Source organism: Kocuria varians (assembly GCF_006539885.1).
In the GTDB taxonomy this organism is placed as follows: Bacteria; Actinomycetota; Actinomycetes; order Actinomycetales; family Micrococcaceae; genus Kocuria; species Kocuria varians.
This window is the reverse complement of record NZ_BJNW01000010.1, coordinates 1-57671: the sequence shown is the minus strand read 5'-3', so window position 1 is coordinate 57671 and position 57671 is coordinate 1. Positions and strand designations below refer to the sequence as shown.

49 protein-coding genes, 1 tRNA gene and 1 pseudogene (1 of these 51 running past the window's edge) are annotated in these 57671 nt (G+C 71.3%); 15 read left to right on the top strand and 36 right to left on the bottom strand.

The window, feature by feature from the left end:
* Nucleotides 1–1732: the 3' portion of a Stk1 family PASTA domain-containing Ser/Thr kinase gene (gene pknB, locus KVA01_RS06830; RefSeq protein WP_068467072.1), read on the top strand. It extends 80 nt beyond the left edge of the window; 1732 of the gene's 1812 nt are visible here — the last part of the coding sequence; its start codon lies beyond the left edge, outside the window; the stop codon is at nucleotides 1730–1732.
* Between the two features lie 154 nt (nucleotides 1733–1886).
* On the opposite strand, the gene KVA01_RS06825 is transcribed toward pknB, so the two are convergent.
* The gene (locus KVA01_RS06825; protein WP_068467071.1) at nucleotides 1887–3278 is read right to left on the bottom strand and encodes a class II 3-deoxy-7-phosphoheptulonate synthase; all 1392 of its coding nucleotides are present in this window, start codon (nucleotides 3276–3278) and stop codon (nucleotides 1887–1889) included.
* A gap of 9 nt (nucleotides 3279–3287) precedes the next feature.
* The gene (locus KVA01_RS06820) at nucleotides 3288–4142 is read right to left on the bottom strand and encodes a lysophospholipid acyltransferase family protein (RefSeq protein ID WP_068467069.1); all 855 of its coding nucleotides are present in this window, start codon (nucleotides 4140–4142) and stop codon (nucleotides 3288–3290) included.
* 139 nt (nucleotides 4143–4281) lie between these two features.
* Between KVA01_RS06820 and KVA01_RS06815 the strand changes: the two genes are divergently transcribed.
* The 3 genes from KVA01_RS06815 to KVA01_RS06805 all read left to right on the top strand — a co-directional run bounded on the left by KVA01_RS06815 (nucleotide 4282) and on the right by KVA01_RS06805 (nucleotide 7394).
* Nucleotides 4282–5073 carry an alpha/beta hydrolase gene (locus tag KVA01_RS06815; protein ID WP_068467113.1) on the top strand — a complete coding sequence of 264 codons (792 nt, stop codon included), beginning with the start codon at nucleotides 4282–4284 and terminating at the stop codon, nucleotides 5071–5073.
* Nucleotides 5070–5504, top strand: a complete 435-nt coding sequence (locus KVA01_RS06810) for a UbiA prenyltransferase family protein (protein WP_068467067.1) — start codon at nucleotides 5070–5072, stop codon at nucleotides 5502–5504. Before KVA01_RS06815 ends, KVA01_RS06810 begins: the two co-directional genes overlap by 4 nt.
* Before the next feature lie 81 nt (nucleotides 5505–5585).
* Nucleotides 5586–7394: an AMP-dependent synthetase/ligase gene (locus KVA01_RS06805; protein WP_068467065.1), complete on the top strand. Its 1809-nt coding sequence runs from the start codon at nucleotides 5586–5588 to the stop codon at nucleotides 7392–7394.
* 78 nt (nucleotides 7395–7472) lie between these two features.
* Here the strand turns inward: KVA01_RS06805 and KVA01_RS06800 are convergent, their stop codons facing one another.
* Together KVA01_RS06800 and KVA01_RS06795 are read right to left on the bottom strand one after the other, a co-directional pair.
* The gene (locus tag KVA01_RS06800; protein ID WP_068467063.1) at nucleotides 7473–8900 is read right to left on the bottom strand and encodes a mycothione reductase; all 1428 of its coding nucleotides are present in this window, start codon (nucleotides 8898–8900) and stop codon (nucleotides 7473–7475) included.
* Nucleotides 8901–9077: 177 nt separating this feature from the next.
* Entirely contained in the window at nucleotides 9078–12527 is a 3450-nt protein-coding gene (locus KVA01_RS06795) for a pyruvate carboxylase (protein ID WP_068467060.1), read from the bottom strand.
* A gap of 234 nt (nucleotides 12528–12761) precedes the next feature.
* Here KVA01_RS06795 and KVA01_RS06790 point away from each other — a divergent pair, with 234 nt between their 5' ends.
* Complete coding sequence (locus tag KVA01_RS06790; RefSeq protein ID WP_068467058.1) at nucleotides 12762–13601, top strand: ParA family protein; 840 nt, start codon at nucleotides 12762–12764, stop codon at nucleotides 13599–13601.
* A gap of 56 nt (nucleotides 13602–13657) precedes the next feature.
* Here the strand turns inward: KVA01_RS06790 and KVA01_RS06785 are convergent, their stop codons facing one another.
* The 5 genes from KVA01_RS06785 to gcvH all read right to left on the bottom strand — a co-directional run bounded on the left by KVA01_RS06785 (nucleotide 13658) and on the right by gcvH (nucleotide 16574).
* The gene (locus KVA01_RS06785) at nucleotides 13658–14200 is read right to left on the bottom strand and encodes a MerR family transcriptional regulator (protein ID WP_068467111.1); all 543 of its coding nucleotides are present in this window, start codon (nucleotides 14198–14200) and stop codon (nucleotides 13658–13660) included.
* 233 nt (nucleotides 14201–14433) lie between these two features.
* On the bottom strand, nucleotides 14434–14946 hold the full coding sequence (locus tag KVA01_RS06780) for a bifunctional nuclease family protein (protein ID WP_068467056.1): 513 nt from the start codon (nucleotides 14944–14946) through the stop codon (nucleotides 14434–14436).
* Nucleotides 14943–15671: a transcriptional regulator FtsR gene (gene ftsR / locus KVA01_RS06775; protein WP_231860530.1), complete on the bottom strand. Its 729-nt coding sequence runs from the start codon at nucleotides 15669–15671 to the stop codon at nucleotides 14943–14945. Before ftsR ends, KVA01_RS06780 begins: the two co-directional genes overlap by 4 nt.
* A gap of 41 nt (nucleotides 15672–15712) precedes the next feature.
* Nucleotides 15713–16156 (bottom strand): FHA domain-containing protein, encoded by a 444-nt coding sequence (locus tag KVA01_RS06770; RefSeq protein ID WP_068467053.1) that lies wholly within the window; start codon nucleotides 16154–16156, stop codon nucleotides 15713–15715.
* Between the two features lie 31 nt (nucleotides 16157–16187).
* Nucleotides 16188–16574: a glycine cleavage system protein GcvH gene (gene gcvH, locus KVA01_RS06765; protein WP_068467050.1), complete on the bottom strand. Its 387-nt coding sequence runs from the start codon at nucleotides 16572–16574 to the stop codon at nucleotides 16188–16190.
* A gap of 113 nt (nucleotides 16575–16687) precedes the next feature.
* Between gcvH and KVA01_RS06760 the strand changes: the two genes are divergently transcribed.
* Both KVA01_RS06760 and KVA01_RS06755 read left to right on the top strand, forming a co-directional pair.
* Complete coding sequence (locus KVA01_RS06760) at nucleotides 16688–18127, top strand: TrkH family potassium uptake protein (RefSeq protein WP_082810174.1); 1440 nt, start codon at nucleotides 16688–16690, stop codon at nucleotides 18125–18127.
* Between the two features lie 140 nt (nucleotides 18128–18267).
* Nucleotides 18268–18957 carry a potassium channel family protein gene (locus tag KVA01_RS06755; protein WP_068467049.1) on the top strand — a complete coding sequence of 230 codons (690 nt, stop codon included), beginning with the start codon at nucleotides 18268–18270 and terminating at the stop codon, nucleotides 18955–18957.
* Between the two features lie 32 nt (nucleotides 18958–18989).
* On the opposite strand, the gene KVA01_RS12940 is transcribed toward KVA01_RS06755, so the two are convergent.
* Together KVA01_RS12940 and KVA01_RS06750 are read right to left on the bottom strand one after the other, a co-directional pair.
* Nucleotides 18990–19271 carry a hypothetical protein gene (locus KVA01_RS12940; protein ID WP_331709404.1) on the bottom strand — a complete coding sequence of 94 codons (282 nt, stop codon included), beginning with the start codon at nucleotides 19269–19271 and terminating at the stop codon, nucleotides 18990–18992.
* A complete protein-coding gene (locus KVA01_RS06750) occupies nucleotides 19163–20005 on the bottom strand; it encodes a GTP-binding protein (protein WP_233438797.1) in 843 nt (280 codons plus the stop codon). The genes KVA01_RS12940 and KVA01_RS06750 overlap by 109 nt, the downstream gene beginning before the upstream one ends.
* Before the next feature lie 127 nt (nucleotides 20006–20132).
* Here KVA01_RS06750 and KVA01_RS06745 point away from each other — a divergent pair, with 127 nt between their 5' ends.
* Nucleotides 20133–21650, top strand: coding sequence for a cation:proton antiporter (locus tag KVA01_RS06745; protein ID WP_141269470.1), 1518 nt, complete (start codon nucleotides 20133–20135; stop codon nucleotides 21648–21650).
* Nucleotides 21651–21802: 152 nt separating this feature from the next.
* Here KVA01_RS06745 and KVA01_RS13170 read toward each other — a convergent pair whose 3' ends face one another.
* From KVA01_RS13170 to KVA01_RS06735, 3 genes and pseudogenes are all read right to left on the bottom strand, one after another.
* On the bottom strand, nucleotides 21803–22285 hold the full coding sequence (locus KVA01_RS13170) for an aminotransferase class I/II-fold pyridoxal phosphate-dependent enzyme (RefSeq protein ID WP_307723017.1): 483 nt from the start codon (nucleotides 22283–22285) through the stop codon (nucleotides 21803–21805).
* Nucleotides 22286–22376: 91 nt separating this feature from the next.
* Nucleotides 22377–22496 (bottom strand): annotated as a pseudogene (locus KVA01_RS13165) (aminotransferase class I/II-fold pyridoxal phosphate-dependent enzyme); the annotation flags it as partial.
* A gap of 487 nt (nucleotides 22497–22983) precedes the next feature.
* The gene (locus KVA01_RS06735; protein ID WP_068467044.1) at nucleotides 22984–23457 is read right to left on the bottom strand and encodes a hypothetical protein; all 474 of its coding nucleotides are present in this window, start codon (nucleotides 23455–23457) and stop codon (nucleotides 22984–22986) included.
* Nucleotides 23458–23694: 237 nt separating this feature from the next.
* Between KVA01_RS06735 and KVA01_RS06730 the strand changes: the two genes are divergently transcribed.
* Entirely contained in the window at nucleotides 23695–24462 is a 768-nt protein-coding gene (locus KVA01_RS06730; protein WP_141269468.1) for an alpha/beta hydrolase, read from the top strand.
* A 44-nt stretch (nucleotides 24463–24506) separates the two neighbouring features.
* On the opposite strand, the gene KVA01_RS06725 is transcribed toward KVA01_RS06730, so the two are convergent.
* From KVA01_RS06725 to KVA01_RS06665, 13 genes are all read right to left on the bottom strand, one after another.
* A complete protein-coding gene (locus KVA01_RS06725; protein ID WP_141269466.1) occupies nucleotides 24507–26198 on the bottom strand; it encodes an alpha-keto acid decarboxylase family protein in 1692 nt (563 codons plus the stop codon).
* A 247-nt stretch (nucleotides 26199–26445) separates the two neighbouring features.
* A tRNA-Pro gene (locus tag KVA01_RS06720) sits at nucleotides 26446–26519 on the bottom strand.
* A gap of 217 nt (nucleotides 26520–26736) precedes the next feature.
* Nucleotides 26737–28281 carry a ribosome biogenesis GTPase Der gene (gene der / locus KVA01_RS06715; RefSeq protein ID WP_068467039.1) on the bottom strand — a complete coding sequence of 515 codons (1545 nt, stop codon included), beginning with the start codon at nucleotides 28279–28281 and terminating at the stop codon, nucleotides 26737–26739.
* Nucleotides 28268–29029: a (d)CMP kinase gene (gene cmk / locus KVA01_RS06710; protein WP_068467036.1), complete on the bottom strand. Its 762-nt coding sequence runs from the start codon at nucleotides 29027–29029 to the stop codon at nucleotides 28268–28270. Before cmk ends, der begins: the two co-directional genes overlap by 14 nt.
* Nucleotides 29029–30147, bottom strand: a complete 1119-nt coding sequence (locus KVA01_RS06705) for a prephenate dehydrogenase (RefSeq protein WP_068467035.1) — start codon at nucleotides 30145–30147, stop codon at nucleotides 29029–29031. Before KVA01_RS06705 ends, cmk begins: the two co-directional genes overlap by 1 nt.
* On the bottom strand, nucleotides 30144–31232 hold the full coding sequence (locus tag KVA01_RS06700; protein WP_068467032.1) for a pseudouridine synthase: 1089 nt from the start codon (nucleotides 31230–31232) through the stop codon (nucleotides 30144–30146). Before KVA01_RS06700 ends, KVA01_RS06705 begins: the two co-directional genes overlap by 4 nt.
* Before the next feature lie 6 nt (nucleotides 31233–31238).
* Nucleotides 31239–31847 (bottom strand): SMC-Scp complex subunit ScpB, encoded by a 609-nt coding sequence (gene scpB, locus KVA01_RS06695; protein ID WP_371858570.1) that lies wholly within the window; start codon nucleotides 31845–31847, stop codon nucleotides 31239–31241.
* Between the two features lie 138 nt (nucleotides 31848–31985).
* Nucleotides 31986–32915 (bottom strand): segregation and condensation protein A, encoded by a 930-nt coding sequence (locus KVA01_RS06690; protein ID WP_068467027.1) that lies wholly within the window; start codon nucleotides 32913–32915, stop codon nucleotides 31986–31988.
* A 22-nt stretch (nucleotides 32916–32937) separates the two neighbouring features.
* The gene (locus tag KVA01_RS06685) at nucleotides 32938–33831 is read right to left on the bottom strand and encodes a ParA family protein (protein WP_068467025.1); all 894 of its coding nucleotides are present in this window, start codon (nucleotides 33829–33831) and stop codon (nucleotides 32938–32940) included.
* A 122-nt stretch (nucleotides 33832–33953) separates the two neighbouring features.
* Complete coding sequence (locus tag KVA01_RS06680; RefSeq protein WP_141269462.1) at nucleotides 33954–35348, bottom strand: DUF2339 domain-containing protein; 1395 nt, start codon at nucleotides 35346–35348, stop codon at nucleotides 33954–33956.
* Nucleotides 35348–36400 (bottom strand): glycosyltransferase, encoded by a 1053-nt coding sequence (locus KVA01_RS06675; RefSeq protein WP_082810171.1) that lies wholly within the window; start codon nucleotides 36398–36400, stop codon nucleotides 35348–35350. The genes KVA01_RS06680 and KVA01_RS06675 overlap by 1 nt, the downstream gene beginning before the upstream one ends.
* A gap of 282 nt (nucleotides 36401–36682) precedes the next feature.
* Nucleotides 36683–38134: a cation:dicarboxylate symporter family transporter gene (locus tag KVA01_RS06670; RefSeq protein WP_141269460.1), complete on the bottom strand. Its 1452-nt coding sequence runs from the start codon at nucleotides 38132–38134 to the stop codon at nucleotides 36683–36685.
* Nucleotides 38135–38343: 209 nt separating this feature from the next.
* Nucleotides 38344–40263: a propionyl-CoA synthetase gene (locus tag KVA01_RS06665; RefSeq protein ID WP_068467018.1), complete on the bottom strand. Its 1920-nt coding sequence runs from the start codon at nucleotides 40261–40263 to the stop codon at nucleotides 38344–38346.
* Between the two features lie 182 nt (nucleotides 40264–40445).
* Here KVA01_RS06665 and KVA01_RS06660 point away from each other — a divergent pair, with 182 nt between their 5' ends.
* From KVA01_RS06660 to KVA01_RS06645, 4 genes are all read left to right on the top strand, one after another.
* Entirely contained in the window at nucleotides 40446–41114 is a 669-nt protein-coding gene (locus KVA01_RS06660; protein WP_141269458.1) for a GntR family transcriptional regulator, read from the top strand.
* Nucleotides 41115–41164: 50 nt separating this feature from the next.
* Nucleotides 41165–42697, top strand: coding sequence for an MmgE/PrpD family protein (locus KVA01_RS06655; protein ID WP_141269456.1), 1533 nt, complete (start codon nucleotides 41165–41167; stop codon nucleotides 42695–42697).
* 2 nt (nucleotides 42698–42699) lie between these two features.
* Nucleotides 42700–43611 (top strand): methylisocitrate lyase, encoded by a 912-nt coding sequence (prpB, locus tag KVA01_RS06650; RefSeq protein WP_141269454.1) that lies wholly within the window; start codon nucleotides 42700–42702, stop codon nucleotides 43609–43611.
* A 92-nt stretch (nucleotides 43612–43703) separates the two neighbouring features.
* Nucleotides 43704–44843, top strand: coding sequence for a bifunctional 2-methylcitrate synthase/citrate synthase (locus KVA01_RS06645; protein WP_141269452.1), 1140 nt, complete (start codon nucleotides 43704–43706; stop codon nucleotides 44841–44843).
* Between the two features lie 84 nt (nucleotides 44844–44927).
* On the opposite strand, the gene KVA01_RS06640 is transcribed toward KVA01_RS06645, so the two are convergent.
* The 9 genes from KVA01_RS06640 to KVA01_RS12930 form a co-directional block, all read right to left on the bottom strand.
* Nucleotides 44928–45989, bottom strand: coding sequence for a site-specific tyrosine recombinase XerD (locus KVA01_RS06640; protein WP_233438795.1), 1062 nt, complete (start codon nucleotides 45987–45989; stop codon nucleotides 44928–44930).
* Nucleotides 45989–46645, bottom strand: a complete 657-nt coding sequence (locus KVA01_RS06635; protein WP_068467010.1) for an NUDIX domain-containing protein — start codon at nucleotides 46643–46645, stop codon at nucleotides 45989–45991. The genes KVA01_RS06640 and KVA01_RS06635 overlap by 1 nt, the downstream gene beginning before the upstream one ends.
* A 196-nt stretch (nucleotides 46646–46841) precedes the next feature.
* A complete protein-coding gene (gene pyrG, locus KVA01_RS06630; protein ID WP_082810170.1) occupies nucleotides 46842–48557 on the bottom strand; it encodes a CTP synthase in 1716 nt (571 codons plus the stop codon).
* A gap of 52 nt (nucleotides 48558–48609) precedes the next feature.
* Nucleotides 48610–50322, bottom strand: a complete 1713-nt coding sequence (recN, locus tag KVA01_RS06625; RefSeq protein ID WP_068471194.1) for a DNA repair protein RecN — start codon at nucleotides 50320–50322, stop codon at nucleotides 48610–48612.
* Nucleotides 50319–51428, bottom strand: coding sequence for an NAD kinase (locus KVA01_RS06620; protein ID WP_231860716.1), 1110 nt, complete (start codon nucleotides 51426–51428; stop codon nucleotides 50319–50321). Before KVA01_RS06620 ends, recN begins: the two co-directional genes overlap by 4 nt.
* Nucleotides 51429–51474: 46 nt before the next feature.
* Entirely contained in the window at nucleotides 51475–52251 is a 777-nt protein-coding gene (locus tag KVA01_RS06615) for a TlyA family RNA methyltransferase (RefSeq protein ID WP_141269450.1), read from the bottom strand.
* 7 nt (nucleotides 52252–52258) lie between these two features.
* Entirely contained in the window at nucleotides 52259–52585 is a 327-nt protein-coding gene (locus KVA01_RS06610) for a hypothetical protein (protein ID WP_068471197.1), read from the bottom strand.
* A complete protein-coding gene (locus KVA01_RS06605; protein WP_068471199.1) occupies nucleotides 52582–53604 on the bottom strand; it encodes an HAD-IIA family hydrolase in 1023 nt (340 codons plus the stop codon). Before KVA01_RS06605 ends, KVA01_RS06610 begins: the two co-directional genes overlap by 4 nt.
* Nucleotides 53597–54811: a hypothetical protein gene (locus KVA01_RS12930; RefSeq protein ID WP_068471201.1), complete on the bottom strand. Its 1215-nt coding sequence runs from the start codon at nucleotides 54809–54811 to the stop codon at nucleotides 53597–53599. Before KVA01_RS12930 ends, KVA01_RS06605 begins: the two co-directional genes overlap by 8 nt.
* Before the next feature lie 147 nt (nucleotides 54812–54958).
* Here KVA01_RS12930 and KVA01_RS06595 point away from each other — a divergent pair, with 147 nt between their 5' ends.
* Both KVA01_RS06595 and KVA01_RS06590 read left to right on the top strand, forming a co-directional pair.
* Nucleotides 54959–55429 (top strand): hypothetical protein, encoded by a 471-nt coding sequence (locus KVA01_RS06595; protein ID WP_141269448.1) that lies wholly within the window; start codon nucleotides 54959–54961, stop codon nucleotides 55427–55429.
* A gap of 753 nt (nucleotides 55430–56182) precedes the next feature.
* The gene (locus tag KVA01_RS06590; RefSeq protein ID WP_068471204.1) at nucleotides 56183–57397 is read left to right on the top strand and encodes a dicarboxylate/amino acid:cation symporter; all 1215 of its coding nucleotides are present in this window, start codon (nucleotides 56183–56185) and stop codon (nucleotides 57395–57397) included.
* The last annotated feature ends 274 nt before the right edge of the window (nucleotides 57398–57671 follow it).

The following is a 57671-nucleotide window of genomic DNA, read 5'->3' as shown; positions in this document are numbered from 1 at the left end:
CGGCGGCTCCGCGACCGTGTACGAGGGCCTGGACGAGCGGCTCGACCGCCCGGTGGCCCTGAAGATCATGCACCCTCACCTCGCGGACGACTCCTCCTTCGTGCGGCGTGCCCAGCGCGAGGCCAGGTCCGCGGCCCGGCTGCAGCACCCCGACGTGGTCGCGGTCCTCGACCAGGGGCACACCCCGGACGGCGTCCTCTACCTCGCGCTCGAGTACGTGGGCGGGCCCACCCTGCGGGACGTGATCTCCCGCGAGTCCCCGATGACCGCGCGCCGCACCCTAGACCTGCTGATCCCCGTGCTGCGCGGCCTCGCCCAGGCCCACCGGATCGGGCTGATCCACCGGGACGTCAAGCCCGAGAACGTGCTGCTCACCGAGGACGGCCAGGTCAAGGTCGCGGACTTTGGGCTGATGCGCGCCGTGGACGAGCACACCGCGAGCACCACCGTGCTCGGCACGGTGGGCTACGCCGCACCCGAGCTCGTGGGCGACGGCCCCGTGGACCAGCGCAGCGACGTCTACGCCGTGGGCATCATGGCCTACGAGATGCTCACCGGTTCCCGGCCCTACACCGGCACCGCGCTGCAGGTCGTCAACGCGCACGTGAGCCGCGACGTCCCCGCTCCCAGCAGCGCGGTCCCCGGGGTGCCGCCCGCCCTCGACGAGTTCGTGCTGCGGGCCACCGCCCGGGACGCCGCCCGCCGACCCGCCGACGCCGCCGCCCTCCTGGACCTCGCGCTCGCCGTGCGCCGCTCGCTGCCCGCGCCCCACGACCCGCCCTCCCTGGCGGAGGCGCCCACCGAGGCGTTCGGGCGTACCGGGCGGTGGAGCGCTTCCACCGACGACGCCGCGACCGTCGCCATGGCCTCACAGGGGCAGGACCCGGACGCCACCCGCGTGATGGGCACCCACCGGACCGGGGACCGGGCCGCCGCCATCCTGCCGCACCTGGACGGGGAGACCACGTCCATGACCGGGGCGCAGTCCGCGGCCGGTCCTCTGACCGGCTCCACCGCGCGCCGGGCCCCCGAGGTCCCGCGCGTGCACCTGAACCCGGTGCTCTCGCCGCTGCACGTGGGCGTGGCCCTGATCCTCTTCGCGCTGCTGCTCACCGTGGCCGGGTTCCTCGGCTGGTGGCTGGGCTCCGCCCCGGGCTCCGCCACCGCGACCGTTCCCGGCGTGGCCGGTCAGGACACCGCGAGTGCCGAGCGCGCACTCAACGCCGCGGGCATCTCCAACGTGGGGGTCCGCTCCACCACGAGCCGGGACGCCCCGGAGGGCACCGTGATCTCCACGGACCCGGGCGAGTCGAGCACCGTGAGCGGGATCGAGCAGGTTAACCTGCTGGTCTCCGAGGGCCCCGCCCGTGTGGACGTCCCCGCCCTGACCGGGATGGCCGCCGACGCCGCCCGCAGCGCGGTCACGGACGCGGGCCTCGCGGTGGGGACGGTGGGTCGCACGTACTCCACGCAGGCCGTGGACACCGTGCTCTCCCAGTCCCCCGCCGCAGGAGCGAGCGTGGGCGAGGGCACGGCCGTGGACCTGACCGTGGCCGCGGACACCCCGCAGGGCGCGCCGCCCAACGTGGTGGGCCAGGACGAGGGCGAGGCCCGTTCCACGCTGGAGTCCCAGGGCTACACGGTGGAGGTCGCCACGCCCGTGGGCTCGCACCTGCACCGCGTGGTGCGACAGCGCGAGGAGGGCACCACCGTCTTACTCACGGTCCTCTGAACCCAGCTCCGGCCCGCACCGTCCCCCACGATGCACCTCGCCCTGCCCCACCACGGCACGTCGTGCGCTCCCAGGACGCACACCGCCCCGGCAGCCTGCCCGTGAAGAGCGGTGCCGGGGCGGTTCTACGTGTCGAGCGCGGAACGGGTCCGTCTCAGTCCTGGCTGGAGAGGTACTCCGCCACGAGGAACGCGATCTCCAGGGACTGCATGTGGTTCAGCCGCGGGTCGCACAGCGTCTCGTAGCGCTCCGCGAACGCGGACTCGTCCACGGGATCCGCGCCGCCCAGGCACTCCGCGACGTCGTCGCCGGTCATCTCCACGTGGATGCCGCCGGGGAAGCTGCCCAGCTCGCGGTGCACCTCGAAGAAGCCGCGCACCTCATCCATGACGTCGTCGAAGCGGCGGGTCTTGTACCCGGAGGGCAGGGAGACCGTGTTGCCGTGCATGGGGTCCGTGACCCACACGGGCTTCGCGCCGGCCTCCTGGACCGCCTTGATGACCGGGGGCAGCTTCTCGCGGATGTTCTTGGCACCCATGCGGGTGATGAACGTGAGGCGGCCGGGCTCGCGGTCGGGGTCCAGCGTGTCGATCAGGCGCAGGGCGTCCTCGCCGGTGGTGCCCGGGCCGAGCTTCACGCCGATCGGGTTGCGCAGCCGCGAGAGCAGGTCCACGTGGGCGCCGTCGAGATCGCGCGTGCGCTCCCCGATCCACAGGAAGTGGGCGGAGGTGCCGTAGGGCAGGTCCGTGCGGGAGTCGATGCGCGTGAGGGCCCGCTCGTAGTCGAGCAGCAGCGCCTCGTGGCCGGCGAAGAATTCCGTGGTGCGCAGGGCGTCGAAGTCCGCGCCGCACGCCGCCATGAACTTCACGGCGTGGTCGATCTCGCGCGCCATGCTCTCGTAGCGGGCGTAGGCCGGATTGGCCGCGAAGCCCATGTTCCACTGGTGCATGCGGCGCAGGTCCGCGAACCCGCCCTGCGTGAACGCCCGGATCAGGTTCAGCGTGGCCGAGGACGTGTGGTAGCCCTGCAGCATGCGGTTGGGGTCGTGCGCGCGGGACTCCTCCGTGAAGTCGAAGCCGTTGACCATCTCGCCGCGGAACGAGGGCAACGTGACGCCGTCCCGGGTCTCCTCGTTGGAGGAGCGCGGCTTGGAGAACTGCCCGGCCATGCGGCCCATCTTCACCACGGGCATCGAGGCACCGTAGGTGAGGACCACGGCCATCTGCAGCAGGGTGCGCACGCGGCCCGAGATCTTGTCCGCCGTGGCGCCCGCGAAGGTCTCGGCGCAGTCGCCGCCCTGCAGGAAGAACGCCTCGCCGTTGGCCACCTGGGCCAGCCGGTCCCGCAACCGGTCCATCTCGCCGGCAAAGACGAGCGGGGGGACCGTGCTGAGCTCCTCGATGCACCGCGTGAAGTCCGGGTGCTGCGCCCACTGCGGATGCTGACCGATGGTCTTCTCGCGCCACTCGTCCAGTCCGGGATAGTCGGCCGCGCGCAGGGACGAGGCCGGGGATCGGAACTGTTCAGGCAGGGTCAGGGAACTCATGCGCACAGTCTAGGCGGTTCGGTCCGGGCCCTGCTCGTCGGGCGTGTCGTGTGAACGGCCGCGCAGCTTCGCGCCGAGCGCCCCGGCCTGCTGGGACACGGCGTCCGTCACGGCGCGCCCCTTCTCCCGGGTGGCCTCGGCGACGTCGCGCGCCTGCTCGGCGAGCGCCTCGGACTTCTGCTCGGCGAGCCGACGTTTGTGGTCCGCGGCGTAGCCCTCGGCCCGTTCCTGACCGGAGAGCTGCTGGATGGCGGCCATAATCTCGTCCGTGACGCGGCGCAGGGTCGCGTGGTCCCCGTGCTGGGACATCAGGTGGGAGAAGTCCATGGGCTCGCCGAAGACGGTGGTGATCCTGGCCCGGCGCGGGTCCGGGAACCGAGATCCCAGGGGCTGCATGCGGTCGGTGCCGATCATCGCCACGGGGATGACGGGCGCCCCGGTCTCGAGTGCGAGTCGGGCCACCCCGATCTTGCCGCGGTAGAGCCTGCCGTCCGGGGAGCGGGTGCCCTCCGGGTAGATGCCCACGAGCTTGCCCTCCGCGAGCGCCTGGCCCCCGGCGCTGAGCGACTGCGCGCTGGCGCGGCCACCGCGGCGGTCCATGGGGATCTGATTGATGGCCCGGAAGAACCACGCCACGATGCGCCCGCGCAGCCCCGGGGTGGTGAAGTACTCGGACTTGGCCAGGAAGTAGACCTGCCGGGGCACGGCCACGGGCATGAAGATGGCGTCCGGAACGGAGAGGTGGTTGCTCGCCAGGATGGCCGGCCCCTCCGACGGGACGTTGTCGAGGCCCACCACGGTGGGCCGGCAGACGAGGTTGACCACGGGCGCCACCACGTAGGTCCGCAGGAACATGTACACCATCAGGGGAAGCCTTTCGTGGGCGCGTGCCGCTGGGAAGCGGTGCCCGGTCCGTCGTCGTCGCCGTGGGCGGTGTCCGTGCGCGGCCCGCCACCGGTCAATTCTGTCACGGGCCCCGCGGGTGGCTGGCACAATGGGCGCCATGTCATCGGATCTGGCGAACCACGGCCCCCTGCTCCTGCCCGGCACCTCGTCCGTGGGGGTGCTGGTGCTGCACGGCTTCACCTCCACCACCGCGTCCGTGGCGCAGTGGGCGCGGGCGATCCACGACGCCGTCGACGACGCCGGGGCCCACCCGGGCGTGCGCGTCCCGCTGCTGCCGGGGCACGGCACGCAGTGGCAGGACCTCGCGGAGCAGCCGTGGCAGGCGTGGCGGGACGCCGTGGACGAGGAGTACTGGGCCCTGCGGGCGCAGCACGATCACGTGGTGGTGTGCGGTCTGTCAATGGGCGGCGCCCTGGCCCTGCACACCGCAGCGCGCCGGGAGGTCTCCGGCGTGCTGCTGGTGAACCCGGCCCTGGCGCTCGTGAACCGGATGGCGCGGTTCAGCCACCTGGCCGCCGCCGCGGTGCCTTCGCTCGAGGGGATCGGCAGCGACATCAAGCAGCCCACCGGACTGGAGTCCACCTACGACCGCACCCCTCTGGCCGCCGTGGCCCAGCTCAACGTGCTCATGCACCGCACAGTGCGGATGCTGCCCGCCGTGACCGCACCCGCCGTCGTCTTCCGCTCGGACGAGGACCACGTGGTCTCCGGGGCGTCCGCGGCCCTGCTGGCCGCACGCAGCGGCAGCGAGGTGCTGGTGGTGCCGCTGCACGAGAGCTACCACGTGGCCACGCTGGACCACGACGCGCCGCTGATCGAGGCGCAGTCCCGCGAGGCCGTGCAGCGGCTGTCCCGCGGCGGGCGCTTCCTCCCCGGGGAGGCTTCGTGAACCGGCCCGGGGCCTCCGACGACCCGTTCGAGAGCATCATCCGCGCCAACACGTGGGACGACGTCCCGCGCGACGGCGAGGACCTGGACCCCTGGGCCGAGGACATCGAGTGGGAGCCCCGCGAGCAGCCCGCGGAGGAGGTTCCGGTCGAGCTCGCCGCCTCCGCGGGAGACGCCGCTGTCGAGGACGACGAACGCTACGACCCCGATCCCGGGCCCGTGACGAGCGGCGTCTCCCCCGCCATGCTGCGGGCTCTGGGCGTGATCCTCGCGGTGCTCGTCATCATGGCAGGCCTCGCGCTGCTGCCCGGTCCGCTGCCCGCGCTCGTGTGGGTGGCCGGGATCGTGGGGATCGTCGCGGGGCTGTTCCTCGTCTTCCGCGCGCTGCCGGAGGACTCCCCCGCGGGCAACGACGACGGCGCCGTCGTCTAGGGCGCGTCCCGCCCACCGCACGCCCCGAGTGAGGCGGAACACAGAGTAGGCTGAGACCCGATCTCACCAGGAAGGGACCCCATGAGACGCGTCACCGCTCCCGCCATCGTCGACCCCCTGCCGTACCCCGGCATCGCTCACATCCTCGCCCGACGGGCGGAGCAGACCCCGGATGCGGTGCTCTACACGGTGCTGACCGAGGGCCGGGAGCGGGACGTCACCGCCCGGCAGTTCCGCGACGAGGTCGTCGCGCTCGCCCGGGGCATCGCCGCCCGCGGGATCGGCCCCGGGGACCGCGTGGGCCTGCTGAGCCGCACCCGCTACGAGTGGACGCTCGTGGACTTCGCGCTGTGGTGGCTCGGGGCCGTCCCGGTGCCCGTCTACGACACCTCCTCCCCGGACCAGATCGCGTGGATCCTCTCGGACTCGCAGTCCCGCGCGGTCTTCGTGGAGAACGACGAGCTCGCGGAGCGCGTGCGCGAGGCGGCGCAGGGCACGGCCTTCCCCGCCGCCGAGCGGATCTGCGTGTTCGACACGGACACCGCCGAGTTCTCGCTGGACGCCCTCGTGGCTCAGGGCTCGGAGCGCACCGACCTCGCCACGCCCCACGACGGCGTGAGCCTGGACGACACCGCGACCTTGATCTACACCTCCGGGACCACGGGACCGCCCAAGGGCTGCGAGCTCACCCACGGCAACTTCGTGGCGTGCGCGCAGAACACGATCCCCGTGGCCGGGCCCATCATGGCCGACGGCGCCCGCACCCTGCTCTTCCTGCCCCTGGCCCACGTGTTCGCCCGGTTCGTGGAGGTCACCTCCCTGGACGCCGGGATCACACTGGCCCACACGCCGGACGTCTCCCGGCTCATGGACGACCTCGCGCGCTTCAGGCCCACGTTCATCCTGGCGGTGCCGCGGGTCTTCGAGAAGATCCTCGCGGGTGCGCGCTTCAAGGCCCAGGCGGGCTCCCCCGTGAAGAAGCTGATCTTCGAGCGTGCCGTGGCCACCGCCGCCGCGTGGTCCCGCGCGGCCCAGGCCGGGAAGGTCCCCCTCTGGCTGCGGGCGCGGCACCGGCTCTACGACGGACTCGTCTACTCCACCCTGCGGGAGGCCATGGGCGGGGAGGTCCGCTACGCGGTCTCCGGCGGCGCGTCCCTGGGGGAACACCTGGCGCACTTCTTCAACGGCATCGGCGTGTACGTGGTGGAGGGCTACGGGCTGACCGAGACCACCGCCCCGATCGCGGGCAACTTCCCCTCCATCAACCGCATCGGCACCGTGGGCCACCCGATTCCGGGCAACGAGATCGCGATCGCCGAGGACGGCGAGATCCTCGTGCGCGGCAGCAACGTCTTCGCGCGCTACCACGGCCTGCCGGAGAAGAGCGCGGAGGCGTTCCGCGACGGCTGGTTCGCCACCGGTGACCTCGGGAGCCTGGACGAGGAAGGCCTGCTCACGGTCACCGGGCGGAAGAAGGAGATCATCGTCACCGCCGGCGGCAAGAACGTGATCCCCTCCCAGCTGGAGGACCCCGTCAGGGCGTCGGCCACGGTGGGCCAGATCATGGTCGTGGGCGACAACCGCCCGTTCGTCGCCGCACTGATCACGCTGGACCCGGAGACCCTGCCGGAGGTGATGAAGGGGCTGGGGCTGGATGCGAACATGGACCCGGCCCGCGCCGCGCACGACGAGACCGTGATCGCGCACGTGCAGAAGATCGTGGACCACGCCAACACCAAGGTCTCCCGCGCCGAGGGCATCAAGGCCTTCCGCATCCTGGAGCAGGACCTCACCGTGGAAGAGGGTTACCTGACGCCCTCGCTCAAGCTCAAGCGCGCCCGCGTGGCCGAGGACTTCGCGGACGTGATCGAGAGCATCTACACGAAGTAGGCACGACGGCGCCGCGGGGCCCGGTTCGCAGCGGGGGCCCCGCGGCGTCGTCGTTCCCGATGGTCCAGACCCCGCGGCTCAGTCGCCCGGGCGCTGGTCCGGGGCGTCCAGGCCGAGCAGCGCGTTCTCCACGACCTCCGCGAGCGCGGGGTGGATCCAGTACTGACCGCGGGCCATCTCGTGCACCGTGAGGCCGAAGGACATGCCCTGCACGAGCGGCTGCACGAGGTTCGAGGCGTCACGGCCGACCAGGTGCGCGCCGAGCAGCCGGCCGGTGCGGGAGTCCGCGATGAGCTTGCAGATCCCCGTGTGGTCGTCCATGGCCCAGCCGTAGGCCACGTCCCCGAAGTTCTGCTCCTTCACGGTCAGCCGGGCGCCGTGCTCCTCGGCCCACTCGCGGGCCTGGCGCTCGGTCATGCCCACGGAGGCGATCTGCGGCTCGGTGAAGACGGCCGAGGGCACGAACCGGTGGTCGGTGGGCCGCAGGTCCTCGGGGTGCACGAGGTTGTGCGAGACGGTGCGCGCCTCCGCGTTGGCCACGTGCTTGAGCTGGTACGGGGAGCAGACATCGCCGAGCGCCCAGAGCCCCGGAACGGGCTCGCCGTCCGAGAGCACTCGCTGGTAGTCGTCCACGGCCAGCAGTCCGGCGTCCGTGACGTCCAGGTGCGCGGCCTGCGGGTGCAGGGTGTCCGCGTTCGGGACCCGGCCGGTGGCCAGCAGCACGATCTCGGTGCTGCGCTCCCAGGTGCGGCCCGAACCGTCGGAGGCCTCGGCCGTCACCGAGAGGCGGCCGTCCTCGGCCCGCGTGATCCCGGTGATGCTCCACCCGGTCTGCAGGTCCCAGTGCCGGGCGGCCTCACGCTGGAAGCGCTCCGCAATGGTGTCGTCGTGGTGGCGCAGCAGGCGCTCGGAACGGTTGAGCTGGGTGACCGCAGCGCCCAGGCCGCGGAACACGTGGCAGAACTCGGCGGCCACGTAGCCGCCGCCCACCACCACGACGTCGCGCGGGAACTGCGGCAGACGCATCACGGTGTCGGAGGTGTGCACCCCGGGCAGGTCCGTGCCGGGGACGTCCGGTAGGTGCACGCGCGAGCCGTTGGCCAGCACGATCTGCGGGGCGGTGAGCTGCTCCCCCGAGTCGGTCTCCAGCACGTGGGGTTCCACGAAGTGGACGTACTCCCGGATCACGCTCACGTTCTCGAGCGACTCGCGGTACTTCAGCCCGCCCGAGGAGATGGCGTCGATCCGGGAGAAGATCCGGTCCCGCATGCTCGGCCAGTCCACCCCGCGGAACTCGATCTCCACACCGAGCCGCACGGCGTCGCGCGCCTGGTCCGAGACCGTGGCCGGGTACGCGTACATCTTGGTGGGGATGCACCCCACGTTCAGACACGTGCCCCCGAAGGGGCCGGGCTCGACGATGGCGACGTCCAGGTCCGCGTACTCGTCCGTGAGGATGGAGTTGCCGGAGCCGGAGCCCACGATGATGAGGTCGAATGAACGCATGGGCCCCATCCTAGGCCGCCGCCGTGGACGCCTCCCACGCGCCGTCGTCGGCCCCCGCCCGGGTACGACGACGCGGCCCACAACGCCAGCGCGGCCAGCCGGGACAGCGTAGCCAACCAGGACAGGGCAGGGAAGCGCACGGCACCGGCGCGGCCGACGGCGCGTCACGTCACGCGCTCACTCGGGATCGATCACCAGAACCAGGTCTCCGCCGCTCACGTGGGCGGTGTCCGCGAGCGCCACGCGCGAGACCGTGCCGGAGACAGGAGCCGTGATGGAGGCCTCCATCTTCATGGCCTCGATGGTCGCCACGGAGTCCCCCGCGGAGACCGTGGCACCCTCCTGGACGGCCACCGTGACGGCACCGGCGAAGGGCGCGGCCACGTGGCCGGGCTTGGAGGTGTCCGCCTTCTCGGTCTCCACGACCTGCGAGGACACGGACTCGTCGCGGATCTCGAGCAGGCGCAGCTGGCCGTTGAGCGTGACCATGACGGTGCGCATGCCCTTGTCGTCCGGCTCGGAGATCGCCTGCAGGGTGACGAGCAGACGCACGCCCTTGCCCAGGGAGATCACGTGCTCGAAGTCCTGCTGCAGCCCGTAGAGGAAGTCGCGCGTGTGCAACAGGGAGAGGTCCCCGTACCTGGCCCGCGAGCTCGCGTACTCCTTCGTGGGGCCGGGGAAGAGCAGCCGGTTCAGCGCCGCACGGCGAACCTCACCGGGCTGGCCGAGCTCCTCCTTGTCCTGGGCCGTGAGCTCCTTGTCCGCGAGGTTCACGGTGCGTCCCTCGAGCGCCTTGGTGCGGAACGGCTCCGGCCAGCCGGCCGGCGGCGTGCCCAGCTCCCCGGCGAGGAAGTTGATCACGGAGTCGGGGATGTCGAACTTGCGCGGATCCGCCTCGAACTCGGCGGGATCCACGTCCATGCCCACGAGCTGCAGGGCCAGGTCCCCCACGACCTTCGAGGACGGCGTGACCTTCACCAGGTGACCGAGCATGCGGTCCGCGGCGTGGTACATGTCCTCGATCGCCTCGAACTTCTCACCGAGGCCCAGGGCAATGGCCTGCTGCCGCAGGTTGGAGAGCTGCCCGCCCGGGATCTCGTGGCGGTACACGCGACCCGTGGGACCGGTGAGCCCGGACTCGAACGGCTTGTAGATGGAGCGCACGACCTCCCAGTAGGGCTCGAGGTCGCTCACGGCGTCCAGGTCCAGCCGCGTGTCCCGGGCCGTGTTCTCCAGCGCGGCCACGAGCGCGGAGCCCGAGACCTGGGAGGTGGTGCCGGCCATCGACGCCGAGGCGGCGTCGACCGCGTCCACCCCCGCCTCCGCCGCGGCGAGCAGCGTGGCGAGCTGGCCCCCGGCGGTGTCGTGGGTGTGCAGGTGCACGGGCAGGTCGAAGCGCTCGCGCAGCGCCGTGACCAGGCGCCGCGCCGCCTCCGGGCGCAGCAGCCCCGCCATGTCCTTGATGGCGAGCACGTGCGCCCCGGCGTCCACGCACTGCTGCGCGAGGTCCAGGTAGTAGTCGAGCGTGTAGACGGTCTCCTCCGGGTCCAGCAGGTTGCCCGTGTAGCACAGGGCCACCTCGGCCACGGCGGTGCCGGTCGCGCGCACCGCCTCGATGGCCGGGCGCATCTGCTCGACGTCGTTGAGCGCGTCGAAGATCCGGAAGATGTCGACGCCGGTCTCCGCCGCCTCCGCGACGAACGCGTCCGTCACCTCCGTGGGGTAGGGCGTGTACCCCACGGTGTTGCGCCCGCGCAGCAGCATCTGGATGGGGATGTTCGGCATGGCCTCGCGCAGCAGCCGCAGCCGCTCCCAGGGGTCCTCCCCCAGGAAGCGCAGCGCGACGTCGTACGTGGCACCGCCCCACGCCTCGACCGAGAGCAGACCGGGCAGGAGGTGCGCGTACGCGGGAGCCGCGGAGAGCAGGTCGCGCGTGCGGACGCGCGTGGCCAGCAGGGACTGGTGGGCGTCACGGAACGTCGTGGACGTCACCGCCAGCGGCTCGTACTCGCGCAGCGCCCGGGCGAAGCCCTCGGGACCGCGCTCCTGGAGCACCTGGCGCCACCCCGCCGGGACCTCGTGCTGGGACGGGCCGTCGAACGGGCTGCGGAACGGCTCGTCGCGCTTGTCCCCCGGGTAGTGCGGAAGCTTGTCGCGCGGGTCGATGCCGTCCACGCGCTCGCCGTTGGGCTTGTTGACCGTGACGTGCGCGAGGTAGTTCAGTGCGCGCGTGCCGCGGTCCGCGGAGCCCTTGCCCTTGAGCAGGTCCGGGTGGTTCTCGATGAAGTCCGTGGCGACGTCCCCGGCCAGGAAGTCAGGGTCGTGCAGCACCGCCTGCAGGAACTGGATGTTCGTGGCGATGCCGCGGATCCGGAACTCGGCGAGCGCACGGCGTGCCCGCAGCACCGCCGTTTCGTAGTCGCGGCCGCGGCACGTGAGCTTCACGAGCATCGAGTCGAAGTGCGGGGAGATCTCCGCGCCCGCGTAGAGCGTGCCGCCGTCCAGGCGCACGCCCGCACCACCGGCGGAGCGGTAGGCGGAGACCTTGCCCACGTCCGGGCGGAACTCGTTGGACGGGTCCTCCGTGGTGATGCGGCACTGCAGCGCGGCACCCCGGACCCGCAGGTCCTCCTGGGCGATGCCGAGCTCCGCGAGCGACTCCCCCGCCGCGATCCTCAGCTGGGACTGCACGAGGTCCACGTCCGTGATCTCCTCGGTCACGGTGTGCTCCACCTGGATCCGCGGGTTCATCTCGATGAACACGTGCTGACCGGCGCGCTCGCCGGCGGTATCCACCAGGAACTCGACCGTCCCGGCGTTCACGTAGCCCAGTTCCTTCGCGAACTTCACGGCGTCGCGGTGCAGGGCGTCGCGGATCTCCGGGTCCAGGTGCGGGGCCGGGGCGATCTCGATGACCTTCTGGTGGCGGCGCTGCAGGGAGCAGTCGCGCTCGAAGAGGTGGACGATCTCGCCGTCGTTGTCCGCGAGCACCTGCACCTCGATGTGGCGCGGGCGCAGCACGGCCTGCTCGATGAACACGGTGGGGTCGCCGAAGGCCGTGTCCGCCTCGCGCATGGCGGCGTCGAGCGCGTCCGAGAGCTGCTCGGGTGCCTCCACGCGGCGCATGCCACGACCGCCGCCGCCGGCCACGGCCTTCACGAACACGGGGTAGCCGATCTTCTCGGCCTCCGCGACCAGGAACTCCTTGTCCGAGGAGGGGTCCGAGGACTCGAGCGTGGGAATCCCCGCGCGACGGGCCGCGCGCAGCGCCTCGACCTTGTTGCCCGCGAGCTCGAGGATCTCGGCGCGCGGCCCCACGAAGGTGATGCCCTCGGCCGCAGCGGCGCGCGCGAGCTCGGGGTTCTCGGAGAGGAAGCCGTACCCGGGGTAGATGGCGTCCGCACCGGACTCCTTCGCCACCCGGATGATCTCGGCGACGTCCAGGTACGCCCGCACGGGGTGCCCGTCCTCGCCGATGTGGTACGCCTCGTCCGCCTTCTGCCGGTGGATCGAGTTGCGGTCCTCGTAGGGGAACACGGCCACGGTCTTGGCCCCGAGCTCGTACGCCGCTCGGAACGCACGGATGGCGATCTCGCCTCTGTTGGCCACCAGGATCTTGGAGAACATTGCTACCGTTTCCGCGCGCGGGACCGGTGGGTCGCCGCGCACTGGGTGAGGAGTCACATACCGCCACAGAGTTTACGTGAGCCGTGACTCACGGCATCGCATGGACACAACGTGTCCCCTTCCCGCACGCCGTGTGAACACGGCGTGCCACCACGCGTTCCCGCGGTGAACTCCACCCATTAACATGTACCTGTGGGCTGTATAGCCACACTTCGGTTGACAGAAGGGTGACCCGTGCAGATCGTCAGCATCAGCAGCCTCAAGGGCGGCGTGGGCAAGTCCTCCGTGGTCCTCGGGCTCGCCTCTGCGGCCCTCGAGGCGCAGGTCCCCACCCTGGTGGTCGACCTCGATCCGCACGGGGACGCCTCCACCGCGCTCGGCGTGCGCGCGGCACCGGGTCAGGACGTGGGCAGCGTCCTGCGCCGTCCTCGCAAGGGCGCCATGGCGAGCGTCGCCACGGTCTCCCCCTGGACGCGCCACCCCATCACCCCGGAGGTCCGGGGCACCCGGCACCACGCCGGGTGGCAGCCCTGGGGTTCGCCCACCGCCCGGGGGCCGGTGCTGGACGTGGCCCCCGGCTCCGCGGCGTCGTCCCACCTGGACCACGCGACCTACCGGGCCAAGGACCTCAAGCGCCTGGAGACGGCCCTGCACGGCCTGGACCGCTACGAGCTCGTGCTGATCGACTGCCCTCCCACCCTCAGCGCCCTGACGCGCATGGCGTGGGCGGCCTCCCACATGGTGCTCTCCGTGGCCGAGCCGTCCCTGTTCTCCGTGGCGGGCACGCGGCGCACGATGACGGCGCTCGCGCAGTTCGAGAACTCGCGGATCTGGGCGGTGCCGGACGCCGGGGTGATCGTGAACCGCTTCCGTGACGGATCCGACGAGCAGCAGCACCGCGTGCGGGAGCTCCAGGACCTCTTCGGTCAGCTCGTGGTGGACCCGGTGCTCCCGGACGCCCCCGCGGTGCAGCAGGCGCAGGGTGCCGCGTGGCCCGTGCACCGCTGGCCGGGCACGGCGGCGGAGGACGTCTCACGGCGTTTCAGCACGGTGCTGCAGGGAATGATGCACTGACCCCTCGCCCGAGGGGATTCCCCGCGGACACGCCGAGACCGTCCGGGGAACCGGAGTCAACCCGCGTTCTTCTTGCGCCGCCGGGCGCGGCGGGCCGAGAGCTCGTCCTCGGGGAACGCCTCGGCCTGGGCAGCGCCGTCCAGTGCGGCGTGCTCCGCTGGCATGGACGCGAGCGTGGCCTCGACCTCGCGCCACACGCGGCCCACGGCGATGCCGAAGACACCCTGACCGCCCTGGACGAGGTCGATCACCTCGTGCGGGGACGTGCACTCGTAGACGCTGGCGCCGTCGGACATCAGCGTCAGGCGCGTGAGGTCCTCGATGCCGCGCAGCCGCAGGGCACCGACGGCCGAGCGGATCTGCTGGAGCGAGACACCGGTGTCGAGCAGGCGCTTGACCACCTTGAGCACGAGGATGTCCCGGAAGCTGTAGAGGCGCTGCGAGCCGGAGCCCTTGGCACCTCGTACGGTGGGCTGCACGAGGCTGGTGCGCGCCCAGTAGTCGAGCTGGCGGTAGGAGATCCCCGCGGCCTTGCACGCCGTGGGCCCGCGGAAGCCGACGGACTCGTCGTAGTTGCTGAGGTCGTCGGAGAAGAGCATCTCCTGGGTGCCGCCCGCGAGGGAGGATGCGCGCAGCCGTGCCGCGTCCAGCGGCAGCTCGGGGTTGCTCAAGCGTCCTCCTCGGGTTCTGTGGCGTACACGGTGCTCGGTCGCCCGCCCCGCGCTCGATGGTGCATTCCTGACCGTAGACCCGCTCATGGACGGGGTCAAAGACATCCGGGCGGGGGCGGTCGTGTCGCCAGCCTACTCGCGGTGGCCCGCCACCGGGGGATTCACGGCTGGAAGTCCTCCGGGTCCACCTGGTCCAGGAAGTCGCGGAACTCCCGCACCTGGGCCTCTGCCTCCCGGGGCTCGTCCCCGGCCTGTTCCCGCAGCTCGCCATCCGCGCTGAGGACCAGCCCTGCTTCGTCCAGGACCGCCGCGGCGCACAGCACAGGGCACCCCGTGCGGGCGGCGATCGCCAGCGCGTCCGAGGCGCGGGCGTCCACGACCGTGGCGTCGTCGAACGTGATGGCCGCGTGGAAGACGGTGTCCTCGACCGTGTGCACGACCACGCTCGAGACGCTGCGGCCGAGCTTGTCGACCACGGCGAGCAGCAGATCGTGGGTCAGCGGCCGCGGCGGGTCGATCCCCTGGAGGGCGAAGACGATGGACGTGGCCTCGTTGGTCCCCACCCAGATGGGCAGGCGGCGCGGCCCCTCCAGCTCACGCAGCACCACCACGGGCTGACCGCTCGGCACGTCCATGCGCACGCCGGCGATCTCCATGCGGACGTCCACGCTCACCGGGTGTTCCTGGGCTGCCCCGGTGCCTCGAAGCCCCGGACGGTGTCATCCACCTGCGCGTGGACCATTGCGGACATTATGGACAGGCACAGCGACGAGATCTCCCGGGCCCGCTGCACGGCGGTCTGCCGCGTCTCCGGGTCGCGGCGGTTGCGCAGCGGCGCCACGCTGCCGTCCACGAGGGCCACGATCCGCTCGGACGCACCCCGCAGCACCCGCAGGTGGCGGGGCTCGATCCCGTAGCCGCTGAGCCCCGCGGCCGCGCGCGCAATGGCCAGGGCGCGGTCGTCGAACTCACCGGACCTTTCCACGAGCAGACCGTGGTTGAGCATCTCGCGCAGCAGGGGCACTTCGGAGCCCGAACGCGCCGCGAGCTCGCGCAGCGTGTAGCGGCGTTCGCTCGGCGCGCGGTCCCCGGCCGCCTCACCCTCGGGGCCCGCGGTGTCTTCCGGCGGCGTCGTCTCCGGGACCTGCGGCTCCGTGCCCGCCGCCGGGTCCAGGCCCCGGTCCAGCCGGTCGCGGATCACCCGCAGCGGCAGGTAGCGCTCCTGCTGCAGCGACAGGACGGTCTCCAGCCGCTCGATGTCCTGCTCCGCGTACTTGCGGTAGCCGGACGCCGTGCGCTGCGGGTGCACCAGCCCCTGGTCCTCCAGGAAGCGCACCTTGGAGGCGGTCAGGTCGGGGAAACGCGGCTGCAGGCGTCGCAGCAGTGCTCCGATGCCCACGCGGGGGGTCTGCGTCTGCTCGGATCCAGGCATGGAGGGCGTCAGGCCCCGTTCTGCACGGAGTGGTAGAAGGTGAACCGGAACTTGCCGATCTGCACCTCGTCGCCGTTGTCCAGGACCTTCGCGTTGATGCGGTCGCTGTTCACATAGGTGCCGTTGAGCGAGGACTGGTCCACGATCTCGAACGTGTCGTGGTGGCGGATGAACTGCGCGTGACGCCGGGAGACGGTGACGTCGTCCAGGAACACCGAGCACCCGGGGTGGCGCCCGGCGATGACCTCGTCCCGGTCCAGCAGGAACCGTGCACCGGCCTGACCTCCGTTGGTCTCGAGCAGCAGCGCCGAGCCCGGGGGCAGCGCCGCGACCGCGTTCTGCTCGCCCTCGGTCAGCTTGTGGTGCGCGGCGGTCGAGAGCACGTCCGCGACGATCTGGATGGACGTGGTCTCCGGACCCGTGCGGGACTCGGAATTCTCTTGATTGGACATGGATCCCCTCACCTCACGTGAAGTGTCGTTGTTAGTCCAGCAGCTGCTGGTAAGCCTGTGCGTCCAACAGGTCCGCGGTGGCCTCCCCCGAGTCCACGCAAACCGTGAAGAGCCAGCCGGCCTCGTAGGGCGACTCGTTGAGCAGCCCCGGGTTGTCCGCGAGCTCCTCGTTCACGCTCACGATCTCCCCGCTCACGGGCGCGAAGAGGTCGCTGACGGACTTCGTGGACTCGACCTCGCCCACGACGTCGCCGGCGGCCGTGGTGTCCCCGACCTCCGGGAGCTGGACGAAGACGACCTCGCCCAGTTCGCTCTGTGCGTGGTCGGTGATGCCCACGCGGAAAGTGCTGTCCTCGTGGAGGTCCTCGACCCACTCGTGCTCTTCGGTGTACGCGAGTTCCGCGGGAATGTCGGTCATGTCGGTCAGTTTAGGGCACGCGCGCCGCCGTAGCGTTCATCACACACGCGCACGGTGGACGAGCCGCGCGGCGTGGCCTACCCGCGGGCTCCGGACGGGTGTACTTTTACCCGGTGCCCATCACCGAGGCGTTCAGCCAGGCCGCGACCCGTGCGCGCACGCACGGGTCCAGAATCCCCCGCGCCGTCCCCCTGCTGCGGCAGCGCCGGGACCCGCTGCACGTCCACGAGCTCACACCCGCCCGCTCGGCGCGGATCATCGTCACCGCGTTCCTGCTCGCACTGCTGGTCGGCACCGGCCTGCTCATGCTGCCGCCCGCCACGACCGCCCCCGGGGGCACGGACCCGGTCACCGCGGCCTTCACCGCCACGTCCGCCCTGTGCGTGACAGGCCTGGTCACCGTGGACACCGCCACGTACTGGACCACGTTCGGGCAGGTGGTGATCATCTGCCTGATCCAGGTGGGCGGGCTCGGCGTCATGACCTTCACAACCATGCTGGGCATCCTGCTCGCGCGGAAGTTCGGTCTCTCCACCCGGCTGCTGGCCAACGCGGAGACCAAGTCCCGGGGTGGCGCCCGAGAGGTGGTCGCGCGGATCGTGCTGACCACCGCCGTGGTCGAGTGCACCGCAGCCGCCATCCTCTTCCTGCGCTTCTGGGGGCACTACCACTACTCCCCCGGCACGGCGCTGGCCCACGCGGCGTTCCACTCGGTGTCCGCGTTCAACAACGCGGGCTTCGCGCTGTACTCCCTCAACGTCATGGACTTCGCCGGGGACCCCTGGATCCTGCTGACGCTGGCCGCGTGCGTGATCCTGGGCGGCCTGGGCTTTCCCGTGCTCTACGAGCTGCGCCGCCACGTCCGCTCCCCCCGGCGCTGGAGCATGAACACCCGGCTGGTGCTGCTCGCGACCCCCGTGCTGCTGATCGGCGGCACCGTGTTCCTCGCGGTGCTCGAGTGGAACAACTCGCAGACCATGGGCGACGAGTCCCCCGCCGTGAAGGTGCTCAACGCGTTCTTCCAGTCCACGATCTCCCGCACCGCCGGGTTCAACAGCATCGACATCTCCCACATGCACCCCGTCTCGTGGCTGGGCATGGACATCATGATGTTCATCGGCGCCGGTCCCGCGGGCACCGCCGGCGGTCTGAAGGTGACGACGTTCGGGGTGCTGTTCTTCATCGCCCTCACCGAGATCCGCGGCGGCGCGGCCGTGCCCGTGCTCGGCAAGCAGCTCTCCCGCTCCGTCCAGCGCGAGGCCATGACCGTGGTGGTGCTGGCCACGGGCGCGGTGATCGGCGGCACCATGCTGATCATGCTCTCGGACGAGAGCCTCGGCCTGGACCGCGTGCTCTTCGAGTGCATCTCCGCCTTCGCCACGGTGGGACTGAGCACCGGGATCACCCCCACGCTCACCGCGTTCGGGCAGTGCGTGCTGATCGCCCTGATGTTCATGGGGCGCCTCGGACCCGTGACGGTGGCCGCCGCGATCGCGTTCGGCCGCAAGCCCCCCGCCTACGAGCTCCCCAAGGAGCGGCCCCTGATCGGCTGAGCACCGCGCGGCCCGCCTGCGGGTCCGCGGACGACGTCGCTCTCCGCCTCCCCGCGGCGCCCCCTCCCGCGCCGCGCACCCCACGACCTCACCACCCGCCAGACCCCGAAACCGCACGACCGCACCGAAAGGCACGTCCCATGTTCGGATCCCACCCCGCCGAGTCGAACCGCCGCGGCATGTCCAACGCCGTGGCCGTGATCGGTCTCGGCCGCTTCGGGGGCGCCCTGGCCCTCGAGCTGATGCGCAACGGCACGGACGTGCTCGGCGTGGACCACGACGAGGCCACCGTGCAGCGCTTCAACGGCAAGCTCACGTCCGTGGTGCGCGCGGACGCCACGGACGAGGAGGTGCTGCGCGAGCTGTCCGTGAACGAGTTCGAGCGCGCCGTCGTGGGCATCGGCTCGGACATCCAGGCCAGCATCCTCACCGCGTCCAGGCTCGTGAAGTTCGGCTGCCCCGCGATCTGGGCCAAGGCCATCACCGAGCCCCACGCGGAGATCCTCACGCAGCTCGGCGTGCAGCACGTGGTCAACCCGGAGAGCGACATGGGCACGCGCGCCGCGCACCTGATCCAGCAACGAATCCTGGACTTCGTGCCCATCGACGACGGCTACGCCCTGGTGCGCTGCACGCCACCGGTCCCCCTCCAGCAGCGGCCCATGGACCTGCTCAACGTGCGCCAGAAGCTCGGCGTCTCCGTGGTGGCGGTGTGCCGTCCCGGAGGACAGTGGGAGCCCATCGAGCCCGGGACCATGCTCTACGACGACGACCAGATCCTCGTCATCGGGCCCACCCGCAAGGTCGAGCGCTTCTCGAACCTGGCGTAGCACCCGGTCAGGGGACGTGCCCGACGGGCCGGTCACAGGAACCGGGTCAGCCTCCGCAGCTCGCGCGCCGTGGGCGTTCCCGCGCCGTCCGGGCGCACGAGGACGTCGAGCGCCAGGGGCGACGCCGCGGCGTCGTCCTCCGGGCCGATGGCCACGACCACGGAGTGCGGGGGTGCCCCCGCGGGGCGGCCCGTCCGCTCCACCGTCACGTAGCCGGCCACCGAGTGGGCCACGAACCGGCGCAGCCCGCCGGGGGTGCGGACGTCCGCGATGGCCTTGACGCGGTGGACGGCCGCCGGCGGATCCTCGAGCAGGTCCGCGAGCGCCCCGGGGTCCAGGCAGGCCGCGACGTCCAGGCTGACGGCCCGGTGGTGGAGTGGTGCGCGTGGTGGTGGTCGTGACCGGGGGCCTCCCCCAGGTCCCACAGGGGCAGCTGGCCGCCCTCCGGCACGGTGCGTTCGGCGGCGTCGAAGAACAGCCGCGGGTCCACGGCACCGTGGGGCGCCTCGAGGACCGTGGTGTGCGGGTTCGCGGCGGTGATCCGCTCCCTGGTGCGCGCGAGCTCCTCGGCCTGCGCGAGATCGGTCTTGGTGAGCAGCACGACCGCGGCGGCCTTGACGTGCTGGTCCAGGTCCCAGCCGGCGGACTCCGCGTGGGCCATGTGGGCGGCGTCGACGACCTCCACGAGCCCGCCGAAGCGCACCTCGGCGACCTCCGTGCCCAGCACCAGCTGGATCAGCGCGGGCGGTTCGGCCAGGCCGGAACCCTCGATCACGATGGCGTCGAGGTCCAGGCCGGGCCGTGACAGGGCACACAGGGCGGCGTCGAGCTGGCGCGGGTCCTCGATGCAGCACAGGCAGCCGCCGGCGATCGAGACCGGCTCCGCGACCTGCCCCGCCACGAGCGCGGCGTCCACGTTCACGTCCCAGAAGTCGTTGACGACCACTCCGATGCGTGCGTGCCCGGTGGCCAGGAAGTGGTTGAGCACGGTGGTCTTCCCGGCGCCGAGGTAGCCGGTGAGGATCAGCACGGGGACGGTCTCGGACACGAGGGGCCTTTCCGGGGTCTGGCCGCGCGGGCACGGAACAGCGCGGGGGCGGTGGGCGGACGGCGGGTGCCCGATGCTACCGGACCCGCGGATACACTCTGGGCGACGACGACGAAGGAGATCGCCCGTGGACCAATTGACCCTGCTGGCCGTGGCGGCGGTGATCGTGGTGGTCGCCGTCACGAGCATCTCCGACCGCATCGGGGTGGCCGCTCCCATCCTGCTCGTGATCGTGGGGGTGGGGCTGAGCCTGATCCCCGGGGTGCCCACGGTGACGATGAACCCGGAGGTCATCCTGGACATCGTGCTGCCGTTGCTGCTCTACGCCGCCGCGGTGAACATGCCGGCCACGGACTTCCGTCGCAACCTCGGGGCGACCAGCGCGCTGTCCGTGGTGCTGGTGGTCGTCTCCGCGTTCGCGGTCGGTCTGCTGATCTGGTGGCTGCTGCCGGACCTGGGCCTTGCCGCCGCCGTGGCCCTGGGCGCCGTCGTCAGCCCCCCGGACGCCGTGGTGGTGGCCGTGGTCATCGGCGTGCTCGTGGGGTGGGTCTCCATCCAGATCCGTGCCCACCTGGAGCAGCCCGTCACGAGCACGGCCATCTCCCTGGTGGTGCCGTTCCTGGCGTTCATGCCCGCCGAGCACTTCGAGGCCTCCGGCGTGCTGGCAGTGGTCGTGGCCGGGATCGTCACCGGGATCAAGTCTCCGCGGCTTCTCTCCTCCCAGGCGCGCGTGTCCGAGCGCACCAACTGGCGCACGGTCCTGCTGCTGCTGGAGCACGGCGTGTTCCTGGTGCTCGGGCTGCAGATCGCGGTGCTCGTGGACGAGGTCGAGGACGCCCACCTCAGCGTGGGCGACGCCCTGTGGCTCGGCCTGCTGGTCACCGTGGTGCTGTTCGTGATCCGCTTCGTGTTCGTGGCCCCCATGATCACGGTGATGTCCCGGCAGCAGGAGCGGGCCCGAGGGAAGTCCCAGTGGTACGACGACGCCTTCCAGCGGCTCGAGGGCCATCCGGAGGTCTCCGAGCAGCGCATCACCAACCTGCGCCACATGCTCACGAGGCGTCAGGCGGACGCCTCGTTCTTCAGCAACGAGGGCATCGGCAAACGGGGCGGGTTCGTGCTCGCGTGGTCCGGGATGCGCGGCGTGGTGACCGTGGCCGCCGCCCAGACGCTGCCGGAGGACCTCCCGTACCGGCCGCAGCTGATCCTGATCGCGTTCACCGTGGCGGTGGTGACGCTCGTGGTCCAGGGCGGAACGCTGCCGCTGCTCATCCGCGTCCTGGGCATCCGTGGCTCGGACGAGGAGGAGCTGCAGCGGGAGCTCACCCGCCTGATCAACACGCTCACGGAGGCCTCCGTGGACCTGTTGGAGTCCCCCACCCTGCACCGCGACGACGGCGAGCCGTACAGCGAGAAGGTGCTGGAGATGACCAAGAAGCGCACCCGGAAGATCCCCGAGTCGGTGTCCACCGAGACCATGCAGATCTGGACGACAGCGCGCCAGGAGCAGCAGGAGCTGCAGCGCAAACTGCTGGAGGCCCAGCAGGACGCCCTCCTGGACGCCCAGGCCTCCGGGGTCTACCGCTCGCAGACCATCGAGACCGCCCAGCAGTTCCTGGACCGCCGCAACATGGTCATCGACTGACCCTGGGGCCCGGTCTGCACGGGAGTGGGCGGCGCCGGGTGGTGCACGGACGGACGATGGCGCCCTCCCGGACCGTTCGCCATGCCCCGGACAGACGACGCCGCGGACCCGGGATGCGCGCGGGTCCGCGGCGTCGTCGTCGTCTGTGTGGCTCAGTTCTGCGCGGCCGCCCGCAGCCGGTCCACGGCCTCGACGATCGTCTCCGGGGCGCACGCGAGGTTCATGCGGGCGAAACCCGCCCCGCCGGTGCCGAACGTGGGACCCGGGGACAGCGCGACCCGGGCGTGCTCCAGGGCGTGCGCGGCGGGGTCCTCACCCCAGCCGAGGGCGCGCATGTTCAGCCACGCGAGATAGGTGGCGCTGCCGCGGCGGAAGCACACGGCAGGCAGCTTTTCGGCGAGCTCGCGCTCCAGGAGGTCGACGTTGGCCTGGATCGTCTCGATGGTGCGGTCCAGCCAGTCCGTGCAGTGCAGGAAGCCCTCCCGGGTGGCCAGCAGCCCCATGATCCCCGTGCGGTAGGAGACCGCGTCCGGCACGGCGCGCAGCCACTGCACCATGGGCTCGGAATCCACCACGAACATGGCCGCCTTCAGCCCCGCCAGGTTGAACGCCTTGCTCCCGGACGCCGCCGCCACGCCGTGGTTCCGCGCCGCGTCCGAGACCGAGAGGTACGGGGGTGAACTCCACGCCGTGGTGCGTCAGGGGCGCGTGGATCTCGTCGCTCACCACGTGCGCGCCGTGCTGCGCCACGATCCGCGCGAGCTCGGCCAGGTCCTCGCGGGAATGCACGAGTCCCAGCGGGTTGTGCGGGTTGCAGAGTAGGACCGCGCGCGCCCCGGCGGCCAGGGCGGCGTCGATCCCCGCGAGGTCCAGACGGTAGGGTCACGCCGTCGTCCTGCAGCGGCACCTCCACCGGGTGCCCGCCGGCCTCCGCGACCAGCGCGTAGAACGGGGCGTAGACGGGCGGGGTCAGCACCACGCCGTCACCCGGGCGGATCAAACGGCGCAACGACTCCACGATCACCACGGTGACGTCCGTGGTGTACACGATCCGCTCCGGGTCGGGGCTCCAGCCCCACCGCGACGCCGCGAACTGCGCCCAGGCGCGCGCCGCACCGCGGTCCCCGGTGGCCGCGTAGCCGGTGTCGTTGTTGGCGACCGCCGCCTCCAGCGCCGTCTTCACCCCGGGTGGCGTGGGAAAGTCCATCTCCGCGATGAACATGGGCAGCACGTCGTCCGCGTAGCTGCGCCACTGGGTGCTCGTGCGGCGGCGCAAGGAGGGCATCTGGTCGGCGGTGGTCATGGGGTCCTTCCGAAGGGTGCGCGCCGGGCGTCAGGACTGGGTGAGCTTCCCGGCCTGTGCGAGCCGCAGCCGCTCCAGCGTCCTCTCCTGCTCCAGGGCGCGCGCGTGCAGCTCCCGGAGCATGTCCGGGTCCAGCCTGTCGTCCGCGACCTCCATGAGCAAGCGCCAGCCCAGGCCCTTTGCATGCACTGCGGCCACCAGCGCCTCCAGCTCCTCGATGTCGGACAGCGGGGAGCGCCGGTTCAGGCGTTCGTTCGGCTTCAGCCGCGCCGCCTTCTCCGCGACCTTGGCGGGCAGGTCCTTGAGCGGGGCGGGCTTCGCATCCACTGCGGCCATGATCCGTTCCAGCGCCGCCTGGTCCTGCTCGACCTCCTGGGCCAGCCGCCCCACCTCCTCGCGGACCGTCTCGTCCCCGTGGAGGTCTGCCACGCGGTGGAAGGCGTCCACTCCCGCGGTCGCTCCCGCGTGGTGGTCCTGCAGGTAGGTGGTGATCACACTGGTCATGGCTCTGCCTCTTCCCGGAAGTGCGGCTGTCGGTGGTCCCAGCCAAGCACCTCGCGCGGACGCCGACCACACCCGTGCGGGTACCTGCCCCGGGAGACGACGCCGCCGGGCCTGTCTCCCGGGGCGTGAGAGGGCGGCCACGACGGCGTCGCGCGCGCCTGCAGACCTGCACGCCATACTGGAGGTGCCACCGCGCCCGCTGCGCGGCGGACCGCTGCCGGACGATCTGGGGGGATCATGTCACCGGAAACCTTCATCGACTTCACCGCGCCCAACGGGCTGAGCTCCTGGTACCACCTGTGGCCCACCGGCACGGCGGGGTTCCTGTACTACTTCGACGGCGACTACTGGGACCTGGACGACACCTCGATCAACTGGCCCGAGGAGGGGGACCTCGCCCGGCTGGCCATTGCCGCGCAGGCCCGGAACCTCATGTTCGTGGCCGTGAACACGCCGGATGAGGACGGCTCGGGGGACGGCTACACGTGGTGGGAGGACTGCAAGGCCAACGGCAAGTACTTCCGGGCGCTGCACGAGCAGCTGGTGGCGGAGCACCCCGAGGTGGACGCCTCCCATATCTGGCTCGTGGGCTACAGCGGCGGCGCGGAGTTCATCACCTACGAGCTGCTCGACCGCGGCATCCGCGGCATGACGCACGGCGGCGCCGTGATTATCGGGGGCGGCGGGGCGAACGCGCCCGTGGCGCGGAAGAAGAAGGCCCGCCCGTGCATCGGCGGCACGGCCATGCACTGGTGGGTGGGCGAGAAGGACGTGGACGGGGCCACCAATCCCCCGGAGTGGAGCGCGCTGGGCGCGGCCGAGGAGGGCGTGGCCGCCTACCGGGAGGCGGGCTTCGACACGCGGCTCCACGTCCTGCCGGGCGTGGACCACTCCGAGTACGACGCCGTGGCGTGCCTGTCCCACGCGCTGCCTGCGGTCTCCCCCGCCGCGGACCTCCGCTCCCGCCTCGCGGACGGCTGGCTGCAGCTCACGAAGGACACCTGAGACGCCCCCGGCCGCCACGCGGTGCTCTTGTCCTCGCGCCGCACTCAGGCGTTGCGCGGGCCCCGGGGTCCGTAGTCGAAGTCCGCGGTCATGGGCCCGAACGCCTTGAGCCCCGCGGGGGCGTCCTCGGGATCGAGGTGCAGCTCGAGGAACGCGCCCGCGGACGAGTTCTCGATCTGCGCCAGGGCGTCCTCCAGCTCCCCCTCCGTGCTCGCGGAGTGGGAGACCATGCTGGTCCCCGGGTGGAACACGCCCGGAAGCTTGCCGTAGTCCCAGTTCGCGATGTCGTTGTAGGCCGAGCGCATGCCCAGGATCCACCGCTCGATGGTGTACCCGCGGTTGTTGACCAGCACGATGATCGGCGCGAGGTCCTCACGCAGGATCGTCGAGAGCTCCTGCGCGGTCAGCTGGAACGAGCCGTCGCCGATGAACAGCAGGTGACGCCGTGAGGGGGCCGCCAGCTGGCTGCCGAGCAGGGCGGGGAGGGTGAACCCGATGGATCCCCAGATCCCCGAGTTGACGTACTTGACCCCCGAGGGCAGGCGCTGGGGGCCCAGACCGATGTTGGACGTCCCCGCCTCGGTGATGACGACGTCGCCCTCGCGGACGAAGCCCGCCATGCGGGGCCACAGCCGCTTCTGGGTGAGTGCGGCCCCGGGGGCGACCTCCCACTCGGGGGTGTCCTCCGCGGGCTGGGCCGGAGTGGCCTGCTCGGCCGCGGTGCCCTGGGTTGCGGGGAGCGTCTCCAGCAGGGCGTCGAGCAGCTCCTGCACCGTGATCCCGATGTAGTCCTCACCGTGGATGCTCACGTGCTGGTCACCGAGGTCCACGACGGCCTCGGACGGGAGCTTGTGGGTGAAGGACCCCGAGTTCGCCTCGATGAACCGGGGCGTGGTGGTCAGGAGCAGGTCCGTGTTCTCCACCTTCGAGCGCACGTCCGGCGCAGAACCGGCACCGTTGTACGTTCCCAGGAACAGCGGGCTCTGCTCGTCCAGGATCGCCTTGCCGGAGCTCAGCTGCGCGTACGGGGTCTGCGTCTTCTCGGCGAGCTTCTGGAGGGACTCCGCGAATCCGTGGCGGTCCGCATCCAGGTCCACGAGCAGCACCGGGGACTTCGCCTGCGCGAACAGCTCTGCAATGCGCTCCACCGCGGAGGCCAGGCGTTCCGGGTCGCTGGAGGGCCACGCGGTGTTCAGCGGCTCCTGCGGGGCCTCGATCGTGAGGTGGGTGATGTCGGAGGGGACCTGGATGTGGACGGGGCGCTTCTCGCGCAGTGCCGTGTGCAGGGCGCGGTCGATCTCCTCCACGGCGTTGTGGGGCGTGATGCGCACCGCCGCGACGGTGATCTGGCCGACACTGCTGAGGATGTTCTCGAAGTTCCCGTCACCCATGGAGTGGTGCAGGTCGTAGCGCGCCTCGGTGGCGTAGAGCGGCGGAGCGCCCGCGATCGAGACCATGGGCACGTGCTCGGCGGCCGCGCCGGCAATGCCGTTCAGCGCGCTCAGCTCCCCCACGCCGTAGGTGGTCAGCAGCGCACCGAGACCCCGGGACCGGGCGTACCCGTCAGCCGCGTAGGCGGCATTGAGCTCGTTGCAGGTACCGACGAAGCGGATGCCCTCCCGCGCGTCGATCTGCTCGATGAGGTTGAGGTTGAAGTCACCGGGCACGCCGATGATCTCGGTGATGCCGGCGTCCTGGAGCCGCGACAGGAGGAAGTCGCCGATGGCGATGCGCATGAGGGGCCTTTCGGGTGGATGGGGCGAGCGGTTCCGACCGCGGTGCGGTGCGTCGGGGTGGCACGGGACTGCAACCAGTCCGGGCCAGACCCTTCACGACCGATCGTACGGCTCGGGCGAGCCCAGCGCGCCCCCTCACGCCCGGCGGCTCCGCGGTCCCTCGACCGAGGCGTGACACCGCCCCGTGCCCGGGCACGAAAAAAGCGGCCCCGTCCGGTGTTTCCACCGGTCGGAACCGCTTTCTCGGTCGGGATGACAGGATTTGAACCTGCGACCCCTTGACCCCCAGTCAAGTGCGCTACCAAGCTGCGCCACATCCCGCGACCGTGTTCGGCGCTGGCGGACCAGCGCCGAACACCAGGGAAACACTACCCCACACCGGCCGGATTTTCACATCGTCGCGGACCCGTCCGGCCAGGAACCGGAGCGGGGCCACAGCCGGGGCGCCGCGGCGTCGTCGTCCCCCACTGATGCCCGGCAGCGCAACGGGCCGCCCCCAGGAATCCCGGAAGCGGCCCGTCAGCGGCGCGGCGGAGACTCAGCGCTTGCGCTGGCGCTTCTCGCGCACGCGCATGGTGACCTCCAGCGGGGTGCCCTCGAAGCCGAAGGTCTCCCGCAGGCGGCGCTGGATGAACCGGCGGTAGCCGGGGTCCAGGAAGCCGGTGGTGAACAGCACGAACTTGGGCGGGCGCGAGGAGACCTGCGTGCCGAAGAGGATGCGGGGCTGCTTGCCGCCGCGCACCGGGTGCGGGTGGGCCGCGACGATCTCGCCTAGGAACGCGTTGAGGCGTCCCGTGGGGATGCGGCGGTCCCACGAGTCCAGCGCGGTGTGCAGCGCCGGCACGAGCTTGTCCTTGTGCCACCCGGTCTTCGCGGAGAGGTTCACCCGCGGCGCCCAGGAGACGTGGGAGAGGTCGCGCTCGATCTCGCGCTCCAGGTAGAAGCGGCGCTCGTCGTCCAGGGTGTCCCACTTGTTGAACGCGAGCACCAGGGCGCGCCCGGAGTCCACGGCCATCTGCAGGATACGGACGTCCTGCTCGGAGAGCACCTCGTCCACGGCGAGCAGCACCACGGCCACCTCCGCGCGCTCCAGCGCGGTCTGGGTGCGCAAGGACGCGTAGAAGTCCGCGCCCTGCTGCAGGTGCACGCGGCGGCGGATGCCGGCGGTGTCGATGAACCGCCAGGGCTCGCCGCCCAGCATCACGATCTCGTCCACGGGATCGCGCGTGGTGCCCGCGGTCTCGTCCACGACCACGCGGTCCGAGCCCGCCAGCTTGTTCAGCAGCGAGGACTTGCCCACGTTGGGCCGCCCGATCAGGGCGACGCGGCGGGGCCCGCCCTCGAGCTCGGCCTCGGCCACCTCGGAAAACTCGGGCAGCGCCTTCACGAGGGCGTCCAGCGCGTCGCCGGAGCCCTTGCCGTGCAGCGCGGAGACGGGGAACGGCTCGCCCATGCCCAGGGACCACAGGGCGGTCGCGTCGAGCTCGAGCTGCGGCGAGTCCGCCTTGTTGGCCACCACGATGATCGGCTTCTTCACGCGGCGCAGCATGTTCACCACGGCCTCGTCCGTGGCGGTCACGCCCACGGTCACGTCCAGCACGAGCAGCACGGCGTCCGCGTTGTCCACGGCCAGCTCGGCCTGGTCCGCCACGCGCTTGTGGATGCCCTTGGCGTCCTGCTCCCAGCCGCCGGTGTCCACCAGGGTGAAGTTCTTGCCGTTCCACTCCGCCTTGTAGGACACGCGGTCGCGGGTCACGCCCGGGGTGTCCTCCACCACGGCCTCACGGCGGCCGATCACGCGGTTGACCAGGGTGGACTTGCCCACGTTGGGGCGGCCCACCACGGCCACGACCGGGTCCGGACGGCGCGCGTCACGGTCGTCGTCGCCGTCGATCCAGTCCGCGAGAAGTGCTGCGTCCTCGTCGTCCAGCTCGTAGTCCGCGAGTCCCTCGCGCAGGGCCTGGGCCCGCGCCTCGGCCTCGGTGTCGTCGATGGCCGCGAGGCGCTCCGAGATGTCCTCGTTGCCTCCGCCCAGCACCGACTGCTCGTAGGGGTCCACCGTGGGCTCGTCAGATGCGCTCATGGTCGCCTCCTTCCTCGGTGCCCTCGGCACCCGTCTTCTCGGGGACCGCTGCGGTCCCGTCGTATGTCGTGTCCGTGGCGCGGATGACCAGGTCGATCACGCCCTGCACGGTCTGTTCCATGGTCAGTTCGGAGGAGTCCAGCAGCTGGACGCCGTCCTGCGCACTCGTGAAGTTCACCACGGTGGAGTCCTTCGCGTCACGGCCCACCACCTGCGCCTCCAGGTTCGACGACGCCGCAGCGCCCAGCTGCTTGCCCCGGCGTGCCAGCCGCGCGGCCTCCGAGGCGGTCAGCAGGATCCGCACGTCCGCGTCCGGGGCCACCACGGTGGTGATGTCCCGGCCCTCCGCGACGATCCTGTAGCCGCTGTCCCGGATCACGTCCTGCTGCATGCGCACCAGCACCTCGCGGGCCGGGACCGTGGTGGAGACGGCGGAGACGTTCTCGGTCACGAGATCCCCGCGGATCGCGGCGCGGACGTCCTCGCCCGCGACCGTGATCTGCTCCTGGTCCGGGTCCGTGCCCATCTCCAGGGGAACCTCGCGCGTGGCACGCACGACCGCGTCCGCGTCCGCGAGGTCCACCCCGGACTCCAGGCACCACCACGTCACGGCGCGGTACATCGCACCGGTGTCCAGGTAGGCGAGCCCGAAGCGGCGGGCCACCTCCTTGGAGACGGAGGACTTCCCGGACCCGGAGGGCCCGTCGATCGCGATCACCAGTCGTGCGCCGGTGTCCCGAGCGTTCATCACTGCACCACCTTCCAGCCGCGTGCCTGCAGCTCGTCCACGAGATCCGCGTAGCGGTTCGGTTCCACGGAGACCGTCACCAGGCCCACGGGCTGGCCGGGCGAGTGCTCCAGTCGCATGTCCTCCAGGTTGACCCCGATCTCACCGATCTCGGTGAGCAGCCGGGCGATCGTCCCGGGGGTGTCGTCCACGGCCACCGTGAAGGTGGAGAACGCCTTGGGCGCCCCGCCGTGCTTGCCGGGGATGCGGGCCTGTCCCGCGTTGCCCTCGGCCATCAGCTGCGCGATGTCCAGCCGCGCGCCGTCGGCCTCCGGGTGCTCCAGCGTGGCGATCAGCCGGTCCAGGTCCTTGCGGACCTCGTGGAGCGAGCGCACCACCGGCTGCGCGTTGGCGGAGAGGATCTGGACCCACAGTCCGGGGTCCGAGCCTGCGATCCGCGTGGTGTCCCGCAGCCCCTGCCCGGCGAGCGACAGGTGGTGTAGCGGGGTGTCCTGGAGCCGGGAGGCCAGCAGCGAGGACATCACCTGCGGCACGTGGGAGATCAGGGCGACCGTCTCGTCGTGCTCCTGCGGCTCCATCATCGTGAGGGTCGCCCCGAGGTCCACGGCCAGGTTCTTGGCCACGGAGATCGCCCGCGCGCCCGCCTCCGGCCCCGGGCACACGACCCACGGCATGGAGGTGAACAGCTCGCCGCGCGCGGCCACCGGCCCGGACTTCTCCCGACCGGCCATGGGGTGGGTCCCCACGTACCGGGTGAGGTCCGCGCCCGCGGCCCGCACGCCGTCGAGGATCGGTGCCTTGACGGAGGCGATGTCCAGCACGACCGCGCGGGGGTGCTCCGCCAGGGCCTGCACCGTGAGCTCCACGACCACGTCCGGTGGGGCGGCGACCACCACGAGCTCGGGCTCGGGCAGCTGCTCCCCCGCGGCTTGCAGGGCGCGCACGGAGCGGCCCGCACCGATGTCCTGGGCCACGGCCTCCGTGGTGGGCGAGGAGTCGCGCACGTACACGTCCAGACCCAGGTGGCGCAGCCCCAGGCCGACGCTCGCACCGAGCAGCCCGGAGCCGATCACCAGCACCGGGCCGGTGCTGGTGGCGATGGCAGGAACCACGCTCACATCCCCACGGACGCGAGGAGGTTGCCCACCTCGGTGTGCGAGAGCTTGCGGACGGTGCCCTGCTTCTGGTCGCCGATCGCAATGGGTCCCACGTGGGTGCGCGCGAGCTTCTCCACGGGGTGGTCCACGGCGTCGAACATGCGGCGCACGATCCGGTTGCGCCCGGTGTGCAGGACGACCTCGATCAGCACGTGGCCCGGGGTGGAGTCCACCAGGCGGAACTCGTCCACCTTCGCCACGCCGTCCTCCAGGCGGATGCCCTCCTTCATCTGCTTGCCGATGCCCTTCTCCACGGGCCCGTGGACCTGCACCATGTAGCGCTTGGGCACCTCGTAGGAGGGGTGGGTCAGGCGGTTGGTGAGCTCGCCGTCGTTCGTGAGCAGCAGCAGGCCTTCGGTCTCCACGTCCAGGCGGCCCACGTGGAACACGCGCTCGTGCTTGCGGGGGTCCAGGTAGTCGCTCACGCAGCGGCGGCCGTCCGGGTCCTCCATGGTGGAGACCACGCCGGCGGGCTTGTTGAACGCGTAGTAGACGAGCTTCTCGTCCGTCTGGATGCGCATGCCGTCCACGTGCACCGCCTGCAGGGCCGGGTCCACGCGCACGCCGAGCTCGGTGACGATCTGGCCGTCCACGCTCACACGGCCGTCCTGGATCATCTCCTCGCACACGCGGCGGCTCGCCACGCCGGCCTGCGCCATGAGCTTCTGCAGCCGCACTCCGTTCTCGTCGTGCACCTCCAGGCGGTCCACGGGCGGGTTCTTGGGACGACGACGCCGGTGCGGGCCGTGCTCCTTGATCGCCGCCGCGCGGCGCTCGTACTTGTCCACGCCCGCGAACGCGCGGGGCTTCTGGGGGCCCTTCTGCCCCGCAGCGGCCTTGGGCTTGCTCTTCACAGGTCCCTTGCCGCGCCCGGCGGCGGGCCCCTTCGCGGAGCCGCGGGCTCCGGCGGCGTCGCCGGAACGGGGGCCCGAGCCCTTGCCGGGACCGGAGCGGAACCCGCCCTTGGGTCCGCCCTTGGAGCCCTTGCCGCGTCCCTGCGGGCCGCGGGCGCCGCCGCCGCGGGCGGAGTTGCCGTGTGATGCCATGTCTGATCAGTCCTCTACGTCGTCAAGTTGGTCGGTTCCGGGCAGCAGCGGTGCGATGTCCGGGAGCTCGTCCAGCGAGCCGAGACCGAGTTTTTCCAGGAAAAGGGGGGTGATGGAGTACAGGACGGAGCCCGAGGCCTCCTCGCGCTCGTAGGCCGTGAGCAGACCGCGCTGCACGAGGGTGCGCACCACACCGTCCACGTTCACGCCGCGGATCGCCGAGACGCGGGAACGGGAGACCGGCTGCAGGTAGGCCACCACCGCCAGCGTCTCCAGGGCCGCCTGGGAGAGCCGAGAGCTGTTGCCCTCCACCACGAAGTCCGTGACGAGCTGCGCGTAGTCGCTGCGGGAGTAGATACGCCAGCCCCCGGCCACCTCGCGCAGCTCGAAGCCCCGGACGCGGGGAGTCGTCGGGGCGTGGGAGCCCCGGTCCGCGTGCGAGACCGACCCTCCATCATAGTCGGGATCCGCGTGCTGCGGTGCGGCGGTGCCGGTGTTCCCGGTCACGCCGTCGTAGTCCGCCTTGAGGTGCTCCAGCGCGCTGCGCACGCGGTGCGAGGGCTCACCGGTGACCCGCGCGAACTCCTCGACGCTCACGGGGGCCGCCGCGACCATGAGCACGGCCTCCAGGGCTGCGTGCAGGTCCTCGGTTATGGGGGTGCGCCCCACGCTCTCGGCGGGGGCCGCGGGGTCCGTGTGTGCCACGGCGCCATCATCTCCTTCGGTACGGTTCACACCGATCCTGTGCGGGGTTCAGTCTCCCAGGTTTTCGTCCGCGGTGCTGGCCGACGAGGCCGCTGGCTCCCCCGCGGTCTCCTCGCCGGCGGTCTGGGCGCCGGTCGTCCTGGCCCCCGTGTACTCGCTGCTCAGGGCCTCCGCCGTCCACTCGGCGGGCCCGTCCCAGCGCACGAGCAGCGGGCCGAGCGTCTCCTCCTGGTGCAGGCGCACCACGCGGTCCCGGTACATCTCCAGCAGGGCGAGGAAGCGCACCACGATCACGAGCGTGGACTCCGCGTCCGCGATCAGCGAGTGGAACGTGTGGTCCGCGCCGTCCCGCAGGGCCTCGGCGAGCACCTCGGCCTCGTCCGCGACCCGCACCTGCGCGCCGTGGAGGTGGGCGACGTCGACCTCGTCCGGGACGTGGCGCTCCGGGTCCAGCGCGGCGACCGCGAGCTGCGCGAGCTGGTCCGGGGTGAGCGTCCACGTGAGCGGGGGCAGCGCGGTGGTCACGGCGGGGTCCAGGTCCACCTGGCGCGGGATCCGCACGGACTCGGCCGCGAAGCGCACGTTGAGCTGGCCCGCGACCTCCTTGAACGCCTTGTACTGCAGCAGCCGGGCGAAGAGCAGGTCGCGGGCCTCGAGCAGCTCGACGTCGTACTCGTCCTCCACCTCGCCGCGCGGCAGCAGCCGGGCCGCCTTGAGGTCCAGCAGCGTGGCGGCGACCACCAGGAACTCGCTCGCCTCGTCCAGTGCCTTGGGCGAGGCACTGTCCTGCAGCGCGCGCACGTACTGGATGAACTCGTCCGTGACCACGGAGAGGGACACCTGGGTGATGTCCATCTCGTGCTTGGCGATCAGCGAGAGCAGGACGTCGAAGGGCCCCTGGAAGTTCTCCAGGGCCACGGTGAAGCCGCTGTCCTTCTCCGTCTCGGCCGCCGTGGCGAGCTCGGTACTCGTGCTCACCGGGGCGCACGCCCCGCCGGGGTCACGGTGCGCCGCCGCGCGAGATCAGCTCACGCGCAAGCTGGCGGTAGGACTCCGCCCCGGGGTGGTTCGTGGCGAAGTTCAGGATGGGCTCCGCGGCCACGGTGGCGTCCGGGAACTTCACGGTGCGCTTGATGACGGTGTCGAAGACCTTGTCCCCGAACGCGTCCACGATCCGGGCGATCACCTCGCGCGAGTGCAGCGTGCGCGAGTCGAACATGGTGGCCAGGACGCCGTCGATCTGCAGCTTGGGGTTGATCCGGTCCTGCACCTTGGAGATCGAGTCCACCAGCAGGGCCACGGCGCGCAGCGCGAAGAACTCGCAGATCAGCGGGATGATCACGCCGTGCGAGGCCGTGAGCGCGTTGACCGTGAGCAGGCCGAGCGAGGGCTGGCAGTCGATGAGGATCACGTCGTAGTAGTCCTCGACCTTGCGCAGCGCCGAGGCGAGCACCTGCTCGCGTGCGACCTCGTTGACCAGCTGCACCTCAGCGGCCGAGAGGTCGATGTTGGCGGGCAGCAGGTCCACGTTCTCCACGTGCGTCTGCTGCACCACGTCCCACACGTCCACGGAGCGGTCCATCATCACGTTGTAGATGGTCAGGTCCAGCTCGTGCGGGTTGGAGCCGAAGCCCGCGGACAGCGCGCCCTGCGGGTCGAAGTCCACTAGCAGCACCTTGCGGCCGAGCTCCGCGAGCGCCGCACCGAGGTTGATCGTGGAGGTCGTCTTGCCGACCCCGCCCTTCTGGTTGACCATCGCAATGATGCGCGCGGGGCCGTGCTCGGTGAGCTCGGGGGGATCCGGGAAGGTCCGCAGGGGGCGACCGGTGGGGCCGACGGCGTCGGACACCGCGGCCTCGGTCTGCGCGGGCCTCTCTTCATGGGCGTTGCTCACGAGCGACAGCCTTCCTTCCTGGGCGTCAGTACGGGTCTCACCGCCCTACCCTACCGCCGACGTGCTGCGACGCCGATCCCGGCCTGCGCGGACACCCACCCCTCGGGGCGGGCGTCCGGGTGTCAGACGGCCGGTTCGCGGACGGGTGCGCGGTCGTCGTCGTGCTCGGAGTCCGGCACCTGCTCGCGACGGGTGCGCGCGCCGACGGAGGCGTCGCGGGACTCGCGGTCCGACCGTGGACGTGCGGCGGCCAGCAGGCACGCCGCCGTGACCACGGCGAGCGCGGTGGGCACGCCGCGGTTCACGAAGAACGCGTGGATCTGCGAGTGGTTGCTCACCACGGTGTACCAGAACGGGACGACGGCGGCGGGCAGGCTCAGCACGAGCGCGACGGCCCAGCGGCGGAACCCGCCGCGTCGCCAGGCGAGGAGCAGACCGACCAGCGCGGCGACCGCGCACCCGAGCAGCACCAGGTGGGACGTGGGGATGTGACCCCACCAGTAGTCGACGTTGCGCGTGACCCCCGCGCCGAAGGCGTTGGAGACGCCCTTCCAGTCCCCAGAGGTGCGGAAGCCCACGTTCTCCTTGACCATGGCGACCGTGCGGTCGAGGCCCAGGAAGGCGGCCCCGAAGGCCCACCGGGAGACCCACGTGAACGCGAAGGCGGCGCCCCACGCCACGGTACCCAGCACGCCCCACAGCGCGGCGGTCCCGAGCCGGCGCGTCCGGTACCAGGTGGCCGCGGCGAGCGTGAACCCGGACATCGCCCACGGGATCGCCGGGGTGGTCAGCAGGTCCACGTAGCAGAACAGCCCTGCGCCCACGATCGCCCCCAGCAGGCCGAGGTACCGGCTGCGCCCGGCGCCCACCGCGGTCAGGATGACCGAGAGGAAGATGAAGGCGATGGAGATCGACTGGCTGAAGGACGTGGAGGGCGTGGAGAGCATGTTCGTGCCGAGGACGAACGGCAGGAGGAGTCCCAAGGACACCGCCGTGTTGGTCCGGGCCCGCACCGCGAGCAGCGCCCCGAAGAGGCACGCGATCATGAGCGCACCGGAGGCGATCCGCAGCCCGTCCATGCCCGCGACCGCGAGCACGGGCCGCGTGAAGACGGTGTAGCCCGCCCAGTACTTGTAGTAATCGAAGTTGAAGACCTTGCCGGCGGCCACCGCCTTGATGTCCTCGGCGCCGCCGTCGCAGTTGCCGATCCGGGGCATGCGCGCGGCCCGACTGCGCGCCGACTCCTCCGGATCGGCGCCGAGTCCGGTCCCCACGACCACGCACTCCGTGAACGTGTCGGACGGGGTGCCCATGCGGTCCGGGATGGCGCTGGGACCGTAGGTTCCCTCCTTGACCGCGGTCATGAGGTTGTCCACGATCGGCTTGTCGGGCACGGTCTGACCCACCACGAGCAGTCCCATGAGGACGAACTGGAGCGCCACGAGGACACCCAGGGCTCGGAGGCCCTTGCGGAACCAGAGCAGACGCGTCCGGGACTTCACTGCCGTCGATGCCATCACAGGCCTGCTTCCCGGGGTGCGTGGTGCTGGAGGTGGTCGCCGCGCTCGGCAGAAGACCCACCCGTGGCCGGTGCGGGGTCCTCCCCCACGCGGGTGGTCGCGGACGGCAGCGGTTGGAACGGCGGGGCCGCCAGGCGCAGGTAGAACAACCGGGACGCCTCGCGCCGGGAGACGACGAGCCCGTTGAGCAGGACGCCCAGGACCAGGAAGACCCCGGCCATGATCATCAGCGCGGCGGCGAGCAGCGCAGTGGGCAGCCGCGGCACCAGGCCGGTCTGCACGAAGTCCCACACCACCGGCAGGCCCAGGACCAGGGCCACGAGACCGAGCGCGGCGGTGAGCAGGCCGTTGACGAGCAGCGGGCGTTCGAGGAACAGCAGCTGCGAGAGGATGCGGAGGATCCGGAAGCCGTCGTGGTAGGTCCGCAGCTTGCTCTCGGTGCCCTCCGCTCGGTCGCGGAACCCCACGGGCACCTCCACCTGCGGCACGCGGGCGTTGACGGCGTGGATCGTCAGCTCGGTTTCGATCTCGAACTCCCGGGACAGCGCCGGGAAGGACTTCACGAAGCGCCGCGAGAAGACCCGGTAGCCGCTGAGCATGTCCGTGACCTCACGGCGGAACGCGAAGCTCACCATGCGGTTGAACGCACGGTTGCCGGACTCGTGCCCGGCCCGGTAGGCGGTCGAGGAGATCTGCTGGCGCACCCCCAGCACGTGGTCGTAGGGACCGGAGAGGAGCGTGTCGATCATCGCGGGGGCATCGGCGATGTCATAGGTGTCGTCCCCGTCCACCAGCAGGTAGACGTCCGCGTCGAGGTCCGCGAAGGCCCGTCGCACCACGTTGCCCTTGCCCTTCTCGGTCTCGGTCCGCACGTGGGCACCCGCCTCCCGGGCGACCTCGGCGGTGCGGTCCGTGGAGCAGTTGTCGTAGACGTAGACCTCTGCGTGGGGAAGGTGGTGGCGCAGGTCGGCGAGGACCTTGCCCACGGCGGCCTCCTCGTTATGGCACGGCACGATGGCCACCACGGAGGGGCTGCGAAAATTGTTCACGGAGGATCCTGTCGGTTCTTAGGGGGACGAACGCACGTGGGGTTCAGTGTAGGAGAACTCCCAGGAATGCCGCGTCACAGCTGTTTCTTTTCGCAACTTCCACGGCGCTCCGGCTGCCTCCCCCATCCCGGGCCCGAGCTCCCCATGCCGTCGCCCCGTCCTCTCCACGGTGCCCAGCGGCCCGGTCCTGACCCGTCGCCACCTCCGGACCCCCGACGACGAACGCCCACCCCGCGGGCGCGGGGTGGGCGTTGGAGGAGGACACGCTCCAGGTGGGCCGGGCTACCGGTCCGCGGGCGACGTCGTCGTGCCGTCGCCCTGCGCGGTGCCCGACGACCACGCCGCGGCGCCCGCACCGCTGGAGGCACCGTCGGCCCCGACCGCCACGTGCGGGTCCACGGCCAGGCTGGCCTCGTCGAAGGGCTCCGCACCCGAGAGCACACGCTTCACGCGGTCCCTGTCGACCTCCTTGACCCACGTGCCGAGCACGAGCGTGGCCACGGCGTTGCCGGAGAAGTTGGTCAGGGCGCGGGCCTCGGACATGAAACGGTCGATGCCCACGATCAGGTCCACGCCGTTGAGCAGGTCCGGCCGGTGGGACTGCAGCCCGGCCGCCAGGGTGGCGATGCCGGCGCCGGTGACGCCCGCCGCACCCTTCGAGGCGATGATCATGAACACGAGCAGCGCGATCTGCTCCCCCAGCGCCATGGGCTTGCCCATCGCGTCCGCGATGAACAGCGCGCCCATGGTCAGGTAGATCGCGGTGCCGTCCAGGTTGAACGAGTAGCCGGTGGGCACCACGATGCCCACGACCGGCTTGGACACGCCCAGGTGCTCCATCTTGGCGATCAGGCGCGGCAGGGCGGCCTCGGAGGACGAGGTGGAGAAGATCAGCAGGTACTCGCGGGCCAGGTACTTCATGAGCTTGAAGATGCTCACGCCGGAGACGACCTTGAGGATCAGCCCGAGCACCACCACCACGAACAGGATGCAGGTGACGTAGAAGGCGACCATCAGCCCCAGCAGGGAGAACACGGCCTTCATGCCCGTGGCACCGACGACGGCGGCGATGGCACCGAACGCACCGATCGGGGCGAGCCACATGATCATGGACAGCAGCTTGAACACGACTGCCTGCAGGTAGCCCACGGCCTTGAGCACGGGTGCCCCGCCCGGGCCCATGGCTTGCAGCGCGAAGCCCACGAGCAGCGCGATCAGCAGCGTCTGCAGGATCTGCCCGGACGTCAGCGCGGAGAACAGTGTGGTGGGGATGATGCCGAGTACGAACCCGGTCAGTCCACCCTCCCCGCCTTCGGAAGCCCCGGAGTTCAGGGAGGAGGAGTCGAAGTGCGCGTTCGCCAGGCCCAGGCCCTCGCCCGGCTGCACGATGTTGCCCACCAGCAGACCGATGGCCAGGGCGAACGTGGACATCACGATGAAGTACAGCAGCGCCAGGCCGCCCACCTTGCCCACCGTGGCGGCCTTCGCGACCGATCCCACGCCAAGCACGATGGTGCAGAAGATCACCGGCGCGATGATCATCTTGATCAGTGCCACGAATCCCGTGCCGAGGGGCTTGAGCGCGACACCGACCGTGGGGAACAGCAGACCCACCACGATGCCCAGCACCACCGCGGCGATCACGGCGATGTAGAGGTAGTGGGTGCGGTCCCGCTTCTTGCGGCGGGGTGGCTGGGCGTCGCGCGGATCGCGCGCGACCGGTTGGCTTGTCATGGTGGCTCCTGGTGCCTCGGGATGGATCGTGGTGTGTCCGACGGGCGGGGCCGCGCGCCGGGGTGCGGGCGCGGGCGCGTCACGCCCGTCACAGACATGACGGGGCTCACCCTATCGGCGGGAGCCGCCCGCGGTGCGGAGGATCACGGCCACGGCGCCACTGTTTCAAGGGATGCCGACGCGTGGATCGCGGGTCACGGCCGCGGGGCTCACCGTTTCGGGGCGAGCACCGCGTGCAGCGCCTCCAGCACGGAGTGGTCCTCGATGGTGGAGGGCACCACGTACTGCTCGCCGTCGGCCATCTGGCGCATGGTCTTGCGCAGGATCTTGCCGGAGCGTGTCTTGGGCAGGGCCTCGACCACGGAGACGTCCTTGAAGTCCGCCACGGGACCGATCTGCGAGCGCACCATGGTCACGAGGTCCTCCCGCAGCTGCTCCTGCGTGACCTGCGAGCCGGTCTTGAGCACCACGTAGCCGGAGGGGCGCTGGCCCTTGAGGGGGTCGTTGACGCCGATCACCGCGCACTCGGCGACCTCAGGGTGGGTGGCCACGATCTGCTCCATCTGCCCCGTGGAGAGCCGGTGGCCGGAGACGTTGATGACGTCGTCGGTGCGGCCCATCACGAACACGTAGCCGTTCTCGTCGATGTACCCGGAGTCGCCGGTGGCGTAGTAGCCGGGGAACGCGGAGAGGTAGGAGGAGACGAAGCGCTCGTCGTTGCCCCACAGGGTGGCCAGGGTGCCGGGCGGCAGGGGCAGCCGCACCGCGATGTTGCCCTCCTCCCCGGGACCCAGGGGCTCGCCGATGGGGTCGAGGATCTCCACGTGGAACCCGGGCACCGGCACGGTGGGCGAGCCGGCCACGATGGGCAGCTTCTCGATGCCGAAGGGGTTGGCGCAGATGGCCCACCCCGTCTCGGTCTGCCACCAGTGGTCCACCACGGGGACACCGAGCACCCGGGCCGCCCAGTGGTAGGTCTCGGGGTCGAGCCGCTCCCCCGCCACGAACAGGGCCTGCAGGGAGGATGTGTCGTACCGGGCCACGAACTCACCCTCGGGATCCGCCTTCCGGATGGCCCGCAGCGCCGTGGGGGCGGTGAAGAGCACCTTCACGCCGTGCTCCTCCACGCGCTTCCAGAAGGCCCCGGCATCCGGGGTCCCCACGGGCTTGCCCTCGTAGACCACGGTGGTGGCCCCGGCCAGCAGCGGCCCGTAGACGATGTACGAGTGGCCCACGACCCAGCCGACGTCCGACGCCGTCCACATCACGTCCCCACCGGCGACGTCGTAGATGTTGCGCATGGACCACGTCAGCGCCACCGCGTGGCCGCCGTTGTCGCGCACCACGCCCTTGGGCTTCCCCGTGGTCCCGGACGTGTAGAGGATGTAGAGCGGGTCGGTGGCCTTCACGGTCACGGGCTCCGCCGGCTCCACGTCGTTCTGCGCCTCGGCCCAGGACAGCCACGAGGGACCCCCGGCGGCCCCGACGCGCTCGCGGGCGTCGGCGACGCTCGTGGTGAAGCCCTCGCGCTCGTGGACGAGCACCGCCGACGGCGCGTGGTCGCTGAGCTGCAGCGCCTCCTCGATCGCGGGCAGGTACTCGATCCGCCGCTTGGGCTCGACTCCCCCGGACGCGGTGACGATCGCGACCGGCTGGGAGTCGTCGATCCGGCTCGCGAGCTCCTTGGGCGCGAAGCCCCCGAACACCACGGAGTGCACCGCTCCGAGCCGCGCGCACGCGAGCATCGCGATCACGGACTCCGCGATCATCGGCATGTAGAGCAGGACCCGGTCCCCCTTGCGGACCCCCTGCGCAGCGAGCGCCCCCGCGAAGCGCGCGACGCGTTCCTGCAGCTGGGCGTAGCTGATGTGCTCCTGCACGCCCAGCACCGCGGAGTCGTAGATCAGGGCCGTGCGCTGCCCGTGACCTGCCGCCACGTGGCGGTCGACGGCGTTGACGCACGTGTTCAGCTCGCCGTCGGGGAACCACCGGTACAGGGGTGCGGCGGAGCCGTCGAGGGCGCGCGTGGGCGGGGTGACCCAGTCCACGGCCCCGGCGGCGTCGAGCCAGAACCGCTCCGGGTCCTCCACGCTCGCGCGGTAGACGGATTCGTAGGTGCTCTGCGACATGGCGTCCTCCGGAGGATGTGCCGTGGTGGGGTGGGTGTGGTGCCAGCGTAGTGTTGGGGGTCACACCGGGCAAGGGTTGTGTATACACAGACCGGATATTTCATCGCCAACCACCACGCGGCACTTGGCCCGCACCGCACGGATGTATACAGTGAGGGTGGTTGCCCACGTCAGGAGGAGTCATGCGAGCAGGTGAGCGCGCGTACCGCGAGCTGCGGGCGGACATCGTCTCCTGGCGGCTGCGGCCCGGGCAGGTCCTCGGCGAGGTGGACCTCTCAGAACGCCTCGGGATCTCCCGCACCCCGGTGCGCGAGGCCCTCTCCCGGCTCACCGCGGACGGGCTGACCGAGCCGCACGCCGGGCGCGGCGTCGTCGTCAGTGCCATCTCCGCGGACGACGTCCGCGCGCTGTACGAGCTGCGGGACACCCTGGACTGCCGCGCCGCCGAGCTCGCCGCGCAGCGCGGCGAGCCACAGACCTTCCGCGCGCTCGCCGAGGAGCTCTCCCACGCGGCGGAGGCGCTCTCCGACGACCCCGACCACCCCGCCTACTACGAGCTCGTGGACCGCATGGACGCGGAGATCGACCGTGCCGCCGGCAACCCGTACCTGCGCCAGGCGCTCGCGGGCGTGCGGCTGCACCTCGCCCGCGTGCGACGGCTGTCCACCTCGAACCCCCGGCGCCTGGCCGTGGCCGCCGCGGAGCACGAGGCCATCGCCCGCGCGATCGCCGACCAGGACCCCGCGCTCGCCGTCGCCACGACCCGCGTGCACCTGAAGAACGCGCTCGGCAACGCCCTGCGCACCCCCGAACTCGCCCCACTGGCCCCCGCGAGCCCCGTGGCCTCCTGACCCGGACCGGCACCCGCCGGCCCCAGCCCACCTCACCGAAAGGAACACCCGTGACCGTCACCCACACCGTGCGCACGTACTCGTCCCAGGAGGAGCTGCCCCGCGAGGAGCAGCTCGCCCACAAGCTGGCCGCCGTGGCCACGGACCCCGTGGCCGTGGAGCCCGAGGTCGTGGAGATGGTGATCAACCGGATCATCGACAACGCCTCCGTGGCCATCGCGTCCCTGAACCGCGGCCCCATCGTCTCGGCGCGCTCGCAGGCCCTGTGCCACACCGTGGTCCCGGACGGCGGCTTCACCGGCCGCGGTGCCCTGCTCTACGGCGCGCCCCAGGACGACGCCGCGGTCTCGCCCGAGTGGGCGGCGTGGGCCAACGGCGTGGCCGTGCGCGAGCTCGACTACCACGACACCTTCCTCGCCGCCGAGTACTCGCACCCCGGGGACAACATCCCGCCGGTGCTCGCCGTGGCCCAGCACGTGGGCAGCACCGGCGAGGACCTGATCCGCGGCATCGCCACCGGCTACGAGATCCAGGTGGACCTCGTGAAGGGGATCTGCCTGCACGAGCACAAGATCGACCACATCGCGCACATCGGACCCTCCGCGGCGGCGGGCATCGGCACCCTGCTGGGCCTGGACACCGAGACGATCTTCCAGGCCATCGGCCAGGCGCTGCACACGACCACCCAGACCCGTCAGTCCCGCAAGGGCGAGATCTCCACGTGGAAGGCCCACGCCCCCGCGTTCGCCGGGAAGATGGCCGTGGAGGCGGTGGACCGTGCCATGCGCGGGCAGACCTCCCCGACCCCCATCTACGAGGGCGAGGACGGCGTGATCGCGTGGCTGCTCTCCGGTCCCCAGGCCCGCTACGAGGTGCCCCTGCCGGCCCCCGGCGAGCCCAAGCGCGCCATCCTGGACACGTACACCAAGGAGCACTCCGCGGAGTACCAGGCACAGGCGTGGATCGACCTCGCCCGCAAGCTGCACCGTGAGCGCCCCGAGCTCGCGGATCCGGCCAACGTCGAGTCGGTGCTCATCAAGACCTCGCACCACACGCACTACGTGATCGGCTCCGGGGCCAACGACCCCCAGAAGTACGACCCCACGGCGTCGCGCGAGACCCTGGACCACTCGATCCCCTACATCTTCACCGTGGCCCTGCAGGACGGCGCATGGCACCACGTGGACTCCTACGCCCCGGAACGCGCGTCCCGCCCGGACACCGTGGCCCTGTGGCACAAGGTCACCACGCAGGAGGACCCCGAGTGGACCCGCCGCTACCACTCGCTGGACATCGCCGAGAAGGCGTTCGGCGGCTCCGTGGAGATCACGCTCGCGGACGGCTCCGTGATCACGGACCAGATCGCGGTCGCGGACGCGCACCCGCTCGGTGCCCGCCCGTTCGCCCGCGAGCAGTACATCGCCAAGTTCCGCACCCTGGCCGAGGGGCTCGTGGCCCCCGAGGAGATCGAGCGCTTCCTGGACACCGTGCAGCGGCTGCCGGCGCTCGGCGCCGGTGAGCTGGGACAGCTGAACATCGCCGCGGCCGTGCGGCTGGAGAACTCGCCGAAGGGAATCTTCTGATCATGCTGTACTCCACCGTCACCCCCGCCCAGAAGCGCGAGCGGTTCCGCGAGCTGCTGGCCGCGCCGGAGATCGCGCAGTTCCCCGGGGCGTTCACCCCGCTGTCCACGAAGCTCATCCAGGAGCAGGGCTTCGAGGGCGTCTACATCTCCGGAGGTGTCCTCGCCAACGAGCTGGGTCTGCCGGACATCGGGCTGACCACGCTCACGGAGGTCGCCACCCGCGCCGGTCAGATCGCCCGCAGCACGGACCTGCCGTGCCTCGTGGACGCGGACACCGGCTTCGGCGAGCCCATGAACGTGGCCCGCACCGTCCAGGAGCTCGAGGACGCCGGACTGGCCGGCTGCCACATCGAGGACCAGTTCAACCCCAAGCGCTGCGGGCACCTGGACGGCAAGAACGTGGTGGACACTGCCACCGCCACTCAGCGCATCCTCGCCGCGGTCGCGGCCCGCCGGGACCCGAACTTCGTGGTCATGGCGCGCACGGACATCCGCGGCGTCGACGGTTTCGACGCCGCGGTGGACCGCGCGAAGGCCCTGGCCGACGCCGGTGCAGACGTGATCTTCCCGGAGGCCATGGCGGACCTCTCGGAGTTCGAGCGCATGGCCTCCGCCCTGGACGTCCCGATCCTCGCCAACATGACGGAGTTCGGGAAGTCCGCGCTGTTCACCACGCGCCAGCTGCAGGACGCCGGCGTGTCCATGGTGATCTACCCGGTGTCCCTGGAGCGCCAGGCCATGGGCGCCATCGAGCGCCTGCTCACGACCATCCGCGAGGACGGCACCCAGCAGGCCCAGGTGGAGGCCATGCTCACCCGCAAACGCCTGTACGAACTCGTGGACTACACCGGGTACAACCAGTTCGACTCCGGGGTCTTCAACTTCGAGGTGCCGGGCACGCCGGAGTCCTGACACCAGGCCCCGCTCCACCCTGTGCGGTGGGGCGGGCCCCCGTTCTTTCCTGTTCACTCTTGCCTGTCCACCGATGTCGAAGGAGATCAATCGTGGCCGATACCGAAATTCGCAAGGGCCTCGCCGGGGTCGTGGCGGACGCCACCGCCGTGTCCAAGGTCAACGCCGAGACGAATTCCCTGCTCTACCGCGGCTACCCCGTGCAGGAGCTCGCGCAGAAGTGCTCCGCGGAGGAGGTTGCCCTCCTGCTGTGGAACGGTGAGCTGCCCTCCCAGGAGGAGCTGAGCGCCTTCCAGGAGCTCGAGCGCTCCCACCGCGCCCTCACCCCCGGGCTCAAGCGTGTCATCGACGAGCTGCCCACCATGTGCCACCCCATGGACGTGTGCCGCACCGCGGCCTCCGTGATCGGCGCGCAGCACCCGCTCGCGGAGGACAACTCCCCCGAGGCCGAGCTGCGCAAGGCCCAGGAACTGTTCGCGGTGATGCCCGCCGTGGTCTGCTACGACCAGCGGCGTCGTCACGGCCAGGACGTCGTGGAGCCGCGCGAAGACCTCGACTACGCCCAGAACTTCCTCTGGATGGCCTTCGGCGAGGAGGCCGCGCCCGAGGTCGTGGACGCCTTCCGCGTGTCGATCATCCTGTACGCGGAGCACTCCTTCAACGCCTCCACGTTCACCGCCCGCGTCATCACGTCCTCGCTCTCGGACCTGCACTCCGCCGTCACGGGTGCCATCGGCGCGCTCAAGGGCCCGCTGCACGGCGGCGCCAACGAGGCCGTCATGCACACTTTCGAGGAGCTCGGCATCCGCAAGGAGGAGACCGCCGAGGAGGCCGAGAAGCGCGCCAAGGAGTGGATGGACCAGGCGCTCGCGGAGAAGAAGAAGGTCATGGGCTTCGGGCACCGCGTGTACAAGCACGGGGACTCCCGCGTGCCCACCATGCAGGACGCGCTGTTCCGCATGCTGGCCCACTACGACCGCCAGGAGATGCTGGGGCTCTACAACGGGCTGGCCAAGTCCATGGACGAGGCCAAGGGCATCAAGCCCAACCTGGACTACCCCGCCGGGCCCACGTACTGGCTCATGGGCTTCGACATCCCCACGTTCACGCCCATCTTCGTGTGCGCCCGGATCGTCGGGTGGACCGCGCACATCCGGGAGCAGCGCGCGGCGAACTCGCTGATCCGCCCGCTCTCCGCCTACAACGGGCCGGACGAGCGGCACCTGGACTGAGTCCTCGGTCCACCACGTGACAGGGGCCCGCGTTCCCCTCCCGGGGAGGCGCGGGCCCCTGTCACTGCGCGCACCCGAAGACTGTCAGCGCGCCCGCGGGTGCGAGGTGGCGTAGACCTCGCGCAGCGATTCCACGGACACGCGCGTGTAGATCTGGGTCGTGGCGAGCGAGGCGTGGCCCAGCAGCTCCTGCACGACCCTCAGGTCCGCCCCGCCCTCGAGCAGGTGGGTCGCGAAGGAGTGGCGCAGGGTGTGCGGCGTGATGACCTCCTCCTTGTGGATGGTCCGCGCGGCGTCCTTGACCATGTTCCACGCCGTCTGCCGGGAGATCCGTGACCCTCGCGCGTTGAGGAAGACCGCCGGGGAGCCCTTGCCGTGGCGGGCCAGCTCCGGCCGGGCCCGCACGAGGTAGCGGTCCAGCGCCGCCACCGCGAAAGACCCCACGGGCACGAGCCGTTGCTTCTCGCCCTTGCCCTGCACCCGGATCAGGGCGAGGTCCTCGTCGTGGAGGCCCGCGACGTCGTCCACGTCCAGGGCCACGGCCTCGGAGATGCGGGCGCCGGTCGCGTAGAGCAGCTCCAGGAAGGCGCGGGCGCGCAACCCGGCAGGGGTTTCCGGGTCCGGGGCCGCCAGGAGGTTCTCGACCTCCGTCACGCCGATCGCCTTGGGCAGCCGCTGCCCGGGAACCGGAGGACTCACGCGCGAGGCGACGTCCGTGTCCACGCTCGACTCGGTCGTCCAGAACGCGTGGACTCCCCGCACGGCCGCCAGCACGCGCGCGCTGCTGCGGGCCGAGAGCGCCGCGCGGCCATCACCGCCCTCGCGCAGCACGCGGACGAAGGCCCGCACGTGATCCGTGGTGATGTCGCGGGGCACGCGGACGTCGCGCGCCGTGGTGGTGAGGTGCTCCAGGTAGCGCGCCAGGTCACGCCGGTAGGCCGAGACGGTGTTCGCGGACAGGCCCCGTTCGACGACGAGGTGGTCCAGGTACCGCCCGACGGCGCGGCGCAGCTCCGGGGCCGCCTCGCCCTCGGGGCCGGCCGGCGGTTCCTCCCGCAGCGGCAGCGCCTCCGAGATGACCGGTAGCGGCTCGGTGATCGGGCCGTCCTGTAGTTCTGTGTCCTCTACATCGCGCCCCTCCAACATCACCCCTCGAGACCGGGCCGCGCGGGCCACGCGGCGTCGGCGGGTCGGAGGGTGCTCCACCCCCGGGACCTGGCCGTGTGCGCGGCCATGATGCCGAGCGCCGCCGCCGGGGAGAGGATGCGCCCGTCCAGCACGGCGTCCACGGCGTCGTCGAGGGGCGCGAAGCCCGCCACGATCTCGGCCTCCTCGCCCTCGCGTTCGAAGCGGTCGTCCGTGTCCACCTCGCTCAGCCCGCGGGCGAGGAAGATGCGGTTGGCCTCCGCGGAGGAACCGGGCGAGTTGTCGAAGTCCACGAGCACGTCCCAGTGCTCCGCGCGAAGGTCCGCCTCCTCCCCCAGCTCGCGCCGGGCGGCGTCGACCGCGGGTTCGCCCGCGATGTCCAGGAGGCCGGCGGGGATCTCCCACATCCTCAGGCCCACGGGGTGGCGGTACTGGTTGATGAGCAGGATCCGGTCCTGCTCGTCCAGGGCCACGATCGAGACGGCGCCGGGGTGTGTGATGAACTCGCGGACCAGGGGCTTCTCCTGGTCGGCCATGCGGAACGTCTCGCGGCGCACGTCCCAGATCGCACCCTCGAGAACGGTCGAGGACTCGTCCACGGTGTGCTGATCCGGGCGGTCACGCAGCTGCTCCGCAGTGATGTCGATGAACTCCATGGTGCTCCGTTCCTGGGTGGACCGAGGTGGATCGTGTCGCCGACCGATCACCGGTGTCGGATGCCCGTGGCCCCTTGCTGACCGGTGCCACCCGCCGGAGGTGGTCCGGCCAGGTACGGGCCGGCTCGGTTCGGTTGATGAAGCGTGGACCAATGAAAAGTGGTGGACGCGGCACACCGCGTCCACCACTTCGTGCTCAGACCCCGGCCTGGACCCCGCGGCGCTCCAGGGCGGCCTTCACGAGACCGTCGAAGAGCGGGTGCGGGCGCGTGGGGCGCGAGGCGAGCTCCGGGTGGGCCTGGGTGGCCACGTAGTACGGGTGCTCCTCGCGCGGCAGCTCGACGAACTCCACGAGGGTGCCCTCCGGGGACGTGCCGGAGATCCGCAGCCCGGCTGCGGAGAGTGCCTCGCGGTAGGCGTTGTTGACCTCGTAGCGGTGCCGGTGGCGCTCGGAGACCTCTGTGGTGCCGTACGTCTCCGCGACCACGGAGCCCTCGGCCAGCGCCGCCGGGTACAGGCCCAGACGCATGGTGCCGCCCAAGTCGCCGGTGCCCTCGACGAACTGCTTCTGCTCCTCCATGGTCGCGACCACGGCGGTGTCCGTCTCCGCGTCGAACTCCGTGGAGGACGCGTTGGGCAGTCCCACGACGTCCCGCGCGTACTCGATGACCATGCACTGGAGGCCCAGGCACAGCCCCAGTGTCGGGACCTTGTGCTCGCGCGCCCACTTCAGCGCGCCGAGCTTGCCCTCGAGCCCACGGATGCCGAACCCGCCGGGAACGCAGACGGCGTCCACGTCGCCGAGCTCTCGCTGGGCGCCCTCGGGGGTGTCGCAGAGGTCCGAGGCAACCCACTTGAGATTGACCTTGGCGTTGTTGGCGAAACCGCCGGCGCGCAGGGCCTCGGAGACCGAGAGGTACGCGTCCGGGAGGTCGATGTACTTGCCCACGAGCGCAACCGTGACCTCGTGGTCCGGCTCGTGCACCGCGGTGAGCAGCCGGGACCACTGGCGCAGGTCGGCGTCGTCGTAGTCGAGGCCCAGGTAGTCCAGGATGTACGTGTCCAGGCCCTGGCTGTGCAGGGTGTTGGGAATGTCGTAGATGCTGGGGGCGTCCGCGCAGGAGATCACGGCGTCGAGGTCCACGTCGCACGCGCTGCCGACCTTGCGCATCATGGCGTCCGGCACGTCCCGGTCGCAGCGCAGCACCAGGGCGTCCGGCTGGATGCCGAGACCGCGCAGCGTGGCCACGGAGTGCTGGGTGGGCTTGGTCTTCAGCTCACCCGACGGGCCGATGAACGGGATCAGGGACACGTGCAGGTAGAACACGTTGCGCCGGCCCACGTCCTGGCGGACCTGACGGGCGGCCTCGATGAACGGCTGGGACTCGATGTCACCCACCGTGCCACCGATCTCGGTGATGATGATGTCCGGTGCGTTCTCGTCCTCCGCGCGGCGGCGCATCCGGCGCTTGAGCTCGTCCGTGATGTGCGGGATCACCTGGACGGTGTCGCCCAGGTACTCACCGCGGCGCTCCTTGGCGATCACGGTGGAGTAGACCTGGCCCGTGGTCACGTTCGCGGAGGCGTCGAGGTTCTCGTCGAGGAACCGCTCGTAGTGTCCGATGTCGAGGTCCGTCTCGGCGCCGTCGTCGGTGACGAAGACCTCGCCGTGCTGGAACGGGTTCATGGTGCCCGGATCCACGTTGAGATAGGGATCCAGCTTCTGCATGGTCACGGACAGCCCGCGCGAGCGCAGGAGCATGCCGAGCGACGATGCCGTGAGGCCCTTGCCGAGGGAGGAGGCAACGCCTCCCGTGACGAAGATCTGCCGGGTCACCTTGCCGTTGTTCTTTTCTGTGCCTGCCTCGTGGGCGGCGTCCTGAGCATTCACCACGGGATTCGATCCTACCATTCGTGTCAATCGGGGATCGGGGGCTGGGGTCGTGCTGGGGGGTCTTGGGAGATCAGGCGGTGGCGTCCCGCATGAGCTCTCGGGCGTGCTCGCGGGCTGCGTCGGAGTCCTCGTGGCCGGCCAGCATCCGCGCGAGCTCGACCACCCGCTCCTCGTCCGTGAGCACTTTCACGTCCGAGACGCTCGAGTCCGAGGACTTGGTCACGAGCACGTGCTGGTCCGCGAAGGCCGCCACCTGCGGCAGGTGCGTCACTACGAGCACCTGGACGTTGCGAGCCAGCATCTTCAGCCGCCGCCCGATCTCCACCGCGGCCTTGCCGCCCACGCCGGAGTCGACCTCGTCGAAGACGAACGTGGGGACGGGGTCCACCTCGGAGAGCACCACTTCCAGGGCGAGCATGATGCGGGAGAGCTCACCGCCGGAGGCACCCTTGCCGAGGGGACGCGGTGTGGCGCCTGCGTGCGGTGCGAGCATGAACTCGATGGTGTCCCGGCCGTCGTCGGTGAAGCGTTCGGCGGCCTCCACCGCGACCACCAGGGTGGCGTTGGGCATGGCGAGCGCGGTGAGCTCCTCGCTCACCGCTGCGGAGAGCCGTTCGGCGGCCGCGCGGCGCAGTTCCAGAAGGGTGGCGGCGTGCGCCTCGAGCGCCGCGTGCAGGGCCTCGCCCTCGGCGCGCAGCTCCTCCTCGCGCTGGGGGTCCACCACGAGCTCGTCGAGCGTGGCCCGGGCCTCATCCGCCCAGGAGAGGACCTCGTCGATCGTGGCACCGTACTTCTTGGTCAGGGTGCGCAGCGCACTGCGCCGGGACTCCACCTGCGCGAGCCGGGCGGGACCGTCCTCGTCGAGTCCGCTCGCGTAGCCGGAGAGGTCCGCGGCCACGTCCGCCGCGACCACGGTCAGTTCCCGCACCCGTGCGGCGAGCGCGGCGAGGTCCGGGTCCGCGTCCGACTCGTTGTCCAGGGCCTGCTGCGCCTGGGACAGGAGGGCGACGGCGTTCGCGTCCGGGGCGTCGTCGTCGTCCGAACCGCTCAGGGCCGTGCGCGCGGTGGTCGCCGCGCTGCGCAGCGCCTCCAGGTTCGTGAGCTTCTCGCTCTCGGCGTCGAGCTGGGTGTCCTCGCCGGGCACGGGCTCCACGGCGTCGATCTCCGCGAGCGCGGTGGTGAGGCTCTGGGCCTGCAGGGCGCGTTCGCGGGCATTGTCCTTGGCGGCGCGCAGGGTGGCGACAACGCGGCGGTAGCGGGCGAGCTTCTCCCGGAACAGGGCGAGCTCCTCGGCGACCGGCCGGCCGGCGTAGTCGTCCAGGGCCTTGCGCTGGGCCGCCGCCGTCTTCAGCCGGAGCTGGTCCGACTGGCCGTGCACGGCCACCAGGGTCTCCCCCACGGCGCCGAGCGTTCCCACGGGAGCCGAGCGGCCACCCACGTGGGCGCGGCTGCGGCCCTCCGCGGAGACCGTGCGGGAGAGCAGGACGAGCCCCTCCTGGGCACCGTCGACCTCCTCCCGGTCCACGGTTCCGCCGGACTCCTCGACGAGCGCGATCGCCGCGTGCTCGGCGGGCACCCGCACGGTGGCCTCCGCGAGCGCCTTGGCGCTGCCGGAGCGAACGGAACCGGCGTCCGCGCGGTTGCCCAGGAGCATGCCGAGCGCTGTGACCACCATGGTCTTGCCCGCGCCGGTCTCGCCCGACAGGACCGAGAGCCCCGGTCCCAGGGGCAGCACGGCGTCCGTGATGACGCCGAGGTCGTGGATGTGGATCTCCTCGATCACGACGCCGTCCCCCTTCCGGAGGTGCCGTCCGCGTCCCGGGGCGGGCGCATCCCGTCCGTGGGCCGCGGGTCGCCATGATGCGTGTCGCCGTGGTGCGGGATCTCCCGCCCCACGGTGAGCTTGGGCTGGTGCTCGTCCTGCGAGACCACCTTCGTGGTGGGCTGGACGAGCGGCAGTGCGGTGGTCATGGTCTCCACCTGTTCACCGGGCATGGGGCCGCGCCATCCGGCAATGGGCAGCTCGAACTTCTTCACGAGACGTTCCGAGAACGGCGTGGCGTGCATGCGCGCGAGGTTCACGGACTTCTCCGAGCGACGCACCTCGATGCGAGAACCGGGCGGGAGCTCCACGGTGCGCCGGCCGTCGCACCACAGCACCCCGCGGGCGTCCGTGCGGGTCAGCACCTCGACGGCCATCATGGAGCGCGGCGAGATGACCAGCGGACGCGAGAACAGCGCGTGGGCGGACAGCGGCACCATCAGCAGGGCCTCGACCTCCGGCCAGACCACCGGGCCGCCGGCCGAGAAGGCATAGGCGGTGGAGCCCGTGGGGGTGGCCATGACCACGCCGTCGCAGCCGAACGTGGACAGCGGCCGCCGGTCCACCTCGGTCACGACCTCGATCATCTTCTCGCGGTCGCCCTTCTCCACGGAGGCCTCGTTGAGCGCCCACGTGTGCAGCACCTTGCGCCGGTGCACCCACACGGTCACGTCCAGGGCCATGCGCCGCTCCACGGTGTAGCGGCCGTCCACGATCGCCTCCACGGTCTCGCTGAGACCGGAGCGCTCCGACTCGGCGAGGAAGCCCACGTGCCCCAGGTTGACGCCCAGCAGGGGTGTGTCGACTCCGCGCACCAGTTCCGCCGCGCGCAGGATCGAGCCGTCCCCGCCGAGGACCATGACGATCTCGATCTCCCGGAGAGCGACGTCCTCCTCGAGGATCTCCACGGGTGCCAGGCTGAAGCCGTCCGCGCGCAGCGCCTCGAGGTCCGGCCGCGAGAGCACGGGCACGAGGCCTGCGGCCGAGATCTGCTCGCAGGACTGCCGGGCGGCGTCCTTGGCCTCCGGACGCCCCGTGTGGGTCATCACCAGGATTTTGCGGGTCACGAGTGCGGGTCCATCCTCCTGCGGTCGGTTCCCACGGTGGGCTGACTCAGCCAAGACTACGCGAGCCCTCCGACGCGGACAGCGCCCCGGGGCGGTGGGCCCACACGAAGACCTCGACGTTGCCGTCCTGGCCGGGCAGGGGGCTCGGCACGGTGCCGCGGACCTCCAGACCGGCGTCGACGGCGCTGCGCACCACGCGCGCAACCGCCGCCTCGCGGACGGACTGCGAGGTGACCACGCCGGTGCGGGAGAGGTTGTGGACCCCCACCTCGAACTGGGGCTTGACCATGAGGAGCAGGTCGCCGCCGGGCAGCGTGGCACCGGCGAGCGCCGGCACCACCAGGGTCAGGGAGATGAAGGAGAGGTCGCACACCGTCAGCTCCGCCGCTCCCCCGATCTGTTCGGGATCCAGGTGGCGGACGTTGAGTCCCTCGTGCACGCGCACCCGGGGATCCTCGCGCAGGCGGTCGACCAGCTGGTCGTGGCCCACATCCACCGCAACGACTTCCCGCGCGCCGCGGCGCAGCAGAACGTCCGTGAAGCCGCCGGTCGAGGCGCCCGCGTCCAGGCAGCGCAGCCCGGCCGGGTCCACCGCGGTGAAGGCCTCCAGCGCACCCACAAGTTTGTGACCCGCCCGGCTCGCGTACTCGTCCTGCGCGGAGGGCTCGACCACGACGTCGTCGGCCTCCCCCACCACCAGTGACGGCTTCACGACCACCTCGCCGTTGACTCGGACCCGCCCCTCCTTGATGCGGGCGGCGGCCACCGTGCGGGAGCGGGCGAGACCCCGCGCGGTCACCTCGCGGTCGAGACGCGGGACCACCGGGCCGCTACCGTTCCGCCCCGAAGGCGCCGGGGCGCGAGGACGCGTGGTGGCCCGAGGGCTCTCCACCCTCCGGAGTCGTCGCCCAAGCGCCCGCGAGGGCGTTCCCGGGGCGCTCCTCCGCCTGGGAGGTGCCGGACGCCGGCCCACCGGTCAGCCCGGTCGGCAGCGCACCCGGGCGCTCCTCCAGCACGCGCTCGAGCTGCGCGTGCAGTGCCTCGTAGGCGGCGGAGCGCTCGGTCACGGGAAGCAGGGCGATCTCGGCCTCCCTCGCGAGCACTCGGTCCACCGGGTCCAGACCCGTGTGAGGAGGTGCGGGACGCTCGTCGCTCACGCCCGGTCCTGCCAGTCGAGTGTCGGGGCCGCGGCGTCGTGCGGATTTTCGGCCCACCACGCGGCGCACGCGGCGCGCCAGCCGTCCAGGTCCTCGCGCGGCGCCGTCACGGTCACGACGCCGCTCGCCACCTCCGCGCGCGCCGCACCGCAGCGCGCGCTCACGCGGCCTTCCTCGCGGTCCACGTCCACGCGCGGATACGGCCCGAAGAGTTCGCGCAGCGTCCCCAGGAGGTACGTGGGCCGCTGCTCGGGCGCCGCCGCCAGAACGTTCTCGGGGCCGTCCACACCGGTGAGCACCTCGATGCTCTCCATGCCGGCGTTGTGGGCGCCCAGGATGTCCGTGTCCAGACGGTCGCCCACGACCACGGGCCGCCGAGCACCCACGCGGTCGGCGGCCTCGGTGAAGATCGGCGCCTCGGGCTTGCCCGCCACAAGGGGCTTCCGACCTGTGGCCTCCGCGACGGCGGAGACGAGCGTCCCGTTGCCCGGCGCGATCCCGCGTTCCCGGGGGATCGTCCGGTCGGTGTTCGTGGCGCACCACAGCAGGGACTCGTCCGCGAGCGTGAACGCGGCCTCCGCAAGGTCCGCCCAGCCCAGGTGCGGGTCGAAGCCCTGCACCACCGCGCCGGGCTCCTCGTCCTGCGTGCGCACGGGCACCAGGCCCACGGCACGGATCTCGTCCGCGAGCGCCGTGGCACCCGTGACCAGCACGCGGGTCGACGGCGCCAGCCGGTCCGCGAGCAGCGCCGCCGCGGCCTGGGCCGAGGTCACGACGCTGTCCACGGTGGTCGGCGCGCCCAGCGAGGAGATGTGCTCCGCGACCGCGGACGGCGGACGCGAGGCGTTGTTCGTCACGTACATGACCGCGCGCCCGGCCTCGCGGACACGCCGCAAGGATTCCGGAGCGCCGTCGATCGCGTTCGGACCCGCGTAGACCACGCCGTCCAGATCGCACAGCAGCGCATCGAAGCGCTCGACGAGGGCCTGCCCCTCTTCCTCGGACGAACGCTCAGTCATCGGCGCGCTCCGGGTGCTGCGCAGCGGCGCTGTCGCCGTGCGTCGCCTCGGTCGCCTCGGCGGAGCCTGCGATGTGGGCGTGGAAGCCGTCCGCGTCCTGAACAGCGACGGCCTCAGGGCCAGGGGCAGCGGAACCATGGGCGGCCGTCTCCTCTGCACGACCAGCTTCCGGCGCGCCGGGGCGGTCGGCATCGGTCGCAGCAACGACCGTGCCGTCCTCGGCCGGCCGCCCGTCCACGGTGACCGCGGAATCGCTGTGAGCGGCGTCCTCGCGGGCGTCGTCCGCAGGGGGTGTGTCCCTGGAGGGAGCAGCCGTGGCCGAGTCCTCATCATTCGCGCGCTCGCCCCCTGGCGCGTCGACGCCTTCGTCGGGGGTCAGCACGTCCTCTGCCGCGGCGGTCTCGGCCGCGGCGTCGTCGTCACCGGTTGTCATGTCCGAGGACCCCGCCGACTCGAGATCGTCGGACTCCCCGGGTGCCCCCGCACTGTGACGCTTCTGCGCCTCGCGGACGGTCCGGGCAGCCTCGTCCTCGTCGAGGTCGTCGCCGAGGTCCACGATCTCCGGCTCGGAGAACTGGCCCATGCCCAGGGCGGCCTCCGCGACGATGGCCTGACGCTCCCACGTCATGGACTCCTTGTCGCGTCCCACGGCACGCAGCGCCTCGGCATAGGCACGGAAGAGCTTGGGGCTGTAGGAGAAGCCGCGGTTCTTGTCGAGCTGCGGGATCTCGAGGGCCGCGAGGGCGGCCTCCGGATCGCCGGCGTCCGCGTGCATGCCCGAGATCACCATGGCAAGCTCCACCTTCGCCTCGGTGTCCAGCGACGCCGCGGCCTCCGAAGTCGCCTCCTCCATGGCTTTGCCCGCCCGGCCGAGGGCCCGCTGCGCGTCGACCATCATGGGCAGGTGCTCCTGCGAGCCGGAAATGCGCCGGTGGGTGCGCAGCTCCTTGAGCGCGAGCGCGTAGTCACCCGCGGCATAGGCGGCGACGCCGGCGGCCTCGCGGACGACGCCGATCCGGCCGGCCGTGCGCACGGCCGCGTTGGCGTGTTCCAGTGCGAACTCCGGGTCCTCGTCCACGTAGCGCGCGGCCATGACCAGGTGCTTGGAGACGCGCTCCGCGTTGCTCGGCTCCAGCGCGTCGAGTTCGTGCCGGGTGACACGGTCGATCTCGCGACCGGTCACGTCCGGGTCGATCTCCGGCGCCACGAAACGGGGCCGCGCATCGTCAGAAGGACGTCGCCGGTCGTCACGGTCGAACCGGCCGCCCCCGGAGCTGCGGTCCGAGCCGCGGTCACCACGGCGGTCGTCGCGGCGGTCACCCTGCCGGGAGTATCCGTCGCGAGAGTCGTGCCCGTGGTCGAAGCGGTTGCCGCCACCGCGGCGGTCGTCGTCGGGACGCGGCCCCCCGCGCCGCTCGTCACCACGACCGCCACCCCGGCGGTCGCCGCCGAAGCCGCTGTCCCGCCGGTCGAAACCGCCCTCTCGACGGTTGTCACGTCGGTCGTCCCGGCCCCGATAGCCGCCACCGGCGCGCTCGTCCCGACCGCCCCGACGGTCGTCGCGGAAGTCTCCGCGGCCACCCCGGTCGGAACGACGGTCGACACCGCCCCGGTCCTCCCGACGCCCACGGTCCTCGTAGCGACCACCGCGATCCGAGCGACCCGCGCCGCCGGAGCGCTCGTCACGGCCCCGGTAGCCCTCGCGGTCCTGGGAACGGTCCGCACTGCCGCGGTAACCGCCGCCGCCCGAGGAGCGCTCGTCGCGTCCTCGGAAGCCACCCCGGTTCTCCGACCGGTTGTCGCGCCCGCCGAAGCCGCCGCGTGAATCCTGACGGTCGTCGCGACCCTGCGAGCCGAAGCCACCACGCGAACGGTCGTCCGACCCGCGGTAGCCGCCACGCGAGCTGTCGTCACGGCCCCTGTAGCCACCGTTCGAGCCCTGACGGTCATCCCGGCTCCGGTACCCGCCGCCAGTGCTCCGGCGGTCATCGCGGCCACGGTAGTCACCTGTGGCGCGGTCATCCCGACCTCCGGCACGGTTCCCCCGTGCGTCGTCGCGACGGTCGTACCCGCCGCGCGCGCCGCCGTCGTTGCGGCGCCGGTCGTCACGTCCACCACCGAAACCACCCTCGCGCCGCGCTCCACCCCGGTAGCCGCCGTCCCGGTCCTCGTCCCGACCGCGGAACCCGCCGCGCTCGGAGCGGTCGTTCCCGCCCCGGTAGCCCCCGCGGCGGTCGTCGCGACCACCCCGGTCCTGGCCCTGGGAACGGTAGCCGCCGCGCGCGCCGTCGTCCCGACGATCACGGTCCCGGGAGAACCCGCGATCGTCGCGCCGGTCGTTGCCCTCCTGCGAGCGGTCCTCGCGGTCGTGGGATCCGTGCTGTTCCGATGCGCTCAAGGCGTGACTCCTACTGCGGCCCGTGGCCACGACGTGTCGGACGCCGACTGGTCGCGGCGCCCACTGCTCTCCCCGCATTCTACTAAGCCGACGCCGAACACTCCCACCACGCCAGCGCCGCCCCGCCACGCGAAATGGCGCGCGGAACGGGACCGGTCCCTCGACCAGAGATAATGAACCATGCGTTTGAGATCCCTTTCCAAGAACCTGCTGCTGCGGGTCCTCGTCGCCATCGTCCTGGGAATCGTCGTCGGGCTGTTCCTACCGGAGTGGTTGGCCCGGGTGTTCATGACCTTCAACGGCATCTTCAGCCAGTTCCTCGGCTTCCTGATTCCGCTCATCATCGTGGGGCTCGTCACGCCGGCTATCGCGGACCTCGGCCGTGGCGCCGGCAAGTGGCTGGCTGTCACGGCCGCCATTGCCTACGGCTCCACGATCTTCGCCGGTCTGCTGGCGTTCCTCGTCGCCAAGGCCACCTACCCGTGGATACTGGGCGGTGAGCGCACCGTGAACGGGCTGGAGAACCCCGAGGACCACGCTCTGTCCGGGTTCTTCGAGATCACCATGCCCCCCGTGTTCGACGTGATGACCGCGCTGGTGCTCGCGTTCTGCCTGGGCGTGGGGATCACGCTCATCAAGGGCAACGTGCTCCACGACGGCTTCTCCGAGCTGCGCACGATCGTGATGCGCATCGTGGAGAAGGTCATCATCCCGCTGCTGCCCGTCTACATCTTCGGAATGTTCCTGGGCCTGACCATGAACGGCCAGATCATGCTCGTGATCACCACGTTCCTGCGGGTGGTGATCCTCGCGTTCATCATGACCATCGTCATCCTGGTCATCCAGTACTGCATCGCCGGTCTCGTCGCCCGCCGCAACCCGTTCGTCATGCTGAAGAACATGCTTCCGGCGTACGCGACGGCGCTCGGCACGGCCTCCTCGGCGGCAACCATCCCCGTGACCCTGGCCTGCACGAAGAGGAACGGTGTGGACGACCGCGTCGCCGGTTTCACCATTCCCCTGTGCGCGACCATCCACCTCTCGGGCTCCACCATGAAGATCGTGCTGTTCTCCCTCGCGATCATGACGATCTCGGGCATGCCCATCAGTACCGGCCAGTACATCGGCTTCGTGTTCCTGCTGGGCGTCACCATGGTCGCCGCACCCGGAGTTCCCGGCGGAGCCATCATGGCCGCCGTCGGCATCCTGCAGTCGACCCTCGGTTTCGACCAGACCGCCGTGGGCCTCATGATCGCCACCTACGTGGCGATCGACTCGTTCGGCACAGCCTGCAACGTCACCGGCGACGGCGCCATCGCCTCAGTCATGGACCGCATGCTGCGAGGCAAGGACGGTCAGCTGCGGGACGCGCCGCCCGTGCCGGCAGCCTCCTAACCCCCCACTGCTGGGAGCAAACCACAACACCGATAGAAGACGACAGAGGGCCCTGCGCTCCGCTGCACAGCGGAGCACAGGGCCCTCTGGCCATCCCCAAGCGCGGCCACGCGCCCGCCACAGTCGCCAGGGGGCACCCAGCAGGCCTCCCCGCTTGTTGCACCAGAGTCCACAGGCAGCGCAGCGGCATACGCCATACGGCGCAGGGGAAGGGCAGGAGAAACACCACGCAGGGCAGGGAAAACACAAGGGCCCCGGGGTTCGTCACCATCAG

Bases quoted from the DNA above. Each gene is read 5' to 3' on its own strand.
- KVA01_RS06825 (WP_068467071.1), bottom strand. From the start codon at position 3,278: ATGAGTTCCCTGACCCTGCCTGAACAGTTCCGATCCCCGGCCTCGTCC.
- KVA01_RS06820 (WP_068467069.1), bottom strand. From the start codon at position 4,142: ATGGTGTACATGTTCCTGCGGACCTACGTGGTGGCGCCCGTGGTCAAC.
- KVA01_RS06815 (WP_068467113.1), top strand. From the start codon at position 4,282: ATGTCATCGGATCTGGCGAACCACGGCCCCCTGCTCCTGCCCGGCACC.
- KVA01_RS06805 (WP_068467065.1), top strand. From the start codon at position 5,586: ATGAGACGCGTCACCGCTCCCGCCATCGTCGACCCCCTGCCGTACCCC.
- KVA01_RS06800 (WP_068467063.1), bottom strand. From the start codon at position 8,900: ATGCGTTCATTCGACCTCATCATCGTGGGCTCCGGCTCCGGCAACTCC.
- KVA01_RS06795 (WP_068467060.1), bottom strand. From the start codon at position 12,527: ATGTTCTCCAAGATCCTGGTGGCCAACAGAGGCGAGATCGCCATCCGT.
- KVA01_RS06785 (WP_068467111.1), bottom strand. From the start codon at position 14,200: ATGCTCTTCTCCGACGACCTCAGCAACTACGACGAGTCCGTCGGCTTC.
- KVA01_RS06770 (WP_068467053.1), bottom strand. From the start codon at position 16,156: ATGTCCAATCAAGAGAATTCCGAGTCCCGCACGGGTCCGGAGACCACG.
- gcvH (WP_068467050.1), bottom strand. From the start codon at position 16,574: ATGACCGACATTCCCGCGGAACTCGCGTACACCGAAGAGCACGAGTGG.
- KVA01_RS06755 (WP_068467049.1), top strand. From the start codon at position 18,268: ATGTTCGGATCCCACCCCGCCGAGTCGAACCGCCGCGGCATGTCCAAC.
- KVA01_RS06735 (WP_068467044.1), bottom strand. From the start codon at position 23,457: ATGACCAGTGTGATCACCACCTACCTGCAGGACCACCACGCGGGAGCG.
- KVA01_RS06730 (WP_141269468.1), top strand. From the start codon at position 23,695: ATGTCACCGGAAACCTTCATCGACTTCACCGCGCCCAACGGGCTGAGC.
- KVA01_RS06725 (WP_141269466.1), bottom strand. From the start codon at position 26,198: ATGCGCATCGCCATCGGCGACTTCCTCCTGTCGCGGCTCCAGGACGCC.
- der (WP_068467039.1), bottom strand. From the start codon at position 28,281: ATGAGCGCATCTGACGAGCCCACGGTGGACCCCTACGAGCAGTCGGTG.
- cmk (WP_068467036.1), bottom strand. From the start codon at position 29,029: ATGAACGCTCGGGACACCGGCGCACGACTGGTGATCGCGATCGACGGG.
- KVA01_RS06700 (WP_068467032.1), bottom strand. From the start codon at position 31,232: ATGGCATCACACGGCAACTCCGCCCGCGGCGGCGGCGCCCGCGGCCCG.
- scpB (WP_371858570.1), bottom strand. From the start codon at position 31,847: ATGGTCGCGGCGGCCCCCGTGAGCGTCGAGGAGTTCGCGCGGGTCACC.
- KVA01_RS06680 (WP_141269462.1), bottom strand. From the start codon at position 35,348: ATGGCATCGACGGCAGTGAAGTCCCGGACGCGTCTGCTCTGGTTCCGC.
- KVA01_RS06670 (WP_141269460.1), bottom strand. From the start codon at position 38,134: ATGACAAGCCAACCGGTCGCGCGCGATCCGCGCGACGCCCAGCCACCC.
- KVA01_RS06665 (WP_068467018.1), bottom strand. From the start codon at position 40,263: ATGTCGCAGAGCACCTACGAATCCGTCTACCGCGCGAGCGTGGAGGAC.
- KVA01_RS06660 (WP_141269458.1), top strand. From the start codon at position 40,446: ATGCGAGCAGGTGAGCGCGCGTACCGCGAGCTGCGGGCGGACATCGTC.
- prpB (WP_141269454.1), top strand. From the start codon at position 42,700: ATGCTGTACTCCACCGTCACCCCCGCCCAGAAGCGCGAGCGGTTCCGC.
- KVA01_RS06640 (WP_233438795.1), bottom strand. From the start codon at position 45,989: ATGTTGGAGGGGCGCGATGTAGAGGACACAGAACTACAGGACGGCCCG.
- KVA01_RS06635 (WP_068467010.1), bottom strand. From the start codon at position 46,645: ATGGAGTTCATCGACATCACTGCGGAGCAGCTGCGTGACCGCCCGGAT.
- pyrG (WP_082810170.1), bottom strand. From the start codon at position 48,557: ATGGTAGGATCGAATCCCGTGGTGAATGCTCAGGACGCCGCCCACGAG.
- KVA01_RS06605 (WP_068471199.1), bottom strand. From the start codon at position 53,604: ATGACTGAGCGTTCGTCCGAGGAAGAGGGGCAGGCCCTCGTCGAGCGC.
- KVA01_RS06590 (WP_068471204.1), top strand. From the start codon at position 56,183: ATGCGTTTGAGATCCCTTTCCAAGAACCTGCTGCTGCGGGTCCTCGTC.